We start from the raw sequence: 50,792 nt of genomic DNA, 5'->3' as shown, positions 1-50,792 counted from the left end.
GTTGATTGGAGCGGAAGGTGCTCGACTCCTGCGGGAAACGCTGGACAGGTGAGACCCCGCAGGCGTAGCCGAGGAGGCTCACCGCCAGCCCCGCGGAAAGCGAGCACCTGTAGCGGAAATCAACCGCCACTCGCTACTTCAAAAGCAACAATGTATACAAAAACAGCTTTTGTAAAAGAGGTCCGTCCCTCTAATTGGTTTATATGTTTAAAACTTTAAACATATAATATAAAAATACAGCCCCCTCTGTCAATCAGAAAGGGCTGTGAAGTGTTTTATTTTACCCAACCAAGAAGCATCTCACGGATCAGCTTACTTGCCGTATTCGCTGTCTGCTCGGATGGATCATAAATTGGCGCTACTTCTACAAGGTCTGCACCAACGACATTGACGTCAGAGTGAGCGATCGCATGGATCGATGCCAATAATTCCTTCGAAGTGATTCCGCCGCAGTCCACGGTTCCAGTTCCAGGAGCGTGGGCAGGGTCCAATACGTCGATGTCGATCGTTACATAGACAGGACGTCCTGCAAGCTGAGGAAGGATTTCCTTCAACGGCTCAAGCACTTCAAATTTAGAGATGTGCATGCCGTTTTCCTTTGCCCATTGGAATTCTTCCTTCATCCCTGAACGGATTCCGAATGAATAGACGTTCTTCGGTCCGATATGCTCAGCGATCTTGCGGATCGGAGTTGAGTGGGATAATGGCTCCCCTTCATACTCTTCACGAAGATCCGTGTGAGCGTCCATATGGATAATCGCAAGGTCCGGGTATTTCTTCGCGATGGCTTTCATGACCGGCCATGAAACAAGGTGCTCGCCACCCATTCCGAATGGGATTTTCCCGTCGCCAAGAAGGCCGTCGATATAGTCTTCTATCATATCGATGCTTCGCTGCGGGTTACCAAAAGGAAGCGGAATGTCACCTGCGTCATAATATTTCACTTCTTCAAGCTCACGGTCTAAGTACGCACTGTACTCTTCCAATCCGATCGACACCTCGCGGATACGGGCAGGACCGAAACGGGAACCCGGACGGTAACTCACCGTCCAATCCATCGGCATCCCATAAAGGACTACCTGGCTATCCTCATAAGAAGGATGACTCTTAATAAACACATTACCTGAATAAGCCTCATCAAAACGCATATTCTTCAACCTCTCTATTTAGAGGGACGGACCTTGGTTCAGGCCCGTCCCTCCTTGATATTATAGGATTTCACCTTGAAATTTGAGGTCCGTCCCTCAAACTTATTTTGTCAGGTCTTTAACGAATTTCGGCAGGGCGAAGGCTGCGTTGTGCAGTTCCGGTGTGTAGTATTTGGTTTCGATGTCGTGGAAACGCTCTGCAGGTACTTCGATTGGGTCGTGCTTTTTGGAGCCGATGGTGAAAGCCCATAGGCCACTTGGGTATGTTGGGATATTCGCTGTGTACAGGCGTGTGATTGGGAAGATTTCCTTCACGTCGCTTTGTACCTGGCGGATAAGATCTGCCTTGAACCATGGGTTATCACATTGAGCGACGAAGATTCCGTCTTCTTTCAATGCTTTCGAGATTCCTGCGTAGAAACCTTTTGTGAATAGGTTCACTGCTGGTCCGACTGGCTCAGTGGAATCCACCATGATTACGTCATATTCGTTTTCACTTTTCGCGATATGCATGAAGCCATCGTCCACTTGTACGTCCACGCGCTCGTTTTCTAATTCTCCCGCAATCTCCGGAAGATATTTCTTCGAATACTCGATCACTTTTCCATCGATTTCAACAAGAACCGCTTTTTTCACGCTCGGGTGCTTTAACACTTCACGGATGACGCCGCCGTCTCCGCCACCTACAACCAATACTGTCTCTGGGTTCGGGTGCGTGAATAATGGAACATGTGCGACCATTTCATGATAAACGAACTCATCCTTCTGGCTCGTCATGACCATCCCGTCAAGGAACAGCATATTGCCCCACTCTTCTGTTTCAGCCATTTCTAGATATTGAAAATCCGTTTGCTCTGTATGTAAAGTCTTCTTGATTTTCATTGTGATTCCGAAGTTTTCTGTTTGTTTCTCTGTGTACCAAAGTCCACTCATTGTTTCAACTTCCCTTCTTGTTTTTCAATTTTTATCGATTTTCTCGCTGCTGCCGTACCAAGCTGAAAAAAATCGTATACCACTAGTTTGAGTTTTCACACGTTCACCTAGAGGACAAAGTTAAGCGAAAGCCTGACATAACGGGCTTTACTCCTATTTATAAAAACATCCGCAAAGGACGTCATTTTTATCCTTCCCTATCATGATAAATACAAACATGAGAAAAAGTATAGTGGAATCTAGCAAAATTTCAAGTGAAATTTTTTCTAAACCTTTGAGGTTTAAAATCTCGTAAATCTTTTCATACTAATACTACACGTTAATCAGTATAAACCAATGCACTGATATAAAAAAATCCAAGGTCCGTCCCTCAAGAAATGCGGGCCTTTGCAGGGAAAGCAGGGAGAGGTATGGAACTGATGGCTCGAATGGAGAAGACAAAAAAATATGCGAGATTTGCAGTGGTGGGGGCCCTCGCGGCTATGGTCCTCTTTATGCTCGGGATCATGGGGGTTTTGATCTACGCCAAGGTCCAGGGTCCCCCGCCTCTCGCCGTCCCTCAATCTACTTTGATCTACAGTGAGGACGGTTCTGTCATAGGAGAATCAAATACAGGGGAGAAGCGCTATTGGGTCGGGCTGAAAGAAATTTCTCCGGCCCTCATTGAAGCGACCATTTCAATCGAAGACAAAAGCTTCTACGAGCATTACGGATTTGATATAAAACGGATGGCAGGAGCGGCACTCGCCGACGTCAAAGCCATGTCGAAGGTACAGGGAGCAAGTACCATTTCACAGCAATACGCTCGCAATCTATTTCTTTCCCACGATAAAACGTGGAAACGAAAGATCTCAGAAGCCCTCTATACAATAAGAATCGAGATGAACTACTCCAAGAAGGACATTCTAGAAGGCTATTTAAATACCATCTATTACGGACACGGTGCATATGGGGTCCAGGCAGCCAGTCAGTACTATTTCGGAAAGGACGCCAATCAATTATCCGTATCCGAAGCGGCCATGCTTGCCGGGATACCGAAAGCACCATCTTACTATTCACCCGTTACTCATATGGACAATGCCAAGAAGCGTCAGGAGCTTATCCTTCAGTCCATGACCGAGGACGGGTTCATATCTAAGGAGCAGCAAGCCGTTTCCAAAGCAGCCCAGATCCGCATCACAGGCGAACATGCCCATGAAAAGGTAGAAACCGCCCCCTATTTTCAAGATGTGGTGAAAAGTATCTTGCGTTCGGACTTGGGAATTGAAGAACGTACCATCGAGATGGGCGGCTTGAAAGTCTATACGACACTCAACCCCAATCATCAAAAGGTTGCTGAAAAAGTCGTGAAGGAACAGATTTCCGAAGAATCCGATATCCAGCTTGGATTCGTCTCCATGAATCCGAAAAATGGGTATGTGACGGCTCTCGTCGGGGGACGGAATTATGAAGAAAGTCCGTTCAACCGTGCCGTACAGGCCATCCGCCAGCCGGGATCGACCATCAAGCCGCTTCTCTACTATTCTGCCTTAAAGCAGGGGTTTACGCCTTCTACCACGATGAAGAGCGAATTGACGTCCTTCACGTTCGATAATGGAAAAAAGTATGCCCCTCATAATTACAACAATAAATATGCAAATGGTGATATCACCCTTGCCCAGGCAATCGCACTGTCTGATAACGTCTACGCTGTGAAGACCCACCTCTTCATCGGCCAGGACACCTTGCCCGAAACGGCAAAAGAAAAGTTCGGCTTAACGACCAGGGTGAAGAAATACCCTTCATCGGCTCTCGGGACATCCGGGGCAAGAGTCATCGATATGGTCAACGCCTACAGCATCTTTGCCAACGGCGGCTACAAAGTGAAGCCCGTCTTCATTACGAAAGTGGAAGACTGGTCCGGGAACGTCATTTACGAACATGAATCGAAAAAAGAGCAAGTACTCGATCCGGACCTCACCTATGTCATGACCCATATGCTGACAGGGATATTCGATCCGAAGCTCAATGATTACTCGACGGTGACAGGGATCCAAATCAGAAAAGACGCGACCCGTCCCTACGCAGGTAAATCCGGCACGACCAACACGGACAACTGGATGATCGGCTACTCCCCTCAACTGACCGCGGGAGTGTGGACCGGATACGACAGAGAAAAAGAAATCTCACTCGTCGACGATAAATACTATGCCAAGAAAATCTGGGTCCACTTCATGGAAGAAGCTTTAAAGGATGAACCGGTCAAAAACTTCAAACCGACAAAAGGCGTCGTCGGTGTAGCAGTGAATCCGCATAACGGACTGCTCGCCACTGAAGATTGCCCGGTGCAGCGCTTCACCTACTTCGTGAAAGGAACCGAGCCGACGGAATACTGCCATGAACATTTAGGGGAAAAAGAAGCTCCGAAAGAACAGGCACCGGAGAAAAAGAAAAAGTCTTGGTACAATAAAGTAAAGGATTGGATTTTTTAACAGAAAAGCGGAGGCGGCTTGGTCAGGCCCGACAAGCATAAGACAAGAACGTCGGAAAGGCGCTCTTTGCCTTTTTGGCGTTCTTGTCTTATGACCTCGAGGGACTAGCCGCCGGAGCTGGACATCTCCAAAAGCGGAGGTAGTCTTTCTAGAAAAATGAGTGTTCACCATTTGGCACAAGTTTCCCGTGAACTGACACAAGTCAAACCGAAACCGGCTCAACGAAATCCCATTTTACCGAACCAACCCCTAATCACACACTATATAGCTATAAAACCAAAACGAAAAACCCCGGGTTTGTGCGAACCCGGGGTCTTTCATGTCCTAGTTTATGTGCAAACTGTGATTTAAGTGTACTTTTTTTCTTCCATAAGGGCAAGATGTGAACGACATATTCAAATAAATGTCACAGTTTGTTCACAAAAGGATGATTTTATATTTTTAACGCTTCCTTAAGCTCATCCTTTGAGCGTTCCCACATGCCTGCATCATGCTTCGTTAAAAAGTCCTTGAGAATGCCTTTGGATTTGTCGTCCAGATGGTCAAGGACGATCTTCCGTTTGATGGACTTATCCATATTATTCACGTGCTCCGGCATGGACTTGTAGCCTCTGCGCTTTTCGCGGTTCACGACGAGCTCACAAGCTGTCACTCCTGCATAGTACGGGCCGTCTTCCATCCGGTCGATGGTCACCCAGATCAGCCAGTACGGCTTACCGCCTGCGGAGTCCTCGCGGTTATTGGTGAATTTGATTCCTTTTTCGATCGGGCTTCTTGCGTGCATGGCACCGATCTCGATCGTTGCTTCCCCTTCTTCTACATCAATCATGACAGGGGAGACATTATCAAGGCTCAATGAACCTACCCCGTAACCACCGTGGCCGTCTGTCGGATCACTTTTGATGATGTTGAAACCAATGTTCTTTTTCTTTTCCATGAAACTTCACTCCTCTAGCTAAAGATTGAAAAGATCGTCGTGAATATCGCACTGAATGCCTGGTTGGTCGCAGTCATACCACCTTGTAATAGCGGCCAGATCGTAAATTCGTCAAGCGGCGTGATCACAATGATCAAAAAGAGTAGAACGCCGTATTGCTCATACTGGGACAGTTTTGCCCTGACATGATTCGGGGACAGATCCTCTATGATCCGGTACCCATCCAGTGGAGGGAACGGCAGTAAATTAAACACGAATAATAATACGTTCAAGTAAACGATCATCTGCAAGAGATCAATGATGAACGGTGGAACACCGACACCACCCGTCACCCCTACAAAAAAGTAAAAGATCCCGAAGGCAATGAACGCGAGCAGGAAGTTACTCAGTGGACCTGCAACGGATACGAGCACTCCTGCCAGGCGCGGGTTTTTGAAACGGGATCTCATGACCGGAACCGGTCGTGCCCAACCAAAGCCTGCAATTAATATTAAAAGGGTCCCAAACGGGTCCAGATGTTGAATCGGATTTAATGTGAGTCTTCCTTGATCCTTCGCTGTCGTATCCCCGAATTTGTATGCCACAAAGGCGTGGGCGAATTCATGAACCGTAAAGGCCATGACGAGGGCGATCACGACGAACGGGAGCTCCTCCAATCGGAAGACGGAAATCGACTCAAAAAGTGAGCTAATGGTATCCAAAGTATGTATACTCCTTTAAAAAATGATTTACTTCCTTATTCCATAGTATACAGAAAAATTCCTGCATTCATGACATTATCATATCAAACTTGCTCTCTCATTCCCTACCCATTACATTTAAAGAGTACGAGCCTACCACAGATTGTACCAAATCCCAAAGCAAGGAGCGAATCATAATGCCTTATATCACCGTCAAAATGCTCGAAGGCCGTTCAGAAGAACAAAAACGGGCCCTCGTCGAAAAAGTGACAACAGCCGTAAGCGAAACAACGGGAGCACCTGAAGAGAAAATTGTCGTGTTCATCGAAGAAATGACAAAAGGTCACTATGCCGTCGGCGGTAAGAGACTGAGCGATCAATAATTCATCTAAGTCTGCCTGCTCTCAAGGCAGGCTTTCTCTTTATCCCTCCAAATGGATCTATTCAGAAAAAATGGGCAACATTCACATCTGAAGAATACGATATACCATACACATATGGAAAGGATTTGAGTGATATGGACTTCAATATCGGCGATGTCGTCTTCCAACTGTTCATGATGGCTCTCCTTTTAGCCATTGTCGTGTTCTTTTTTATGGTGGCAAAAGGATGGCGGAATAGACGGATCCAGCAGCAGAAACAAGATAAGCAAATTGAAGAAAAGCTTGATCGGATCATTGAAAAAATGGATCAGACACCTAAATAGTGTGAAAAGGGGATCGCCTCAAAACGGGCGATCCCCTTATCTCATATAAGAACGTTCTCTACTGAACGATTTTTTTCGTTTTTAGTCCTTCGATGTAGGCGAAGGCTTCGTCGATTTCTTCTTCTGTGTATTTCTGCTTGCTCTTGAGTGTGAATACTTTCTCCACGACTTCTTCTTTTGGAAGGTTGTCAAAATATAAGACGGTTGAAACCAGTTCAAGGAAGCGTGCTGATTGTATGTTCATATCCGTGAGGCAATCCTTTAAGTGGGGCATTTCCTTTTCATAAATCTGCAGGAAGTCTTCCCCTTCTTTCGTGACCGTGTAGCGGTATTGGTAATATCCCCCCTTTTTCTCCTTTACTTCCGAAATGAACCCCATATTACAGAGTTCCTCCACCCGAAGCGTCAATTCTTCCGAATACGGGCCATAAAAATGAAATTGAAATTTTTCCTGAAACGGGAATTCAAGCTTCTTGGCGATAAATATCATCTTCTGAAGCTTCTTCCTTCCCACCACTTCGCCAGAGGCTAAGAAGGCACTCATCAGTTTTGCATGGTCTTTCAACAATGTACTTCATCTCCTACTCCTAGTATCGCATATGTCAGATCCTCATTGGCTGTAGTGTCATTTATGTCAGTTCTAGAATCTTCCTTATTTGTCTCTTAATATTCTTCTTCGTCGATTCGTCATATAGTAAATCCACTGGATAGTATAATTTGTGGTCGGTCCGGCGCTTTCCGGAGATGGAATCCACGATGTCCGACTGCCTGGACAATTCACGAAGCTCCTCATTCTTCATTAACAAATGAATCGGGAGCCGTTCCTCTTCCTCGCCCGGCCTGTAGAAATCGTAAGGAAGGTCTGAAGATGAGTCCACCACCAGGTAGTAATCGGGATCAATCCCCGCCTTTTTAAAGAGGGCTTCAAGCTCACTGTGCTTCTTGTACTCCTTCGCAGGATCGAACTCGACGTACTTGAAGAGATTCCTGTTCATGAACCTCTCGCACAAGTCCCGTAATATCGGATCTTCTTCTTCCTGCCAAATTTGAAAATAATACATGATGACCGCTTCATCCAGCTTTAAATAGTCCTGAAGCGACACTTCACCCTCAAATAGGGAGTAGAAATGGATCGGGCTTTGCTTGAAGGAGTAAAACTCTTCATGAAGCTCCTTCGCCCTATGTAGAATCTTCGTCAGGATCACTTCTGCACTTCTCGTCACCGGATGGAAGTACACCTGCCAGTACATCTGATAACGGCTCATGATGTAATCTTCCACGGCGTGCATCCCGCTTTGCTTGATGACAACCTGATCTTCACGCGGCCTCATGACTCGAAGGATCCTCTCCATGTCGAAATGACCGTAACTTACCCCTGTAAAATAGGCATCACGTTGCAAATAATCCATGCGGTCGGCGTCGATTTGGCTTGATATCAGACTGACGACCAACTTGTTACTGTACGTCTTCGCAATCACTTCCGCCACATGCTTCGGAAATTCCGGAGCGACCTTGCTTAGAACCGCATTCACCTCGGTATCTCCCAGGATGATGGCTTGTGTGAAGTGCTCATGATCGAGGTGGAACACCTTTTCAAAGGAATGGGAAAAAGGCCCGTGCCCGAGATCGTGCAATAACGCCGCGCATAACGACAATAACCGTTCATCCTGATTCCACTCCGGCCTTCCTGCGAAGACATCGTCCACGATCCGGCGGATGATCTCATATACGCCAAGAGAATGGTTGAAACGGCTGTGCTCAGCCCCGTGAAAGGTCAGATAGGTGGTCCCGAGCTGCCTGATCCGGCGGAGTCGCTGAAACTCTTTTGTCCCGATCAAATCCCAAATCACGCGATCTTTTACATGAACATAGCGGTGAACAGGGTCTTTAAATACTTTTTCTTCATGTAATTTCTGCTTGGCATACTCCATCTTCTACCCTCTTCCTAAACTAGCATATTTCTATTATAGCGACTTACGTCCTGGTCTTCATCTCGAATTTTGTCGAAAAAAATAGGTGTTTGGCTTCTGAATGATCAGTCCCAAGCGTTCCGATTTCTTCAAAAAAAGTTGGACGCTTGACAAAAAACCTCTCCTCAATTAATTCTCTACCCCTTAACTAGTTTCCTTTTCCTTAAGGGCGCAAACCTTTATTTTTTTCAAAAGAAAAGAAAAAACTCCCTCAGGTGGAAGTTTTCTTTATTTCTTTATTTTCTTGATTACTTTTTCCATGAGCTCTTCTTCTGTCAACGCCGCTACAGGACGATTATTCACAAATGCGAATGTTTTCTTGCGCCCTGGACCACAATAGGATTGGCACGCAATGTCGATCGGTGCATCCGGGTCGATTTCTTTTAATTTTGGAATCAAGGTCTTTAAGTTAACGGCCTGACAATCATCGCAAACACGAAATTCGTTTGCCATCTGTCCACAACCCTTTCTATCTATTGAAATGGATTTTATTCATCGTAAACATCGATTTATAGAATACAGTTTTCTGTCATGTATTGCAAGAACACATCATTTCCAGCTCCTCAAAAGCCCACCGATACAACGAAACTAGCAGACAGAAAATAATTTTAGCATATTCGTATAAAAACGGTGAAAATGGTCCATCCTTTTATCAACGAATACTTTAAGAAAACTTTGGGAGTTGAGATGAAATGATGATGAAAACAAGACAGGATGCCTGGACAGAAGAAAATGATCTATTATTGGCCGAAACGGTCCTGCGACATGTCCGTGAAGGCAGTACACAATTAAATGCCTTTGAAGAAGTCGGAGACAAGCTGAACCGCACGTCCGCCGCATGTGGATTCCGCTGGAACGCCGTCGTTCGCCACCAGTACGAGAAAGCTCTTCAACTAGCAAAAAAACAGCGTAAGCAGCGCCATCGCATTCTCGGCAAAGATCAAGGCGGCAAGAAAAAGCTATTATATCAGCCACCTACCCCTTCATTTGAAGATTTAGATGCTATGTCTCTATCAATGTCTGAAGCTGAAGAAGAACTGGAATTCGCCGCCGAGTACGAAAACTACGTACCGGAAACGGAACAGCTGGGGAAAGAAACCGAACAACCGCAGCAGAACTATGAGGTGGAAGCAAGTGAGGAACAAGTCTATGTGGCGCAACAGGCTCCTGCAGCTAATCATGTGGTGAAGCCATCGGCATTAAAAGGGGAAGTCACACTCGAGAAAGTGATCGCCTTCCTGCAGAATCTGGCCCAAACCAACATGAACTCAGACTACGTAAAGATTGAAAATCAACGATTGAGGCAGGAAATTTCCGATATCCGGAAGGAAAACGCCGAGCTCGAGAAGAAAGTCAAAGCCCTTGAAAACAATTCCGTCACGATGCAGGAAGACTACGAAACATTGATGCAGATCATGAATCGTGCCAGAAAGCTCGTCGTGTTCGATGAAGACGAGTCAAAGGCACCCCGTTTTAAAATGGATCGTAACGGTAATTTAGAAAAAGTGGCTGAATAGATGGATTCCCAACCAGTGCGCCTGTGGGCGTGCTGGTTTTTTATTGGGATTAACCAAGAATCTCTTTCTACAAAACTTAAAGTTTGTTCATTTTGGTTAAAAACTGTTATCTAAACCTGGTTTGTGCTGATATAGAGTGGGTATTGGGTTCAAGGAGGGGCGTGTATCCTCACGATTGCGTCATTTCTGAATTTATTGCGTCAAAATCCGGGGTGATTGCGTCATTTCTGAATTTATTGCGTCAAAATCAACCATAATTGCGTCATTATCTACTTTTTTGCGTATTTTACCAATTTTAACCAACAAAAAACCAGACCCCGATCCACACCGAAGTCCAGCTCTCCCATTTATCCCAACACTTTCTCATTCCGATCCACGACCCGCTGATAATACGTTTCGTACATCCCATACTCTTCCCCTTGAAGGGCGCTGCTATAAAACTCACCGCTGAACTCTTTCAACGACTGCAGGAATCGCAGCATGACGTCTTGTATCGATAATTCGACTCCCAGGAGCTCCGATAAAGAGGCCATCACTTCAGGCTCAATGTCAGGGAACGTAAATTTCGTCGTCGCATCCTTCAATCCTATCTCATAAAAACGCTGAATCAGCTTCGCCCGTTCAGAGCCGCTTCCGTCCACGCAGAGGTATACCTGAACGGCTACCCCGTTCCGGATCCTCCGCTGGGAGATCCCGGCAAACTTCTGATCATTGATGCTGAGGTCATAGCTTCCCGGACAGTACGACTGTGTAATTTCCTTCGCTTCGATCTCCACGTCGAAATCCTTGAACATATCCTGAACGAGTAACCACATGGCATCGTAGCCCCGGTTAATGTCTATGCCCTTTTCTGAATCCGGGAACACCAATGATAGGTTCAAAACCCCTTCATCCAATACCACTGCTAATCCACCCGAGTTTCGCACAATATATTGATAGCCCGCTTCTTCCAACACCTCCAGGGCATCCGAAAGAAACGGCAGCTTTGTATCCTGTATACCCAACACGACCGTTTGATGATGGACCCACGAGCGTGCCGTCGGGTCTGACTGGCCTGCTCCGATCACCGTGCATAATGTGTCATCCATGGCGAACGACTGCAAGGCCCCGAACATCGGTCCTAAACTTGATTGATCAATCACTCTCCATCGATCTTGACGAAGCAGTGCATATGCTTTTTCTTTATCCATAACGCTTCTCCTTCACTGACAACATGCGAGCTCATTATACCATATGAATGGAGTTTGCTAAAAAAGGGGGGACAATCAAGGGTTCGTTTTTGGTTTGCCTGTTAAAAAGGGCATTCATTTTGACAGCTGAATGTCCATCATTCTTTACCTGTCAAAAATAGAATGAACTTTAACAGTCAAACAAAAAAGCCGGACCTCCAAAAGGATCCGGCTTTCCATTACATGCTATTTAATTACAGCGCCTGAGCCGCCGTAATCAACGCAAGCTTATACACATCTTCTTCGTTACATCCGCGAGAAAGATCGTTCACAGGAGCGTTCAATCCTTGAAGGATCGGGCCTACTGCTTCGAAATTCCCTAGGCGTTGAGCGATTTTGTATCCGATGTTTCCAGCTTCAAGGCTTGGGAATACGAATACGTTGGCATTACCTTGGATGTCGGCACCAGGTGCTTTTTTCTCTGCAACCGATGGAACGAAGGCAGCGTCGAATTGGAATTCTCCGTCGACCGTCAGTTCCGGTGCTTTTTCTTTTGCGACAGAAACGGCTTCAACAACTTTTTCCGTTTCTGGTGATTTGGCTGAACCTTTTGTAGAGAAGCTCAACATCGCAACGCGTGGGTCGATGTCGAACATTTCGGCCGTCTTTGCGCTTTCGATCGCGATTTCGGCTAAGTCCTGGCTGTCAGGTGAGATGTTGATGGCACAGTCAGCAAATACATATTTCTCGTCTTCGCGTACCATGATGAATACACCTGATGTTTTACGGACGCCTTCTTTTGTTTTAATGATTTGTAACGCCGGGCGAACGGTATCAGCTGTTGAATGAGCTGCTCCGCTTACAAGACCATGAGCCTGTCCCGTGTAGACAAGCATCGTCCCGAAGTAGTTTCCGTCCAGGAGGATTTTCTTTGCGTCTTCTTCAGACGCTTTTCCTTTACGGCGTTCTACGAATGCTTTCACAAGCTCGTCCATTCCAGGGAATGATGCCGGATCGACAACATCACATCCGTCAAGCTTCACACCAAGCTGATCCGCTTTTGTATTTACTTCATCCACGTTTCCGACTACGATCGGTGTCAAGATGCCGTCGCTTGCCAAACGGGATGCTGCTGTCAGAATACGTTCGTCTGTCCCCTCAGGGAATACGATCTTTAACTCTTTGCCTTTTACTTTATCTGTTAATGTGGTAAATAAGTTGCTCAATAGAGGAACCTCCTTGATTTATACATATCCAATCTTAGAATACTCTTCTCATATAGGAATTCAAGGAAAAGGAGAAATGATATCGGTTACACACGAAAAGTCTTTGTTTTCTAATAATTCCTTTTCTCTTTTACCCGTTCCTTCACCATCCTAAGCATGCTACCTAGGATAGTCTGTTCCAGAATTCCCCGGTCTATCCACGATTTGTGCCATTTTAGCGACATTGGGTTTTGTAATCTTACTCTAAGGTCAAACTATGATATAGTAAAGTTGGAAATAGTACTTTAAGGAGTGATTACGTTGGCAGAACCGGCACAAACATTAGATGGTTGGTATTCCCTGCATGATTTTCGCGCGATGGACTGGACTTCATGGAAGATGCTTCCGAGTGAAGAAAGAGACTCTGCGATTGCAGAATTCCACGGATTTTTAGATCGATTGAACAGTACGCAGGATGCAAAGGAAGGAAGTCATGCCCTCTACACGATCGTCGGGCAGAAAGCGGACTTCATGACAATGATCCTTCGTCCGACAATGGAAGAATTAAATGAGTTGGAAAATGAATTCAACAAGCTGAAAATCGCTGAATTCACGATCCCGACATTCTCATATGTTTCTGTTGTGGAACTGGGTAACTACATGCCTTCAGAGGGCGACCCTTACGAGAATCCGTACGTACAGGAACGCATCTATCCGATCCTGCCGAAAGCGAACCATATCTGCTTCTATCCGATGGACAAGCGTCGCCAGGGCAATGATAACTGGTATATGCTTCCGATGGAAGAGCGTCGTGACATGATGAGAAGTCACGGGATGATCGGTCGCCAATATGCAGGAAAAGTGAAACAGATCATTACAGGTTCTGTTGGCTTTGATGATTACGAATGGGGCGTCACCCTGTTCGCCGATGATGTGCTTCAATTCAAAAAGCTCGTATACGAAATGCGTTTTGATGAAGTAAGCGCCCGCTACGGTGAATTCGGTACCTTCTACGTAGGAAACCTGTTAAAAGAAGAAAACATTGCGAAATTCCTTCATGTGAACTAACCATACGAAAAACGACAAGTCCCTTTGGCTTGTCGTTTTTTTATTAGATAGGAGCTGGTTGATTTCCGCTCCATGTGCTCGCTTTCCGCGGGGCTGGCGGTGAGCCTCCTCGGGAATCTTGGGCCTGGAGCGGAAAGGAATGGTCCAATCATTAAACAACCACTCATCTTAAGAGTACATTCCCCCTGCTTCTCCAAAAACACAAGAATATATTATTCCCCCCCTACATAAACATCAAATAGTGAGACATAGCATCTTCTAAAGTGAGGTGGGAAGATGGGTGTTATTCCTTATAACGAGAAGGAAGTAAAGCTCCTGGCTCGACTGATGAGGGCTGAAGCCGAGGGTGAGGGACAGCAAGGAATGCTGATGGTCGGGAACGTCGGGGTGAATCGCGTTCGGTCCGATTGCCTTGACTTCAAGAAGTTGGCGAATCTTCAGGATATGGTATTTCAAAGTCCAGGTGGATTCGAAGCAACCCAGAAAGGATACTTTTATCAACGGGCGCGGCAAAAGGAAATCGATTTGGCGCGGAAGACCATCAAGGGCAGCAGGTACCACCCTGCTTCGTATTCCCTTTGGTTCTTTAAGCCTGCGGGCAATTGCCCGGCCGAGTGGTATAACCAGTCCAATGCGGGACGATTCAAATCCCACTGTTTCTATCAACCCACTAAAGGTGATTGTCCGAAAGTATATTAATTTCATTCAAAGGAGGTATTCGGTTTGGCGAACCAACAATCAAACCCTTATATGCAAGGGTATAATCAATCTGCCTATAATCCTTATGGTCAGTATTACGGTGGTGGTCAAGGTCAAGGACAGTATTATCCCCAACAGCAAGGTGGTGGCGGGAATTATTCGATCCCTTCACCGACAAATGCTCCAGCACCTTCTCAAAATGTCCCGGGGATGCTTCCGATAGAAGAATCGTACATTGAAAATATTCTTCGGTTGAACAAAGGAAAAGTAGCGACGGTGTACACGACATTCGAGAACAACAAGGAATGGAATGCCAAGGTATTCAAGGGGATCATTGAAGCCGCTGGACGGGATCATCTGATCCTGAGCGATCCACAAACCGGGACACGGTACCTCATTCCGATGATTTACTTAGATTACATTACATTCGATGAAGAAATTGAATATGAGTACCCATATGGTGCAGGTGGTTCGATGCAAGGTTACTCCCAACGTTAAAAAAATACCCTGTGAGGAAGCTGACTTCCTTACAGGGTATTTTCATGTTTATAATGTTTTTGCCGCAAATATGACGAGAAGGATCCAGGCAGCGAGGAAACTTACTCCACCCAGGGGTGTAATCGCCCCGAGCACCTTAATGCCGGAAAGACTCAGTACATATAGACTTCCTGAGAAGAGAATCGTACCGATCAGCATCAGCCATCCTGACCAGGAAAGCAGGGATGTAGGTGTTACATTTCCCATCAACACCCCGACGATGATGATCCCGATCGCATGGAACATTTGATAGAGAACGCCTGTATTCCATGTATCAATGTATTTCTGTGAAATCTTCCCTTCCAATGCGTGAGCACCGAACGCTCCCAGTGCAACGGATAAAAAGGCATTGATGGCACCGATAATGATAAATGTTTTCATGGTGAACCTCCTACGTTTGTTTAAAAGTCAAATAATGAATTGCCATTGGCTCCGTCATCCGTTTCAAGAGGCTCTTCCTTTTGGATGGTGACGGGTTTCTGAACCTGCTGGGGTTCCTGGAAGTAGGTTTGCTGGGGCCCTGAATAGGTCGGTTGGACAGATGACCCATTGTTTTCCTCAAGCAATACTTCGCACAGGGCTTTTATTGAATACACATGTTCACGGATCTGCTGGGACTTTTCTGCAGCCTTCGCCTTTCCGAGTTCATGTTCGATTTTCTTGATTAATGTTTGATGTGGGATATTCACTCTTGTTGACTCCTTCCACAAGGTATCTCATACAGTATGTACGTCTTTATCCTAATTCTTATTGAAGGATTTCGCAAATATCATCTTTGTTTTGCCTTGAATTTCATACAGGGACTTCCCGAAGATTGAAATACCACCAGTGAAGGCATTGCTTTCGTTTTGAACCCGTACCCTTTGCACCCTCTGGGATGAGCCTGTTCCCACGTCGTATAGAAATAGTGACATTGAAAGCAGTTGATCCGTTCTTCTTTTTTCATGCGGCATCCTCCCCCCGAGTGTTTCACGTGAAACATTTCTATTCTATGCACCAGTCGATCTCGTCCATTCCAGCTTCATGGAGGAACGCATTACTTTTCGAAAAAGGTCTGCTTCCGAAGAATCCCCGGTGGGCCGATAAAGGACTCGGGTGTGGTGCAGACACAACACAATGCCTGGATGAATCGATGAGGGACTGCTTCGATTGGGCAGGCTTCCCCCAAAGTATAAACACCATCGGCTTCTCTCGCTCATTCAATACAGAAATGACGTGGTCGGTGAAACGCTCCCACCCTTTCCCTTTATGGGAGTGGGCCTTGCCATCCTGCACGGTCAGGACCGTATTCAACAAAAGGACACCCTGTTCCGCCCATTTCACCAATGAACCATGAGAGGGAACCGCACATCCAAGGTCTTCTTGAAGCTCTTTGTACATATTTCGCAATGAAGGAGGGATCTTCACCCCTTTTTTCACTGAAAAGCTCAGTCCTTCTGCCTGATGTGGGCCATGATAGGGATCCTGGCCAAGCAGGACAACCTTGACATCCTCATACGCCGTGTAGTGAAACGCGTTGAAAATGTCATGCATATCAGGGTATGTGGTGTTTGTTTCATATTCCCCTTTCAACCATTCTCTTAAATGCTGATAGTATTCTTTTTGAAGTTCATCTTCCAATATATGTGCCCAATCATTTTGAAAAATTGCCGACACTAAGAGACACCCTTTCTAGTTACGGAAATCAATCGTCACGTCGTATCCGATTTGTTCAAAGAAACCCTTCAACGACTTTTCAGCGTTCTTCTCCGCTGCCTGAAGAATGCCCTGTTCGATCGCTTCCTGACTGATTTGATCCTTAGCGACTTCTGCAAGGGCGAACCCTTCATTCCAATCCACATCGTTCCTGAAGATGCCTTCAACCGAAAACGTCTTTATGTTGTCCGTATCGATCGACGGCTCTTGAAGGATCTCTGCGCGGGGCAGGGTGAGTGTGATTTTTTTCTTTTCATCATCCACTACTATATCCTTCTCATCAATCCCTTGTAAATCGACCCCCGCAAGGACCGTTCCGGGAACAACCATCAGAAGCTTCCGTTTCGTTCCGGGCAGATTCGCATTGATTTCTTTACCGAATAATTGATTATCCTCCTGCTCGATCACGGCCTTCACGAACCCTTGGGCCGTAGCCAATGAGCTCATATCCTGGATCCGTTCGACAAAGGAACCTTTTTCTTCTGTGAAAGTCGAACCGGATAACCACGAATATATCCCGATAGATGCTCCTCCCGCCAATAGTGCGACTACCAGAAGGATCAGTCCCACTCTCTTTTTCCACATTGTCACAATGTTTCTTGTCACATTCCACCGTCTACTGCTTCTATTGTCAATCGCCAATGAGGCACTTGTTTCTCTTTCGGTTGCTTTTAAATCTGCCAAAATCGCTTCCATTTCCTGTATTCTTTTGTATTGACTTGTCATTTCTTCCACCTTCCTCTCTTCTATTATAGGAAATAATGTAGAATCTTGGAAACAATTATTCTGCTGGAAAGAGTTTCTATTTTATGGAAAGTTTCAAAATGGAATAAACGGGAAAAGAAAGGGCAAGACAAAAAACTGGAGGGTATTGAACATGTATAAAGTCCAGACAGCTGAAAACGCGGTAGAAGCAAAAAAAGAAATCGAAATGTTCACAAGCGAAGGTTACACGAAAGATGACATTTACGTATTCGCACATGACAAACACCGCTCTAAACACATTACCGAAGCAACCGGGACAGAATCCACTGGAATAAAGGAACAGGGTATCCTTGAATCCATGGGGAATATGTTTAACAGCCGCGGAGATGAACTGCGCTCGAAAATGAAGTCTGTCGGCATGAATCAGGCAGAAGCCGATGCCTATGAAGAAGAACTGGATAAAGGAAAGCTTGTCATCGTCGCTTCCAAGGAAGCAACGGATAATAATGCCAAGCCTTTCTAAGTTTATCAAGTCCTTTTGAAGTGAATTTTTTAAAACATCATTGGTATAAGAAAGTAAAACTCGCCGTAGTAAATTTGGCGAGTTTCTTTATTGAGGAACCAGCGAAGTAAAATAAGCGGAGTTTTTCCTGTTATCTCGAGAATGGAACTTGTTTTGAGGTACATAAGCAGAGGTTTTCCGCTTATGTACAGGAAAATCACTAGTTTTTGTATTTTTTTAGTCAATAGACGGAATGCTTCCGCTTATTTCAGCCTTTTTTACTATTCATGGCGAATTAAGCGGAGTTTTTCCGTCTATTTAATCAGCTCTGGGACATCGCCTGATCTCTCAAACGGATAAGTACGGCCACCATGCCTGATGCGGTGATCGGCAGCTATAAATGCCCAGCCTCAATCGCAATGCTGTCTACTTCCCGTCATACAAACTCAAAAGGATTTGTAATTACCCCGTCGATATTATATTCTTTAGTCAGACTTTTACGAGCTATTTTCATAGGAGGAATGCAACCATGACATTAATGAAAACACTAACGATTGCCGGTTCCGATACGAGCGGAGGCGCAGGGATCCAGGCCGATCTTAAAACATTCCAGGAGCACGGTGTATACGGAATGACTGCCCTCACGACCGTGGTGACCATGGACCCAAACAACCACTGGCATCACAACGTTCATCCATTGTCCATCGATACACTTGAAGCACAACTGGAAACGGTCCTGTCTGTCGGGATCGATGCTATGAAGACTGGGATGCTCGGCACTGTTGAAATCATCGAGCTGGCAGCGAAAAAGATCGATGCATTCGGGTTAAATAAAGTGGTCATCGACCCCGTCATGGTATGTAAAGGTGAGGATGAAGTCCTACACCCTGAAACCACTGACGCCATGAGGGAACATCTCTTGCAGCGTGCGACTGTCGTAACACCTAACCTGTTTGAAGCGGGTCAGCTTGCCCAGACGGGTCCGATCAAAACGATTGAAGAGATGAAAGAAGCAGCCAGGAAGATTCACGATCTTGGCGCGAAAAACGTCGTCATCAAGGGCGGAAAGCAATTACAACACGACAAAGCTCTTGATTTATTTTATGACGGAAATGAATTCACCCTCCTGGAAGAAGAAAAAGTAGAAACGTCCTATAATCACGGGGCAGGGTGTACATTCGCCGCAGCGATCACCGCCAACCTTGCCAACGGACAAGAAGTGAAAGAAGCGGTACAAAACGCCAAAACATTCGTCACAGCCGCCATCAAACACGGCTTCAAACTGAACGAATACGTAGGACCCGTCATGCACGGAGCCTACAACCGATTCGAAAAATAATCCCCCGGCCAAGTAGTGCCAGGCACGAATGAATCCTTTCGTGCCTGGCACCTTTTTTTGGAGGGACGGACCTCTCCTCCTCAATCATACTTTTCGCATTCACTCATGAATTTTAGTAAGATAGTACATAATGGTTATGAGTCTTTTCTGTACTTAAGGAGGAAAAAGAATGGAACCGATCAAGATTGCCGATGTGCAGGGTATCATCACCCAGCTTGCACGTCAGGACGTTTATATACATTTAGAAACCACCAACGGGGCCTATGCATCCCACTTCAATGAGGGCTTCTTCTCGGCGGGGGCATATATCCGCAACGCGAAAGTCAACTATGAGCACGGAAAAATCATCGGGGACGGACCTTACCGTGTCGGTTTGAAGATCGAACTCGGCTGGATTTATGCCGAAGGACTGACTCATTATGAACTTGATGAACACGGCCGCCTGCTCCTTGCAGGACATGGCGGGGACGGGAAGCTCGCCGTCGCACTTGAAATCAGTCCGAAACCTTTCAATTAAACTACTTGAACTTTATATATAAAAGGAGAGGTCAAAAATGGAAAAAGAAAGACAGGTACTTGTCATCTTTCCTCACCCGGATGATGAAGCATTCGGTGTATCAGGGACGATTTCCACGCATGTAAACAATGGAACGCCGGTCACCTATGCATGCCTCACATTAGGGGAAATGGGAAGAAACTTAGGGAATCCCCCCTTTGCGACCAGGGAGTCCCTCCCTTTAATCCGGAAAAAAGAGCTGCAAAAAGCTGCCGATGTGATGGGGATCCAGGATCTGCGCATGATGGGCTACCGGGATAAGACCCTTGAATTTGAAAATGATGAAAAGCTTTCGAATATGGTGACGGAGCTAATCGAAGAATTAAATCCGTCCCTCATCATCACATTCTACCCTGACTACTCTGTCCATCCGGATCACGAAGCTACCGCAAGAGCCGTCGTACGTGCGGTCCGTCGCCTCCCGAAGGCATCAAGACCGAAGCTGCACTGCCTGGCATTTTCGAAGAATTGTGAAGAAGAGCTGGGCAAGCCCGATGTCCTCGTCGATATCAGACCGGTGAAAGATCAGAAAATCGGCGCTATGAAGGCACATATCTCTCAAACAGCCTGGATGCTGAAAGACCTTGAAAAAGGCATCCAGCAGAATGATCCCGAAGCGCTAAGATGGGTGACCGTCGAACGATTCTGGAGCTATCAATGGGAAAATGACAACGTGAAATAATCTTTTGAAAAGAGTTTGAGCCAATGGCTCAAGCTCTTTTTTTATTGTCCTCTTCTATAAATGAATTTGGAGAATATATTGTAGTGAGTGATTACTCACTTTACAAAAGACCGTACATAAATTATAGTATAAGTGAGTAATCACTCATTATTTGGAAAGGTGTGATTCATATGGATTCCATTCTCCAACTAAAGAATCTATCGAAATCATTCGGCTCTCAGGAAGTGCTCAAAAACGTTTCCCTCAACATCCCAAAAGGAAATATCTATGGTTTATTAGGTCCTTCCGGGTCTGGGAAAACGACGTTAATCAAGCTGATGATCGGACTTGAAACGCCGTCATCCGGCAGTGTCACCTATAAAGGAAACAAGCTGAAAGCGAGTGAGCTGTACCCGGCCATCGGATACATGGCTCAATCCGATGCCTTGTACGATGAATTAACGGCAAAAGAAAACTTATCTTTCATGGCTTCCCTCTACGGATTAAAAAAGGCCAAACGGAAAGAACAAATCGAAAAGGTGATGACGACAGTCGATCTGTTGGAACACCTCAATAAACCGGTCCATCAGTATTCGGGAGGGATGAAACGACGATTATCCCTTGCCATCGCCCTCCTCCACGAACCTGAAGTCCTGTTCCTCGATGAACCGACTGTCGGGATTGATCCTGTCTTACGGAAAGACATCTGGGATAGCTTCCATCGGCTGAAAGAGGAAGGCAGGACCCTGATCATTACGACCCACGTCATGGATGAGGCAGAAAGATGCGACCAACTCGGCCTGTTGCAACACGGGGAAATCATTTCAAGCGACACCCCTGATGCCATTAAAGAAACGTATGGCGTCTCTTCCATTGAAGATGTCTTTTTGAAAAATGGAGGTGTTTCCATTGAGAATTAGAGGATTCGTCGTCCGTATCCTTCAGCAGCTTCTCCGTGATAAACGGACGTTGGCACTGATGTTCCTGGCTCCGCTACTTATACTCAGCATGCTTTCCCTAGTGTTCAACTCTAAGGACTATGATGCCAAGGTAGCCATAGTGGACCTTCCACAGCAGCTGGAGGCAAAATTCGATACACAGGATTTCCAATCCTACACTGATCCCGAACAGGCATTGAAGGACGTAAAAAGTGGAGAGCTCGATGGCTATATCTCATTCGAAGACCCCACCTCACCGTCCATTACCATTGAAGGCAGTGACCCTACCGTCAATGGGGCCGTCATGAAAAAGATTCAGACATTGTTCCCTTCTGATTCACAGAACCTTTCTGATGAAGTAAAGTATGTGCACGGAAGTAAGGACATGGAGATGTTCGATTCATTCGGACCGGTACTACTTGGATTTTTTGTCTTTTTCTTCGTCTTTTTAATCAGCGGGGTATCTTTTTTAAGAGAAAGAACAACGGGAACATTGGAGAGACTGCTTGCTTCTCCGATTAAAATCTGGGAAATGGTCGTCAGTTACGTGATCGGGTTTGGAATCGTGACCCTCTTACAAGCATCCTTGATTTCATGGTACTCGATCTACGTTCTGGATATGATGATGAAAGGCAGCTTCTTCAACGTCTTGATCATCATCGTTTCCTTATCATTCACCGCACTTACTCTTGGAATATTGCTGTCCGCTTTTGCTAAAAATGAATTACAGATGATGCAGTTCATTCCGATTGTCGTCGTTCCACAGATATTCTTCTCGGGACTATTCAATTTGGATACCATATCTGAGTGGCTGAGCTGGATCGGACCTTTCACCCCGCTCTATTATGCGGCCGACGCATTAAGGGATATCATGATACGGGGCTATGCATTCGAAGATTTACTCTTTAATTTATCAGTCCTGATCGGCTTTTCTCTACTCTTCATCGTCCTGAATGTTGCAGCCCTCCGAAAATACCGTAAAATATAGGGTAGGAATGAACGACAAGTTAGGGGTTTAAAAATGTCTGAGGAAAAGAATATATTCAAACAGTTATTCGACCAGGAAGAAAATCTGACGGATAAGCAGCAGAAAATCGTGGAGGCAGCCATCGAAATGTTTGCGGAAAAAGGCTATGCCTCCACCTCTACCAGTCAAATCGCCAAAAAGGCCGGCGTCGCAGAAGGCACCATCTTCCGGCACTACAAGACGAAGAAGGAACTGCTTCTTTCAATTGTATCCCCTACGATGGCTAAACTGATCGCACCATTTGTCATCCGCGACCTCAATAAGGTTCTCGATGCAAAATACGAACGGTATGAAGATTTCCTGAAAGCGATGATTTTGAACCGGCAGGAATTTTTGAAAGAGAACATGACCGCTTTTAAGATTTTGATACAGGAAATCCCCTTTCATCCCGAGCTGAAAGAGCAGTTCCGGGAGCATATCGGCGAAAAAGTATTCGAGAAATTCGTGAAGCTCGTTGATCATTATAAAGAAAAAGGACAGATCATCGACATGCCCTCACACGCAGTCGTACGATTTTCAGCGTCCAGCATCTTCGGATTGCTCCTTGTCCGGTATCTTTTCCTTCCTGAAGCCGATTGGGATGATGAGAAGGAGATCGAGATGACGGTGAGGATGATTGTGGATGGGATTGGGAAACAGTAAAGATAATCTATGTAAAAGGGACTCCAACTATTGATTTGGGGTCTTTTTTTTCGGGTTGGAATGAAGTCTCGTAAGCACTTATTTTCAATTCCACCCAACTTATTATCAAAAACCCCCGCATTCCGTTTCCCACCTCCCCCCAACGGGTAAAACCAACTATCCATCACAAGGAGGTACAGTAATGAGTTTCCTTTTTCACGAAAATACGTTGAAAGATCATCACATCCTTATCACTGGTGCCACAGGCGGCATCGGTTATGAAACCGCGAAGGTAGCGGTTCAGGCGGGTGCCCGTGTGACCATTACGGGACGAAATGAAGAAAAGCTTAAAAAATTGAAGGCAGAGTGTGGGAATCCGAGTCAAGTCTTCCTGTATAAAGCGGATCTTACGAGCAATGAAGACCGTGAACAACTTCTGTCAGCAGCAACGAAGCATCACGGTCCCATTACGGGTCTCGTGAATTCAGCCGGGATCGGCGGCGGAGATATGGTGGAGAACTTGTCTGAAGAAGATCTCCGCAGCATCATGGAGCTCAACTATTTCTCCCTCGTCAAGCTTACCCAGGCTGTCTACCACCAAATGAAGGACAATCAAAAAGGAGCGATCGTCAATATCTCTTCCCTTTCAGGACTGAGGGGCACCCACGGAAACAGTGCGTACAGCGCGTCGAAATTTGCGGTGACAGGATTCACCCAGGCCTTTGCCCATGAAGCAATTGAGCATAAGATCAGGGTGAACGCCATCTGCCCTGGATATGTCGATACGGAGATGGGACGTAACGCCATTAAATCCAAAGGGGAACGGGAAGGGCGAAGCTATGAGAAGCAGTTGGAAGTCGCCAAGGACAGCATTCCTTCAGGTAAACTAACATCCCCGGTCGAGGTTGCGAACACCATTGTCTATCTTTTAAGCGATGCTGCCGAAAACATTGTCGGGGAATCGGTTAAGATTTCAGGGGGTAGCGTGATGCGCTGACCAATCACAAATAAGGGCAGGGTATATACCCTTGCCCCATTAACTGCCCTCTTGGATTTTCTTTTTGATCTCATCAATATACTTTTGCTTTTCTTTTTCATTGCTGAGCTGGTCACTGTTTTTATCCTGGAGGTATTTTTGCAGTGCCTTTTCAATTTCTTCATGTGAAGCATCTTCCGATATGACTCCGGTCTTCTTTAACATCTCTATGATTTTTTCATCGTTGGCCAGAACATCCATCTTGTTTGCGGGCTGGTCTTGAGGTACATCGGAGTTGACTTCAGTAGAATCCTGTTCCTCTTTTGGCTCTTCAGAAGCACATCCGTTTAATAACACAGGAACGAGTAAAAATGCGAACATCCATTTACTACGCACAGTATCACTTCCCTTCAAAAGAATGAACCATTGTATACTATATTAGATAAAATACCCTTCAACCCCTCTATCAATCACAAATCTACCTGATATTAGGGAAAATTAGTGCATTCATCACTTACCTCATTCTGTAATATATGATTTAATAGATAGTACTATGGAACGATATAAAAGAAGAAGGTTGTGGAAAAGGGACGATCCGCTTCTTTATAAAGTAAAAGCCGAGAGAGTTTTTCTCCTCTTTTTTTTACTTTAAAATCGAACATACGTTCTATTGGTGGTGAAAAAATGGACACATTAGTGAAAGAGTTTTATCGTCATTATCCTCATCTCAAACATAATAAAGCCGTTAAGTCTTTCATCAGTCAAGGAGAGAATCAGAAGTTAGTGGAAGAATTTTTACGTCACCCCAGTGCACATAAGGAAGAACATTTAAACGAAGCTTTCAAAGCCCATTATTTCGATATCCGGTTTACCTCTTACGTCAGTTCATCCCTTTATTATCACAGCGTGAACTTTGACAAGCATATAAGGAAATACAGTGAGCGCCACCCTCTTACCCTGGATGACCAGGCTGAAGAAGGCGGATCTTTCATCGACCTTGTTCCGGATCCGTCCTCGGATATTGCACCGTTCACCAATTATTCGACCTTAGGGGATTGCCTGGAGAACGAACCACTCCTGCGTGCCTATAAAACATTGACCGACAGACAGAAGCATATCCTGGATCTTGCCTATCTAAAGGAATTATCCGATACGGAAATCGCCAGAACGCTTGGTGTATCTCAACAAGCCGTCTCCAAGACCCACCGAAAAGCTTTAAATCTATTAAAATCCATTCTAAAAAAAGGAGAATCTTAAACGATGGGAATTCTATACGATCTCGTGAAAGAAGCGAAAAGCAACACGGAATATGAAACGAAAGTCATTCGGTCGTTCGAGCCTAAGATCAAGAAGTCATTGTATCTGACGCGCCTCGAAAACAGGGATGATCTCGAACAGGAGCTAAAGATCAGACTGATCCGGTATGTCCGTGACTATTCACTCGATAATGTACCGGGACTGTTCGACCTGAATAAATAATAATGAAAGGACAGGTGCCTGCATCCGGGTGCCTGTCCTTTTTTTCTATATTTTCGTAAAAGGGTTGTCATTCCCCCCTCAAACTCTTCTTTATACAGTGTAAGGCAATCAGCACTGAGTAAGAGAGATTGGGATGGTCTCTCTCACTCATCATCCCCTTTGCCTAAACAACTAAAGGGAGCGATGTTGGATGAATTGGACACGAACATTACGACAGGGTGATTCAGGCAGTGACGTAAAAGAACTTCAGATCAGAGTATCAGGTTGGGCAGCGGATTCTCCTTCGAAAACGTATGTATCAGTAGACGGGGCATTCGGGCCCGGAACGGAAGCCGCGGTCATACGATTCCAGCGGGCGTACGGCCTTTCAGCGGACGGAGTTGCCGGACCCCAGACTCACAGCCAGTTAAATGCCCTCGAAGCGAGCGACGGATCGACTGCCCACTTCGCCTACAGTGAGTTCTACTCCAAAGACGGAAGCGGCTTCTCCGGAGGGAATGTCGGATCGACCCAGGTCAAGGAAAATGTGCGAAGACTGATGTACAAGCTTGAAGCCCTCAGGAAAAAGCTGGGGAATCCGCCTGTGACCATCAACTCTGGATTCAGAAGCATCACCCACAACCGCAATGTCGGTGGTGCCTCCAACAGCATGCACACATATGGAATCGCAGCCGACGTCGACCCCTCAGGAAAGACGCCGTCTCAAGTGGCGGATGTCGCTAAAACATGCGGCTTCAGCGGGATAATCAAATACTCCACATTCGTCCATAATGACAGCCGTATTGAATACCCGTATGGTGCTGGATCGTATTACTGGGCTTAATAATTGGAAAGGGGATACAATATGCCAATCATCGTACTTGATCCAGGTCATGGGGGAACCGATCCCGGCGCGTCTGGAAACGGATTGCAGGAAAAGAACCTGACGTTAGCAATCGGTTTAAAGGTAAAGCAATTAATAGAGGCGAACTATATAGCAGACGTGAGGGTAACGAGAGCCGCGGATATCTATGTAGGGCTGTCGGAGCGTGCAGACTTTGCTAATGCCATCGGGGCCTCTTACTTCGTATCCCTTCATCACAATGCCGGTGGTGGAACCGGATTTGAAAGCTACATTTACCCGGGGACAAGTTCCTCGGAAACAGGAAGGCGCCAGGACGTTATGCACGGAGAAATCATGAATTTCCTGTCTGGGTATGGTGTTCGGGACCGGGGACAGAAGGAAGCGAACTTTGCCGTATTGAGAGAAACCGCCATGCCTGCAATACTATTGGAAAACCTCTTTATTGATACCGTGAATGATGCCAATCTCTTAAAGGACCCTACTTTTATCACGGGACTTTCAAATGCTATTGCCATAGGCATTGGGAAGTCACTGAACCTCGCTTAACCATCCCTATAGCAAAAGGAGGAGCACTAATGGAGTATTCCGTATTCGTTCAATTACTTGGTAACTTCGGATTTCCCATTGCCGTCACACTCTTTCTGTTAGTTAAGCTTGAGAAGAAATTGGAGCAGCTCGAACTCGCGATTCATGCTCTATCTAAGTCGTTTCATAAGAAAGATCAATAGTTGGAGGTAATAGATGAGAATAATCTGTGGATTTACAGCTATTTTTCTGGGCTGCATCGGTATGACACTCATCGTGATGAACCCTCAGCAATGGATTAATTTCGTGTTTCTGACAATCAGCATCGTCCTGTATGCTGGTAGATTCCAGCATATAAACCGTTGACTCTAGTACAATCGAACAGGCATGTACCACACCTCCTACATATATCATAGTAGGAGGTGTTTTCTATTAAAAAAATCATTCTATTTTCAGATACCGGTATAGATGATGCGATCGCACTGATCTATGCCTTGAAGAACCCTGATATCGAAGTGATGGGTATTGTCAGCGGTTTCGGTAATACAGACCGGAATAAGAGCTATCGAAATGCAGCCTATCTAGTAAAGCTGGCTGGTCAAAAAGGGATACCGGTCATTGCCGGAAGTACAGGTCCACTGAATGGTGAGGAACCTGAGTTTTTTCCGGAGATTCACGGGGTGGAAGGGTTAGGTCCATTGAGTCCCCCAATTCCTGAAGAGCGATACGGGGACAAAACCAATTTCAGCAAGCTGTTCCAACTCATCAAGAAGCATCCGGGGGAAATCACGATTGTGAACGTGGGAAGATGTACGTCACTCGCGATTGCCTGGCTCCTGAGCCCGGAAGTCATGAACCTTGTAAAGGAAACGTATCTCATGGGCGGGGCGTTCTTAGTCCCCGGAAATGTCACAGAAGTAGCGGAAGCGAACTTTTATGGAGATGCTGTTGCTGCAGATATTGTATGCAAAACCGCTCCGAACCTGACGGTGGTTCCATTGAATGTCACAAGGAGGGCATTGCTCACACCCGATCAAGTTGATTTCATCGATTCTAGGGCCAAAACGCCATTGGATGAGATCGTCAAACCCATCCTGGACTTTTATTACGAAGCTTACCAGAAGCTTGAACCAGGAATCCCAGGGACTCCCCAGCATGACTTGTCTGCCGTTTTGGCCGCTGAGGAAATCGCCGGGCTGTTCACGTATGAGAGGCGTGATATCCGTATCCAGCATGAACGAAGCCATGCGAATGGCCTTAGCATTGCAGATTTCAGGCCAGGAACCACGGACTGCAATGGGACAGGCTGTCCCCGAATTGCCGTGGCCATTGATGAACGTGTATTTCTGACAAATGTGTTGGATATTTTCACAAGATGATAGAAAAAAACATGAAACAACCGTTTCATGTTTTTTTATCATATAGAGCGTATAGGACAATCTTGGATCCGGGAAGCCTTAGAGTAAGGAGGCGATGTATACATGGATACATTCGAAGTATTATCTCTGATGCTCAGCTTTGGGATGTTTGTAATTGCGATTTTGAAATATAAAGACAATGATGAAAATAAACATTCATAAACACGCTATTGCAGCGTGTTATTTTTTTGGGACCAATCCTCTATTCTTCCTTCATCAAGGACTTAAAATCCACCTCATAAAGCTTATCATCATTCTCACGGGGAATCCCCCGTCCATCCGTATTATTGGACACAAAGTAAAGGGTGTCCCCTGCAACCAACACATCTCTTACACGCCCAAACCCTGTAAGCAGATCTGATACAATGTGAGTCTCTGTATCAAATCGCTTCACGCTTTGACCGGCAAGGGACGCGAACACGAGATCCCCGTTCCAGAAGTCTGCTCCTGACGGGGCCCATGACGGTTCCCCTGAATGGGCGAGTGGTGAAATCAGCGACTCTCCCTTTTCATCCCCAGTGATCTTTGGCCATCCATAATTGTTTCCAGCCTTGATCAGATTGATTTCATCAAATCCATTCGGACCATGTTCGGTGCCATAAAGCTCTCCATCCTGATTCCAGGCAAGGCCTTGGGGATTCCGGTGACCGTAGCTGTAAACATATGAATCTTCAATCGGATTATCGGACGGTATCTTTCCATCCAGGTCCATACGGAGGATTTTCCCTCCCAGATAAGTGAGGTCCTGAGCTTTATCCTGTTTGGTGGCATCCCCCGTAGTAACGTAGAGCTTGTGATCGGGACCGATTTCAAGCCTGCCACCCTGGTGATACTGACCGCCCGGGATCCGGTCGATTAATATTTTTTCCTCGGACCACTGGTTTTCTGTCCGTTTCAGTACAACAACCCGGTTGTAGGGGTTACCCGCGTCATCATACGTATAATAGGCAAAAGCCAGCCGGTTGTGTTTAAAATCCGGATGGAGCACAAACCCTAATAACCCGGCTTCAGGTCTCCCCGATAGTTCCTTGGATAGATTGGTTTTTATGACGGACTTCTTCCCTTCCGTTATTTCCACGATCCCGCCGGTCCGCTGTGTAATATAGAAAGTATCATCAACCTTCTGGATGGACCAGGGAATGGTGAGATCCTTCGCCACCACTTTGCTTTCAACACTCGGCTTTGTGACAGACTTGCTTTCTTCCTGTTGCAATTCTCGCTGTCCGAAAGAGCACGCACTAAGCAGTAAGATCTGACTTATGAACAACATGAGCCAACTTATCTTGCTTTTCATACCAACAGCTCCCCTTACTCACTTTTTTAACCAGTATGGACAACGGATGCCACTCTCATTACTTGGCCGGAAGTTTGATCGCCTCCTGTATCGCCTTGGCCACACCGTCTTCCTTGTTCGTTGCTGTGATGAACGGACAGAATTCTTTAATCTGATCCAGGGCATTTCCCATGGCAACCGGTCTTCCCACTACTTTCATCATGGACAGGTCGTTCAGATTATCGCCCATGGCCATGCTATTCTCTGGGGACAATCCTTTGTCCTTGAGTAATTTTTCAAGAGCGACCCCTTTTTGGGCTTCTATGCTGTTCACCTCAATATTTTCTTTACCTGATGAGCTGACGGCGATGCCTGACAGTTCATTCAGTTTCTCGTTCGCCTCTGCCAGCTGTTTCTCGTCAAAAGAGAAAACAAGGAATTTGTAAACAAGCTGTGAATCATCTTCGAAAAGAACCCCGTAATCTTCCACAAGTTTGATATGACCTTTTTCAAATCGTTCCCGCGCCGCCTGCCTTACCTGTTCTTCCGATACAGTTGGGTTCGCTGTCGTAAAAATGTCGACGATCAGCTCGACTCCCATGTCATAATTTTCCGTATACGTCCCACGGTCTGTATAGATTTCAAAATAAATGCCGGTTTCATTCAGGACAGAAGCAATCTCTTTTGCCCGTGCTGATTCAATCCCCGCCTGGTAGATGATCTCTCCCTGCTTATTTCGCACCTCGGCCCCATTGGCACAGACGATTTCACATGAGATTCCGGCTTCCTTGATGACGTAACGTGCTTCTTCATACGATCTGCCTGTAGCAACAACGACTTCAATCCCCTGCTGCTGTGCATCGAGGATCGCCTGTTTATTCGCTTCACTGATTTCCTGATGTTCATTCAATAGTGTTCCGTCCATATCTGTCGCAATCAATGTAATCATTTATAAACACCTTCCTGTTGTTGAATAATCTTAATTTAGCCATTGTATCATGAATTATTTATCGTTTTGTACTGAACACCCTCGTGAGATGAATACCTTTCGAGATTTAGGGTATGAGAATAATGAGAACGTTCGTCTATTCTTTCGGGAGGTTATTTCATGGGTAATCGTACATATTTGAACAAAGTGTTTTGGATTTCAGCAATTATTGTGTCCATTTTAGTTATATTTGGGGCTTCGTTTCCGAAACTTTTTGCCAAAGGGGCGAATGCGGCCTTTGGTTTCACTACCTATTCGTTCGGGTGGTTTTATCTCGCAGCGGTGTTCTTCTTCGTGCTGTTCCTTCTGTTTCTGATGGGGAGCAAGTATGGGAAAGTACGTCTCGGAAAGGACGATGAACGCCCACAGTACCCTTTCTTCACCTGGATCGGGATGTTATTCTCTGCAGGATTTGGAATCGGACTGGTATTCTGGGGAATCGCAGAGCCGATGAGTCATTTCTTTGAAACACCGATTCCTGGTGTAGAAGCTCAGACGGAGGAAGCCGCACGCCTTGCTATGGGCTATGCCTTCTTCCACTGGGGAGTCAGTCAATGGTCTGTCTTTACAATTGTCGGATTGATCATCGCCTATTTTCAATTCAGGAAGGGGGAGAATGGACTCGTTTCCACTTCCCTTTCTCCCATGATCGGGCGGCGTAAAGGTTCTTCAGGCATTAAAGATACCATTGATATCCTCGCTGTCATTGCCACTGTCATGGGTGTAGCAACGTCTCTTGGACTTGGGATCCTTCAGATCAACGGGGGGCTAAGCTCTGTATTTGGTCTCGGGAGTGGGACGGAGACTCAGCTCGTCATCGTGCTCATTCTGCTCGTCCTTTATTTAGCATCCTCGACAACCGGACTTGATAAAGGGATCAAATGGCTGAGCAACCTCAACTTGTCCCTTGCCCTCATTCTGATGCTGTTTGTCTTCATCGTCGGTCCGACAGTGTTTATTTTAAATACCTTCACGCTTGGAATCGGTGATTATATCTCCAATTTCATCCGTTACAGTTTGCGTCTGACCCCTTATCAAGGCGGGACATGGGTACAGGATTGGACGATCTTCTATTGGGCCTGGGCCATCGCCTGGTCTCCATTTGTCGGTGCCTTTATTGCCCGTGTCTCACGGGGGAGGACCATCCGGGAATTCATTGTCGGTGTATTGGTCGTTCCACCTCTGATCGCCCTTATGTGGATCGCCGTATTTGGAGGAACCGCCCTTCATTTGGACTTATTTAACGGAACATCCATTGCCGAAGGGGTCAATAAAGATGTCACGAGTGCTTTATTTTCAACGTATGGGGAGCTTCCTTTTACAATGGTCCTGTCCGTATTATCCATTTTGTTGATTTTCACCTTTCTCATTACATCGGCTGATTCAGCGACGTATATATTAAGCAGCATGACAACAGAAGGTAGCTTGAATCCGCCGATGATCGTGAAGATCGTTTGGGGAGTACTGATCGCCGCCATAGCCGCCGTCCTCCTGGTGTCCAGTGGACTGGAAGGATTACAGACCGCTTCCCTCGTCTCGGCGTTGCCATTTACGGTCATTCTGATACTGATGTGTGTGACCTTATTCCGCCTACTACGGAAAGAAAGGAAGGGTAAACCCCGTCCCTCAAAAAAATAATGTATTGCGCCTGAACTCTTATGAAGAGAGTCAGGCGCTTTTTCCATTTTTCAGAAATTGAAAGGGTTTTCACACATCGCTATAGAACAATAGGTAAGGTGTACATTTTTAGAAGGGGGATTATGATGAAAGGAATTATTTCTTTATCAAACAAAATCATGCAACGCTATTTGCCCGATCCGTTTTTATTTGTGGTCATATTGACGTTGGTCGTTTTCGGGCTTGGCCTTATTTTTACCGATAGTTCGAGTCTTGAGATGGTTCAATACTGGGGGGATGGTTTCTGGAGCCTGCTTGCCTTCTCCATGCAGATGGTGCTTGTCCTTGTGACAGGATATGTGCTTGCAAGCAGTCCGTTGTTTAAACGGTTCCTCGGTTTTCTTGCGTCATTTGCGAAGTCCCCGGGTTCCGCTATCGTGATCGTGACCGTCGTTTCCATGATTGCAAGCTGGATTAATTGGGGATTCGGACTTGTCATCGGGGCACTTTTTGCGAAAGAACTCGCAAAGCGTGTGAAGGGCGTCGATTACCGCTTGCTGATTGCAAGTGCCTATTCGGGATTTGTCGTCTGGCATGCAGGATTTTCCGGATCGATCCCGCTCTCGATTGCGACTGAGGGGCATCCGTTTCAAGATTTAATCGGGGTCATCTCTACGAATGAAACGATCTTTGCTACATCCACTCTCATCATTGTGGCCGCACTATTTATCATTTTGCCAATCGCCAACAGGATGCTCATGCCATCTAAGGAAGAGACGATCACGGTGGATCCCGAGGTTTTCAACGAGACGGCTGTTGCACTTGAAAAAGAAGGGATGACACCTGCAGATCGTCTGGAGAACAGTATGGTATTATCAATTGTTGTAGCGGTACTTGGCATTGCGTTTTTATTTTCATACTTTGTCAAGAATGGTTTCGCCCTTAATTTAGATATCGTGAACTTTTTATTCTTATTTCTCGGCATCCTGTTTCACGGGACTCCGAAACGCTTTCTTGCTTCGGTACAAGAGGCGATTAAAGGGGCAAGCGGGATCGTCATTCAATTCCCTTTCTACGCCGGGATCATGGGGATGATGACGGCGTCGGGACTTGCTGTCGTCATGAGTGAAGCCTTCGTGTCGATTTCAAATGATGTGACATTTTATTTCTTTGCCTTCCTGAGCGCGGGAATCGTCAACTTCTTTGTTCCGTCAGGCGGTGGACAGTGGGCCGTTCAGGCCCCGATCATGCTCGATGCCGCCCAGACCCTTGATGCTTCTGTGGCCAAGACCGCCATGGCCGTCGCCTGGGGGGATGCCTGGACCAACTTGATCCAGCCGTTCTGGGCGTTGCCGGCATTAGCCATTGCAGGACTGAAGGCAAAGGATATCATGGGGTACTGCGTCATGATCCTTGTTATCAGCGGGGTCGTCATTTCGGTTGGATTACTGCTCCTATAAAGAACTTATATACAATAAAAAGGCTGGTCTTCAAGGAAGGCCAGCCATTATGTATGGATTGTTCATTATTTATATATTCACTTATCTGTTACCGGACATTTTCCCTTCTTTCCATTTCTCCTTCTAACATCTCAATAAATTCTTCTTCCAATCCTTCTTCCTGTGCCAGCTGATAGACATTGACCAATTGCTCTTCTGTAAGCTTTGTTAAAGATGTCATCGATTACAACTCCTGATTAACCAAGATATGAATTCTAAATACCCTCTTAAATAGAAGATAAACCTAATTTTCAAAATAAATAATCTTTTTATTTTCAGTAGCTAAACTACCCGGCAGACCTATGTTATTATTGAAATTTTTTAAAATTTTAGTAAAATAGAAAAGGTACGAAAGATAGCGCTTTCTTTTCTGTATACACTTTTCACTAAAAAATAATACGTCATTTTAGGTTTCACTTTTACTGCCGGCGGGAAAATCATCTGAGGAATACAGCATATCCGAATTTATGATGGACAAATTTATATGTATGCATTAGAATGAATAATGTTTCATTTTTCGTTACAACTACTTCTGAGGTGAATTTATGAATCAGCAGCATCGATATACACTATCAAGTCATTTACGATTTATCATCCCTTCCCTATTGGGAGTTTTTCTATTTATGATACCGATTCCGGGGAAAGACGGAATCACGATCCCCATCGCAGTCTTATCAGGACTTCTTCAAGACTGGATCGGCAGCTATGTACCGGCCATTATGACGGGCTTGATCATCCTGACGGTCATGGGAACGTTCATCACTAAACTCGCACATCCGGCGTTCATTGAAAAATCTCCGTTTTTCTCGAGTTTATTTGACGTTCGACCTGTATGGGCCATCGTAAGGGTGGTCGGCGCCATCTTTGCCGTTATGACTCTATTTAAATTAGGGCCTGAGTGGGTCTGGTCGGATGCAACGGGTGGACTTCTACTGAACCCGGACGGACTTCTTACCATTCTTTTCTCTGTGTTTTTATTTGCCGGGCTTTTCCTTCCATTATTACTCAATTTTGGTTTATTGGAATTATGCGGAGCGCTCTTAACGAAGATCATGCGTCCTGTGTTCGGCCTGCCTGGTCGTTCATCCATTGACTGCCTGGCGTCGTGGCTCGGGGACGGTACGATCGGAGTCCTACTGACAAGCAAGCAATATGAAGATGGGTATTATACGAAGAAGGAAGCAGCGGTCATCGGGACAACCTTCTCTGTTGTCTCCATCACCTTCTGTCTCGTTGTCATTTCACAGGTGAATCTGGGTGAATATTTCATTCCCTTCTATCTAACGGTAGCTGCGTCTGGACTCCTTGCAGCGATCATTCTGCCACGGATCCCGCCCTTATCCCGTAAGCCTGACACTTACTTCAACGGTCAGGAAGGGAAGGATACGATGGAAGTGATTCCTGAAGGATACAGCCGTGTTGGATACGGTTATGAACAGGCACTTGTCCAGGCGAAGAACAACAACAGTGCGTCCAAGTTCTTTACGGATGGAATGAAAAACGTGCTGGATATGTGGATGGGCGTAGCTCCAATCGTTATGGCGATTGGTACAACGGCCCTGATTGTGGCGGAGAATACGAAATTCTTCGAATACATCGGTATGCCCCTCATTCCGATCCTGGAACTTCTTCAAATCCCTGAAGCGACGGAAGCATCACGTTCCATCCTTGTCGGATTTGCCGATATGTTCCTTCCAGCCATCTTTGGTTCAGGTATCGAGAGTGAGCTGACTCGCTTTGTCATCGCTTGCTTATCTGTAACACAGTTAATCTACATGTCCGAGGTTGGTGGACTGCTATTAGGTTCCAAGATCCCGGTCGATTTCAAGGATCTTGTCATCATCTTCCTGCAGCGTACATTCCTTACGTTACTTGTGATTGTGGCCATTGCTCATATGCTCTTTTAGTTAATCAGAAACCCAGGTTCGCATTTGAACCTGGGTTTCTTGTTTTACTTATCCACTCTTCTTTCAACGTTCATGGGAATTCCGCCTTTTGGCCGCAGGGTAATCAGTGGGTGGCATTCTACCTTATGGTCACTTGATAATGTAAAGTTGAACCTTTGAACATATAAGGCCGCAATCACCAATGCTTCCTGAAGGGCAAAGTGATTGCCGATGCACACTCTCGCTCCCCCTCCAAAAGGGAAATAAGCATACGGTGGAATGCTTTCTGTCCTGGATTTATGAAATCGTTCCGGATCAAAGTTCAATGGGTCCTGGAAGTACTTTTCATTCCGATGCATGATATATGGAGAAATGAGGACATTTTCTCCTTTCTTTATGAGATGGTCACCGATTTTCACGTCCCTTACAGATGTCCTTCCAAACATCCATACAGGTGGGTATAAACGTAAGGTTTCTTCAAGGGCTTGGCGCGTATAAAGAAGACGGTGAAGGCGCTCATTGCCTAGTTCTTCATTTCCTACTACTCGATCGACTTCCTCATAGACTTGTTCTTTCACTTTTTCGTTGTTTTCTAGCACATAGAAAAACCAGGAAAGAAGATTGGCCGTCGTCTCATGTCCCGCCACAAAAATGGTCATCACTTCATCGATCAATTGTTCTTTGCTCATATGATTGCCTTCATCATCACGGGAACGGAGCAGGGCATGGAGTAAGTCCTCTTTTTCTTCAGCCAGGCTTTCTCTATGCTGAATGATTTCCTCTACGACTCTCTTAAGTTCTCCAATAGAGGCCTTATATTGCTTCAGTTCAGGAAGCGGCCACGATACAGGGGGCTTGAGGAAAGAGCGAATCCGCTTCGTAGCCATTTCCAGAATTCTTTCCAGATGGACCCCTACTTTCTCATACCCTTCGTGATCGTTCATATTAAACATGGTCTTCGTTATGACCGCCAATGTAACGTGCATCATATCCTTGGATATATCCCTCATGGTCCCCGCTTCCCAACCTTCCATTGTGTCAGTGGCTGAGCTGATCATTTCACTCACATACTTCTTGATATGACGGGGAGTGAAATAAGGCTGCATTATTTTCCTCTGCTTTGTATGTAAGGGACATTCACTTGTGACAAGACCTTCACCGATCAGGAGAGACAATTCTTTGAATTGGTTAGATTTTTGAAAGCTTTTAGATTGAGTGACAAGAACCTCTTTTACCAATGCAGGATTCAACAGTAAATGAACGGTACGGTTCGCAAAGCGGAATTGTACCCTTTCATCATTCTTCGTTGCCTGTGATTCTAAAAATAAGAGTGGATCTTTCCTGAACTTGTCTAACTGACCCAGTGGATGGAGGGAATGAAGGACAGTTCCGTTGGTCATCCTTTTCAGGCTCCTTTCAGTCTATATGTTTAGAAACTCCTTTTATCTTATTCATCCATTCTCTTCATTAATCCATTTTTAATCCAGACAAAAATAAAGACTGCTTCGTCAAGAAACAGCCTTGAATATTATTTATTCTCCACAGGAAACGTGACTTCCACTTTCGTTCCCTTATTCACTTCCGACTCTATGTGAAGCGATCCTTTATGATCTTCAATGATCTTTTGACTGATGGTGAGACCAAGTCCCATTCCTTTCTCTTTCAGGGTAAAAAACGGCTCCCCAAGTCTTTTTAATCGCTCCGACGGAATCCCTGCCCCCTGGTCCGTGATGGTGACGTAGACTGATTGATTCCGGAGCTTCCAATCGACGTCAATTTCTCCTTCATCCATGGATTCGATGGCATTTTTAATAATGTTGATGAACACTTGTATGCACTGATTCTTATCGCCGAACACCGTAATCGGGGATGAGGGGAGTTTGATATTCAACGTGATACCCTTCAGAAGTGCTTCATGCCCCATGACCTTGACCACATATCTCAGCACTTCACTCATGTCAAAGGACTGATATTCCCTCATTTGGGGTTTCGATAAAATGAGCAGTTCCCCGACAATCTGATTGATCCTGTCCATCTCGGATGACATGACGGTAAGGTAATGGTCGGAAACATGCTCATTTTCTTCTAATAATTGAATAAAGCCTTTGATGCTTGTGAGAGGATTCCTGATTTCATGTGCGATACCTGCTGCCAGCTCTCCCACAACAGAAAGCTTTTCTTTTCTCAACAGCATTTCTTCGGCGATCTTCTGCTGGGAAATATCCCTGCCGATGATGACCAGACCCTTTCTTTCATGATTCGAGTGGAATAGTGGGACTTTAATGACATCGAAGGTCTTAAACTCCCCGTTCGGCAGAAAGAACCCTTCTTCACAGCGTGTCACTTGTTCCGCCTTCCATGACTCTTCATCAGAATCAATACAATAATCGAAAGCGTCTTTGAAAAAAGGCACCAGTTCACCCAGATCCTTATCCGTCTTACCGACATAATCAATGTCTTCCAGATTGTATAGCCTGCGACCAAATTGATTGACCTTCAACCAGCGCCCTTCTCCATCCTTGAAACAAACAAAGTCCGGGAGGGAATGAAGGAGGGTGGATAGTTGATTTTCTTCTTCCAACAGCCTTTGGTGTCGGGTCATAAACTGATTTCCCTTTTGTAAAAGGATGAGAAGAGCCGCTATAACGGCAAATAACAGAAGAATTGAGGCGATTACGTTCCATGGTGAGTCAAGCATGAGGATAGCGAAGACCTGGAATACGGAAAGTGCCATAAGTATCATGATCAGTTTGTGAAAGGCCTGCGCCTTACCATTCTTATTACCTGCCATCAAAATCACCAGCCTCATTCTTACTTTCATTTCTAAAATGGATATCTATATTGTTGAAGAGTGGCTCCCTATAGTTCATATGTACCACCATACGTTTTATAAGAAACCATCAATTTCTGAATTTTTACACAACTAAACATGTATTTCTTTGTCTTATTAATTGAAGTATATCATTTCCTCATTCACAATTGTCATTTTTTGTCGCATTTTCAGTTGATAATGGCGTTTAGTATTTCATAAAAAAATCCCCATGAATGGTTTCACAGGGACCTTTACTATTACTTTGTTTTCAGTTTATCCAGCATATCTGCCGTCATTTTAGCCAAATCATATTCCGCTTTGAAGTTCCATTCGTTCTTGGCAGCACTTGAATCAATGGCATTTGGCCAGCTTTCAGCGATGCTTTGGCGAACAGGATCTACGTTGTAATCGAGGGTAAAGTCAGGCTGATGTACACGGATCGCCTTGGCAATATCTTCGGGCGCCACGCTCATGGCTGACACATTGAAGGAATTGCGATGCTCAAGCTTCGAGCCGTCCGCTTCCATCAAGTCGATGATGGCATTGAGGGCGTCAGGCATGTACATCATATCCATGTATGTTCCCTCTCCGATATAGGACGTATACTGATTGTTCTTGATGGCTTCGTAATAGATCTCTACAGCATAATCCGTCGTCCCGCCACCTGGAAGGGTTTCATAAGAAATCAGGCCAGGGAAGCGAAGTCCTCTTGTATCCACCCCGAATTTCGTGAAGTAGTAGTCTGAAAGAAGCTCGCCTGATACCTTGTTCACCCCATACATCGTCGTCGGACGCATGATCGTGTCCTGTGGGGTGGAGTCCTTCGGTGTCGATGGACCGAATGCACCGATTGAACTTGGCGTAAAGAACTGGCAGCCCAATTCTCTTGCCGTTTCAAGGGCATTCACAAGTCCTCCCATGTTTAAATTCCATGCAAGCAGCGGTTTTGCTTCCGCCGTGGCAGATAATAAAGCGGCTAAATGAATAACCGTATCCACATTATTCGTTTTGGCAATATCGAACATCTTCTCGCCATTCGTGACGTCAAGTTGTTCAAATGGTCCATTTTTCACGACCGGACTGTCCGTTTCACGGATATCCGTCGCGATGACATTATCTGAACCGTATACTTCGCGCAGTTTATTGGTGAGCTCAGAACCGATTTGGCCCAAGGCACCCGTTACTAGAATCTTCTTCATCGTCTTTCCTCCTGCATTTACCTTTGGTGATTTCATAAAAAGATAGGGCTGACTGTATGCCAGACCCTATGCTGGTTTCTTAAATAATTCCCATTTCTTTTCCGACCTTCTCATAGGCTGCAATGGCTTGATCAAGCATTTCCTTCGTATGGGCAGCGGAAGGCATATTTCTTACACGGCCTGTTCCCCTCGGTACCGTCGGGAATACGATGGATTTTGCATATACCCCTTCTTCATACAGGCGTTTACTAAAGTCCTGTGTGGCCTGCTCTTCACCGATGATGACAGGCGTGATTGGCGTTTCGCTGTTTCCGATATCAAACCCGAGCTTCGTCAGTTCTTCTTTCAGGTAACGACTGTTTTCCCACATATTATCCTGAAGTTCAGTCGAATTCATAATAAGATCAAGTGCTTCCGTACAAGCCGTTACGTCTGCCGGAGTCAAAGAAGTTGAGAACAGGAAAGGACGGGAGCGGACTTTTAACCAGTCAATCAGGTTTTGCGTTCCCGCTACGTATCCACCGACTACTCCGATGGCTTTCGATAATGTACCCATTTGGAAGTCGACTTTGTCAGAAAGTCCGAAGTGCTTGACCGTACCGGCACCTTTTCCAAGGACACCTGAACCGTGAGCGTCATCTACATACGTCATGATATCGAATTCTTCAGCAATCTCAACGATTTCAGGAAGCTTACATACATCTCCGTCCATTGAGAACACGCCGTCCGTGATGATCATGATTTTGTTGTACTGACCGGACTCCTTCGCTTCTTTCGCTTTCGCACGAAGATCTTCCATGTCGGAGTGGCCAAAACGAATGATCTTAGCTTTTGAAAGACGGCAGCCGTCAATGATGGATGCGTGATTCAATTCATCGGAAAGGATGGCATCATTTTTGTCCATTACCGCTGAAATGGCCGCCATATTACAGTTGAATCCGGATTGATACGCAATCGCCGCTTCTGTTCCTTTGAACTTCGCAAGTTTTTCCTCAAGCTTCACATGAAGGTCAAGTGTACCATTGATCGTACGCACGGCCCCGGCTCCAACACCGTATTCTTTGACCGCTTCAATCGCTACTTTCTTAAGGCGCTCATCTGTAGCTAGTCCAAGGTAGTTATTAGATGAAAGGTTTACCAGTTTCTTACCTTTCACTGTAATGACCGGTCCATTCGCACCTTGCAATGGATCGATTTCATTATACAAACCGCGTGATTTTAAATCTTCCAGGTGTTCTTGTAAAAAGTGATCTAATGTTTTGCTTGTCATGTACTCGTCCTCCTGTTATGTAAGCGTTTTAAAAACAAATATCCACTCCAAAAATACAATATCTATCAGTTGATTCTTTGTGTTTGTTGAGGTTTGTTCTATTTTTTAGTTTAACATGTTTTTTCGTGATGGACAAAAATTATCTTAATTGTTTTGCCTTAATAGTAGTGTACCCTTTAAGTAAAAAAGCATTTTAACAAAAGGATAGTTTTTGATGAGGCGAGGTGCTGGTTGATTTCCGCTCCAGGTGCTCGCTTTCCGCGGGGCGTGAGTTGAGCCTCCTCGGGCGCTGCCCTGCGGGGTCTCAACTTTCACGCGTTTCCCGCAGGAGTCGAGCACCTTCCGCTACAATCAACAGGCTATGTATACGTTCTTCACTAAAGTAAAAGCATTACTTCAAAAAATTTCGGAAAGCTTGATTTACATCCATTTACAGAGAAAGCATTAAACCTAATTTCACATCCCACCATTTCCGAATTATCATAGGTGAAATTTTCAAATGACACACAAAGTGCCTAATTAAAAAGGATGAACAAAAGCCGTCAATCACTTCTGTTCATCCATTCATTATTTTATCACTTTTCGATCAACTCTGTACTCAAGGATCGCTTCGTGCATCCTTCTTAGGGCGAGGTCGACACGCTCTTTGGGGCAGGCGATGTTCATTCTGACGAAGGCTTGTCCGCTATTACCAAATTTGAATCCTTCATCAAATTTGACTCTGGCTTTTTCTAAGAAGAACTTGCATAGTTCTTCCCCCTTCATATCCAACTCTGTGCAGTCGATCCAAATCAGATGGGTAGCCTGGGGCTGGATGGCTTTAAGCTCTGGAATATGCTGTTCCAGATAGTTCTGTACATACTGCTTATTCTCCTCCAGCACCATCAAAAGCTCATTGAGCCAGGGTTCCCCTTCTTCATAGGCCGCGATGGTTCCTTCAATCCCGAATACATTGGGCCTCATCAGTCCATATCCAGTAAGCTTATCCTGATATTTCTCCCTTAAGTCTTTGTTCGGTATGAGAAGAATCGAGGTTTGAAGGCCAGCTATGTTAAAGGTTTTGCTGGGAGCGGCACAAAGGATGCTTCTCTCCAGCAGGCTTTCATCGCCTTTAAAGAGGGGAATATGTTCGTATCCCCCATATACCAAGTCGCCGTGCATTTCATCAGAGATGATCCATATATCATGACGCTTGGCGATATCACCGATTTTCGTCAGTTCTTCCCTTGTCCATACCCGGCCGACAGGGTTATGCGGACTGCATAGAATAAGGACCTTGGCCCTTGAACGGCTCGCCTTTTCTTCAAGATCCTCAAAATCGATCGAATACACTCCATCTTCATAAAGAAGCGTGTTCGTTATCACAGAACAACCATGATTTTCGATCGTGCTATAGAAAGGATAATAAACCGGATCTTGAATGATGACACTGTCACCAGGCTCCGTCAATACACTCAGCAACACATTGATTCCCGGGATGATACCCGGACTGAAGCTGATCCACTCTTTGTCTATATCCATGCCGAAACGTCTCTTCCACCAAGAAATGATGGATTCAAAGTATCGATCGCTGAACGTGGTATATCCGTAAATACCATGATGTGCTTTCTTGTTTAGTGCGTCCACAATGGCCGATGAAACTTGAAAGTCCATGTCTGCAATACACATAGGGATCACATTCCCATCGGGAAACGACCATTTCACAGAGTGAGTATTCGTTCTCTCGATGCAATCATTCCAATTCATGTCCTTATGCCCCTCTCGCATTTATCTTCCTTACTTTATCCTAGATGATGGGCGGGGTGAATACCTGCACAATAAATAGGAATTTTCTCTTATCTCTGTAACGGCCGCCCGCATCATTTCCGGCTATTTCTTAACTGCTTTGCGATTCAGATGCTTTAACCCTTCCCGTGCACTGAGAGGGGCAAGCTTTTCTGTTGCGATGAAATCCTTTACCGCTTCGGGATTCGTTTTGGAATATTCCCTGAGAGCCCAGCCGATGGCTTTCTGTATAAAGAACTCCTTGGATTGATTATGCATTAATATGTACCGAAAGAGACGGTTTTCATCCGTTTTCGCCTTGTATTTCAACTGAAACAGGATGGCAATTCGGTTCAACCACATGTTGTCTGAATGAATCCATTTCTCTAAGTATGTATCGTCTTCTTCGGTCTGAAAGATCTTCCCCACGTGATTCGGACCGATGTGATCGATCGTATCCCACCAGGATTTCGTCACAATCAACTCTTCCAAAAGAGGGAGATGCTCTTTTGTTAAATCCCTTGTTCTTTTATCAATGAGACCAAGTGCGACGTATTGACATTCTCGTTGAGGCATCGCCCATAGAGAACGGACAATATCAGGCAGTTCATCAATGGATGGTTTGCCATTTTCCTTAAGGAAGTCCCTGAATAAGGCATTACGCTCAGGAGTCCTGATCCCAAAGAAAGGGAATTGATTTCTCATATAGGCTTCCATGGCTTCCTGGTTCTCACCGTTTTGATTCTTTTTTAAAAGGGTAATCAGTTTATCCGCATATTCATGGTTCATTTACAGTCTCCTCCTCTTGTCTCTAGTTCTTCACATTCAAAGCAGCAGCTTTTTCCACCCTCCAAGTGAACCCCGTTAAAGAAACCGTCCAAGCAGTAGAGGGGCTTTTGGCAGAAAGCACAGATGTCTACAAGCTCTTTCATTTCACGACCATCCCCATTCTGAATCTCTCTTTCATACTTCTTGATGATGGGATGAAAAACCTTTAATAAACGAAAAAAGACAACCCTTAGCTGGCTAAGGAGTTGTCTCTTTTGGTCACCTGCCGCTCAATGAGAGAGTGCAGGAGCTTTTTGCTTTGAGGCAGTGAGAATCCGACGATGGATCCGAGTCCGAGTGCAATGATCACGGTTCCGATTCCGACAGGACCGCCCAGTAACCAGCCCAGGAAGAACACGATGATTTCCATTCCATTCCGTACCCATTGGACCTTCCAGCCCGTTTTTTCCACTACCAGGAGCATGAGACTGTCCCTCGGGCCCGCTCCAAGATCTGCTGATACGTATAAGCCGATCCCATATCCGATCACCACAATCCCGATGGCAAATACAACGGCTTGAGCTGCGAGGGAATGAGGGTCTGGTAAAACAAAATTGAATAAATCTATGAAAATTCCAATTAACAGCATATTAATAAAGGCACCTGATTTAGGAAATGATTTTGTTCCAACACCCGTCATAAACAGGATGATAAAGCCCACAATGATGGACCACGTCCCGATGGTCAAGCCGAGCTGCTTGAACAACCCATAATGAAACACATCCCAGGGACCGATTCCAAGGTCTTTCCCTTTAATGGTCAAACTGATGCCAAACGACAGCACTAGTAAGCCGATAAAGAAAAACGACCAGCGTAACATTTTTTCTCTATTCATGAAGATCCCTTCCTACTCCATAGTCAGTTCATTTAGTACCCGGATAACTGTATCACAGAATTCCTTGTAAAAAAATTTCATAAAACCTATGGGGTTGGTAGGGATAAAGACTGTCCCTTTTGTCATTTTACATATTTTGTTAACCGGCTGGTTTTTTACTGAAATCAGCTGGATTATCGGGATAACCCGCTGGATTCCCACGAAAATCGGCTCGATTATTTGCCGAATCGGCTGGATTCCACACAATGCTCCTCTCAAAAACCAACAAAACAAGAGTACTCGACCGCTATCCTTCCACCAACTCAACGATCTCTCCATCAGGACCGAAGAAAAAGGCCACTTTCCAGCTATTTTCAAGAAGGAGGGGGCCTTCCACAGGGAGTAACCCCTTCTCTTTTAATAATTCAATTTCTCTTTCAAGATCGGAAACTTCCAACGCTATATGAAGGAATGTACATTTGCTTTCCGCTCGTGGATCCTCAATAAGCTCCAAACGACAGTCTCCCTTTCTCAAAAAAAGGATGTTTTCACTTCCCCATCTGAACTTCAGCTCTTCTTCATAGCCGAAATACGTTTGGTAGAATTTCTTCGATGTCTGTAAGTTCTTCACGTTTATCCCGATATGATGTAGTTTCATCTTTTGTCTCCTTACAAAATGAGGTTCATATCACCGAACTCATGCCATTTATAGTTTTTATCAAGGGCTGTCTGATAGGCATCCTTCAATCTTTCCTCAGAAATGAACGCCTTTAAGAGATCCAAATGACTCGCTTCCGGTTCGTGAAGCCCTGTAATGAGTCCGTCTACGATGCGGAGGGGTGTGTCACCGGAAATGTATAGATTCGTTATGCCTTCAGCGGGCTGAAGCTGCCCATATGCAGTCATCACCGTTTCAAGAGCACGAACAACCGTCGTTCCCACTGCGATCAGTCTTTTCCCCCGATTCTTTGCACGGAGGATTTCCATCACTGCTTCAGAACCGATAAGATAGTCTTCCGGGTGGTTTCGGGGGTGTGGCCATTGATCACTTCCATAGTAGCTTAAACCTGCATGGAGCTGTATGAACCCAATGCCGACACCTTTATCCTGTAAATCTTGCAACAATCTCCATGTAAAGGCCCTTCCGGCAGAAGCCATCTCAACGGAACCTGGAACCGACCCATAGACGTTCTGATAAAAATCAAGCGGCCACGGGTCATGAATATACTCATATCGGACAGGCTCCCCGTACTTGAAAATGAAATCCATCAGCTCACTGCCACTCCTGTTAAATTCCAATTGTATAAGCGGTCTTTCACTTCCTTCCCCCTTCACGCGGCCCGTTACACCTTGCGGAAATTCGATGTGTTTCCCAGCCTGATGAAAATCTCCGAGCACAAGGGCTTCCCACGTATTTTTCGCTCTTCTTCTGGAAAGACGGACTTCAACATTCCGGTTTCCCTGTTTTCCTTTGAGGGACGCGGGAAGGGTCCTGCTATTATTCAAAACAAGAACATCTCCCTCATCCAGATAATCAGGCAGCCTTTTAAAGGTTGAATGATCACACTTGCCGGTTTCCCGGTTCAACACCATCAGCTTTACATCATCTCTCTCCAACCCTTGAAGCTCGATTGGTGTCGTGGCGTTCAACCGGGATGGAATATGGAATGCACGCGCCGATTCATTCATGACCGTCACCCCGCTTCCACTGGAATTCCTGAGCTTCAAATCGCTTTCCGCTCTCACCCTTCGAAGCATCCGACGCCAAGTACAGAAAGACATCAAGGTGATCCTGTGGACCTGCCAAGGGGTAATCACAATCCGGGACTGCTCTGTCGTGCATCTCCGTGTCCATCTCCCCCGGGTCCACCATATTCACCCTAACTCCTGTATCACCCAGCTCATCCGCCCACGTCCCAGTCAGGCCCTCAACCGCAAATTTCGAAATGCCGTACGCACCCCACTCTGCAAAACCTGTTCGACCCGCTTCAGACGTTAGATTAACGATTGAACCTCTTCCTCTGCTTATCATGCCGGGAAGAACTCTCTTCGTGACTAGAAAAGGATTCAGTGTATTGATCCTTAACACTTCAAGGAACGATTCCTCGGGATAGTCCACCAACAGACGGGGACCAGGACCAAACACAGAAGCGTTATTAAATAATACGTCTACACTTCCCCACGCTTCTTCTGTTACCGACACGAAACGATCAACATCCCTGGCATCGGAAACATCCGCCTCTAAAGCTACCACTTCCGCCCCCATCATCCTCAATTCTTTCTCCACTTCCTTAAGCGGCCCGAGGTTTCGCGCACAGATGGCCACTTTTGCACCTTCTTCAGCGAACTTTATGGCCAATGCCCTCCCCAAGCCTTTTGAAGCACCTGTAATCATGACTACTTTGTTCTCAAACATGTTCATACCCCTTTCATGTTTCTTGATACTTCCATTTTATGAAAAAGACGAATTCGGCAAATCGTCTATTCGGAGTCGAATACTCTAGAAAATTAGATGTAGCCTACTCTCAGCCTTTTGATGTACGCTATATAAAAAACACGAACATTAAGACTGGAAAAACGCTTTATATTCGTGTTATAATGAATTTGAAAATAAATAAAGCAGTGACTGGCGAAAATGTGGAATCAACCACAAGGGAGCTGCGAATCTTATTATATTTAGCCATTAGCCGTTCGCCTGGGCAGAAGGCAAGGGGATACCCTTGTCTTCTTTTACTATTATCAGGAGGGATTGCAGTGGAACCACTAGTATTAGACGGTAAACTTGTTGCATCTGAGGTCAAGGAAAGCCTGAAATCGAGAGTCGAAGGATTAAAGGAGAAGGGAATCACCCCTTGTCTAGCCACCGTGCTGGTTGGAGATGATCCATCTTCTGCTACGTATGTGAAGATGAAAGGGAATGCGTGCGCGAAAATTGGAATGGAGTCTCGACGAATCCATCTTCCAAAAGAAACGACAACGAATGAACTCCTGGACATGATTCAGGAGCTGAATGATGACTCTTCCGTTCACGGGATCCTCCTGCAGCACCCGGTTCCCCATCACATCGACGAACGTGCTGCCTTTGAAGCGATTTCCATCGAAAAGGACGTGGATGGTGTCACAAGCCACGGGTTTGGTCAAAATTCGTTGGGATTCGGTGAGTATCCATCCTGTACTCCGGCAGCGATCATGAGCATCATCGATTACTATGATGTCACTCTTGAAGGAAAACACGCTGTCGTCGTTGGAAGAAGCCCGATCCTTGGAAAGCCTGTTTCCATGATGTTATTGAACCGCAATGCTACGGTGACAACATGCCATTCTTATACAGAAAACCTGCCTGACATTCTTGCATCTGCCGACATTGTCGTCGCTGCCGTCGGTAAACCGAATTTCATTCAAGGGAACTGGATCAAAGAAGGTGCCGTCGTACTTGATGCAGGATATAACAAAGGGAACGTCGGGGACATCGATTACGAGGCTTGCTATGAAAAAGCAGGTGCCATCACACCGGTTCCTGGTGGAGTAGGTCCTGTGACGATTTCCATGTTGTTAAAACAAACCGTTGATTCCGCCGAAAAATATGGATGTGTGCCACAAAACGCATAGATGAATGAGACTGACTCTATTCCAAGGGTCAGTCTTTTTTTACTGTTCAGCACTTATTTTTTCTGAATTTCAGGAGAAAATGGTAAGGACTCGAATCGTAAAGGAGCGTTCAAATGGACTCACAACATCATAATGCTTTTTCCAAAACGCCTGAGCCCTATTGGAGGGAGAGTGCTAAGCTTCCACTGTTTAAAAAGCTTGAACAGAATGTGAAAGTGGACGTGACCGTTGTCGGAGGCGGCATCGCCGGAATCACCACGGCTTACCTCTTGGCCAAAGGCGGCAAAAAGGTGGCGCTCATCGACGCTGATCACTTATTGAACGGCACGACGGGACATACAACGGCGAAAATTTCCGCACAGCATGGACTGATCTATGATGAACTCATCCAGCATTTCGGAGAGGAATTCGCAAAGAAATATTACCAGTCTCAAACGAAAGCCATTCAGTTTATCCAGGACACGATTACAAATGAACATATCGAGTGTCATTTTTCAGAACAAGATGCTTACGTTTATGCTACAACTGATCACTATGCAGATAAGGTCCAGAAAGAACATGAGGCTTATCAAAAGCTGGGGATCAACGGGGACATCATGGAGAATATCCCCCTCGACCTTACCATCAAAAATGCATTAGTGATGAAGAACCAGGCACAGTTCCACCCATTGAAATACCTTAAAGCCCTCATTGACTCTTTCACAGGGATGGGTGGGCAGATCTATGAAGGAACCATGGCAAAGACCATCAATGAGGGAGACAGCACACAGGTCGTGACAGAAGACGGTTATCACCTCGACAGCGAATACGTCGTCATTTGCTCTCACTTCCCCTTCTATGATGGAATGGGGTTTTACTACACGAAGATGCATGCAGAGCGTTCGTATATTCTCGGGGTGAAGGCACAAAAGGATTACCCGGGAGGAATGTATATTAGTGCAGAAGACCCTACCCGTTCCTTGCGTTACGAAGAAGATGAAAATGGGGAAAAGCTCATCCTCATCGGCGGGGATAAACATAAAACCGGACAGGGTAAAGATACAATGGAGCACTACAAGGCATTACAGGCATTCGCTGAGGAAGTGGTTGGTGTAGAGGAAGTCCGCTACCGCTGGTCGGCACAGGATCTCATCACCCTGGATAAAGTACCCTACATCGGCAAACTGACGGAGAAACACCCTGCCATCTTTGTCGCCACAGGGTTTAACAAATGGGGTATGACTTCCGGCACTCTCGCCGGACAGATTCTTTCCGATCAGATCCTGGGAAATCATCACATCTATGCCGACGTGTACTCGCCTTCCAGGTTTGTGGCGGATCCGAGCATCAAACATTTCTTCAAAGAGAATCTGAATGTTGCGGGCGAGCTTATAAAAGGAAAATTGCAGGTACTCTCCAAGAAACCTGAAGAACTCCAAAAAGGGGAAGGCGATGTCGTCAACGTGAATGGCCGTCGCTGCGGTGGCTTCAGGGATGAAAACGGAGAGCTTCACATCGTGGATACCACCTGTACCCACCTCGGCTGCGAAACGGAATGGAATCACGGAGACCACACCTGGGACTGCCCTTGTCACGGCTCCCGCTTCTCCATAGACGGAGAAGTCATCGAAGGTCCCGCCAAAAAGCCCCTCAAGAAAATGGATCTAAACGATTGAGGGACGGACCTCCATCAGGTTTGTCGAATATAGCCCGGGAAATAAACAGAACGATAAGGATATTTGACATATTTTGTCGCAATGTACGGAAGAATATTTCCCTGTTTTCTCCCCACACTATGAATGAGCTACAATTTTGGGAGGGATTCTGAATGGGCCGTACAAAAAAAGGAAACCGCAATGCTCAAAGCAATACCAATGCAAAAAAGGGAAATCGCACAAGTTCTGAATTGGTGGAATTCACGACAGGACAGGTAGATCCAAAGAAAAACCGAACAGAGGATTAGTAACCATCCGCTATACGCTAATAACCGGATCATTGCTTCCGGTTATTTTTATTTTTATAAAGGATTCTCTCCGTTCATCCCGAAATCATTAATGGAGATGATGATTTTTGGGGGAATGGAAAATGAACGAACATATGCTGTTTCAACAAATGGAATTTATCCGGATGCGTACACTGGCTGTGGTGGATGCGACATCCGAACACATGGCGGATGAAGTCCCTGAAGGATTTAGAAATTCAATTCGATGGAACCTGGGTCATATCTTATTATCACAGGAAAATCTTCTTTATTCCTTCGTAGGAGAAACTGATCGTATATCGCTTCCACCTGAATATAGAGAACTATTCGGGTTCAATACCAGCCATAAAACCTGGGATTCCCTTACGCCTCCTACAATGAGTGAACTTCGAGAAAGACTGGAAGCCCAACCGTTACGGATCAAAGAGACGTTCTCAGCCCGTTTAGATGAAACGGGGGATAAACCGTTTGTACTTGGTGAACATACGACATTGACCACGTTAGGAGAAGTTCTCTCCTTTACGAATTGGCATGAAGGGTTACATCAAGGAACCATTACAGCCATTAAACGTGTACAAGGAATTGAAAATCTCTGGGAAAAGGTTGAAGAGAGCGTGGAAAAATAAATAGATGTCGGCTTACTTATAGGCCGACATCTATTTATTTACCATGAAACAACAATAGAAAATCTCCATACCCTTCTTCTTCAAGCCTTTCTTTCGGAATAAAACGCAACGAAGCAGAATTGATACAGTAGCGAAGCCCTTTGGGACCCGGGCCGTCCGTGAATACATGACCAAGATGCGAATCGGCTTCCCTGCTCCTGACTTCCACCCGGGTTGTACGATGGGAAAGATCGTATCGCTCGTTGACGCTTGCATCCATGACCGGCTTTGTAAAGCTCGGCCAGCCACAGCCACTGTCATACTGATCTTTCGAAGTGAATA

The 50,792-nt window shown here is 45.5% G+C and carries 59 protein-coding genes and 1 riboswitch (1 of these 60 cut by a window edge); of the genes, 30 read left to right on the top strand and 29 right to left on the bottom strand.

Features of this window, described 5'->3' with window-relative positions; translation table 11 throughout:
- Positions 1-275 precede the first annotated feature (275 nt).
- The gene (gene speB / locus SLH55_RS18460) at positions 276-1,148 is read right to left on the bottom strand and encodes an agmatinase (protein WP_034765069.1); all 873 of its coding nucleotides are present in this window, start codon (positions 1,146-1,148) and stop codon (positions 276-278) included.
- A 102-nt stretch (positions 1,149-1,250) separates the two neighbouring features.
- Positions 1,251-2,081 carry a spermidine synthase gene (gene speE / locus SLH55_RS18455; protein ID WP_219169534.1) on the bottom strand — a complete coding sequence of 277 codons (831 nt, stop codon included), beginning with the start codon at positions 2,079-2,081 and terminating at the stop codon, positions 1,251-1,253.
- Positions 2,082-2,491: 410 nt separating this feature from the next.
- Between speE and SLH55_RS18450 the strand changes: the two genes are divergently transcribed.
- A complete protein-coding gene (locus SLH55_RS18450) occupies positions 2,492-4,552 on the top strand; it encodes a PBP1A family penicillin-binding protein (RefSeq protein WP_320324221.1) in 2,061 nt (686 codons plus the stop codon).
- Positions 4,553-4,985: 433 nt separating this feature from the next.
- On the opposite strand, the gene SLH55_RS18445 is transcribed toward SLH55_RS18450, so the two are convergent.
- Together SLH55_RS18445 and SLH55_RS18440 are read right to left on the bottom strand one after the other, a co-directional pair.
- A complete protein-coding gene (locus tag SLH55_RS18445; RefSeq protein WP_219169536.1) occupies positions 4,986-5,489 on the bottom strand; it encodes a YwhD family protein in 504 nt (167 codons plus the stop codon).
- A 14-nt stretch (positions 5,490-5,503) separates the two neighbouring features.
- Positions 5,504-6,109, bottom strand: a complete 606-nt coding sequence (locus tag SLH55_RS18440) for a site-2 protease family protein (RefSeq protein WP_219169620.1) — start codon at positions 6,107-6,109, stop codon at positions 5,504-5,506.
- 257 nt (positions 6,110-6,366) lie between these two features.
- On the opposite strand from SLH55_RS18440, the gene SLH55_RS18435 reads away from it, so the two are divergent.
- Both SLH55_RS18435 and SLH55_RS18430 read left to right on the top strand, forming a co-directional pair.
- Positions 6,367-6,552 carry a 2-hydroxymuconate tautomerase gene (locus tag SLH55_RS18435; protein ID WP_219169537.1) on the top strand — a complete coding sequence of 62 codons (186 nt, stop codon included), beginning with the start codon at positions 6,367-6,369 and terminating at the stop codon, positions 6,550-6,552.
- A gap of 134 nt (positions 6,553-6,686) precedes the next feature.
- Positions 6,687-6,875: a Vpu gene (locus tag SLH55_RS18430; protein WP_219169538.1), complete on the top strand. Its 189-nt coding sequence runs from the start codon at positions 6,687-6,689 to the stop codon at positions 6,873-6,875.
- A 58-nt stretch (positions 6,876-6,933) separates the two neighbouring features.
- Here SLH55_RS18430 and SLH55_RS18425 read toward each other — a convergent pair whose 3' ends face one another.
- From SLH55_RS18425 to SLH55_RS18415, 3 genes are all read right to left on the bottom strand, one after another.
- Complete coding sequence (locus SLH55_RS18425; RefSeq protein WP_219169540.1) at positions 6,934-7,443, bottom strand: YwgA family protein; 510 nt, start codon at positions 7,441-7,443, stop codon at positions 6,934-6,936.
- Positions 7,444-7,504: 61 nt separating this feature from the next.
- Positions 7,505-8,806 (bottom strand): HD domain-containing protein, encoded by a 1,302-nt coding sequence (locus SLH55_RS18420; protein ID WP_320324220.1) that lies wholly within the window; start codon positions 8,804-8,806, stop codon positions 7,505-7,507.
- 267 nt (positions 8,807-9,073) lie between these two features.
- Positions 9,074-9,298 (bottom strand): DUF1450 domain-containing protein, encoded by a 225-nt coding sequence (locus SLH55_RS18415; RefSeq protein ID WP_034765044.1) that lies wholly within the window; start codon positions 9,296-9,298, stop codon positions 9,074-9,076.
- 245 nt (positions 9,299-9,543) lie between these two features.
- Between SLH55_RS18415 and SLH55_RS18410 the strand changes: the two genes are divergently transcribed.
- Positions 9,544-10,362, top strand: a complete 819-nt coding sequence (locus SLH55_RS18410) for an RsfA family transcriptional regulator (protein WP_320324223.1) — start codon at positions 9,544-9,546, stop codon at positions 10,360-10,362.
- Positions 10,363-10,709: 347 nt separating this feature from the next.
- Here SLH55_RS18410 and SLH55_RS18405 read toward each other — a convergent pair whose 3' ends face one another.
- Together SLH55_RS18405 and pta are read right to left on the bottom strand one after the other, a co-directional pair.
- Positions 10,710-11,552 carry a lipoate--protein ligase family protein gene (locus SLH55_RS18405; RefSeq protein WP_320324219.1) on the bottom strand — a complete coding sequence of 281 codons (843 nt, stop codon included), beginning with the start codon at positions 11,550-11,552 and terminating at the stop codon, positions 10,710-10,712.
- Between the two features lie 233 nt (positions 11,553-11,785).
- A complete protein-coding gene (gene pta, locus SLH55_RS18400; protein WP_219169546.1) occupies positions 11,786-12,757 on the bottom strand; it encodes a phosphate acetyltransferase in 972 nt (323 codons plus the stop codon).
- A 300-nt stretch (positions 12,758-13,057) separates the two neighbouring features.
- On the opposite strand from pta, the gene hemQ reads away from it, so the two are divergent.
- The 3 genes from hemQ to gerQ all read left to right on the top strand — a co-directional run bounded on the left by hemQ (position 13,058) and on the right by gerQ (position 15,001).
- Positions 13,058-13,804: a hydrogen peroxide-dependent heme synthase gene (gene hemQ, locus SLH55_RS18395; RefSeq protein ID WP_219169548.1), complete on the top strand. Its 747-nt coding sequence runs from the start codon at positions 13,058-13,060 to the stop codon at positions 13,802-13,804.
- A 276-nt stretch (positions 13,805-14,080) separates the two neighbouring features.
- Positions 14,081-14,503, top strand: a complete 423-nt coding sequence (locus SLH55_RS18390; protein WP_219169550.1) for a cell wall hydrolase — start codon at positions 14,081-14,083, stop codon at positions 14,501-14,503.
- Positions 14,504-14,554: 51 nt separating this feature from the next.
- The gene (gerQ, locus tag SLH55_RS18385) at positions 14,555-15,001 is read left to right on the top strand and encodes a spore coat protein GerQ (RefSeq protein WP_219169624.1); all 447 of its coding nucleotides are present in this window, start codon (positions 14,555-14,557) and stop codon (positions 14,999-15,001) included.
- 48 nt (positions 15,002-15,049) lie between these two features.
- On the opposite strand, the gene SLH55_RS18380 is transcribed toward gerQ, so the two are convergent.
- From SLH55_RS18380 to SLH55_RS18360, 5 genes are all read right to left on the bottom strand, one after another.
- Complete coding sequence (locus SLH55_RS18380; protein WP_226675509.1) at positions 15,050-15,421, bottom strand: DUF423 domain-containing protein; 372 nt, start codon at positions 15,419-15,421, stop codon at positions 15,050-15,052.
- Between the two features lie 20 nt (positions 15,422-15,441).
- Positions 15,442-15,729, bottom strand: a complete 288-nt coding sequence (locus tag SLH55_RS18375) for a YwdI family protein (RefSeq protein ID WP_320324218.1) — start codon at positions 15,727-15,729, stop codon at positions 15,442-15,444.
- Between the two features lie 80 nt (positions 15,730-15,809).
- On the bottom strand, positions 15,810-15,986 hold the full coding sequence (locus tag SLH55_RS18370; RefSeq protein WP_226675506.1) for a uracil-DNA glycosylase: 177 nt from the start codon (positions 15,984-15,986) through the stop codon (positions 15,810-15,812).
- A 38-nt stretch (positions 15,987-16,024) separates the two neighbouring features.
- Positions 16,025-16,696 carry a uracil-DNA glycosylase gene (locus SLH55_RS18365; RefSeq protein WP_320324217.1) on the bottom strand — a complete coding sequence of 224 codons (672 nt, stop codon included), beginning with the start codon at positions 16,694-16,696 and terminating at the stop codon, positions 16,025-16,027.
- 15 nt (positions 16,697-16,711) lie between these two features.
- Entirely contained in the window at positions 16,712-17,461 is a 750-nt protein-coding gene (locus SLH55_RS18360) for a DUF4230 domain-containing protein (protein WP_320324216.1), read from the bottom strand.
- 151 nt (positions 17,462-17,612) lie between these two features.
- Here SLH55_RS18360 and SLH55_RS18355 point away from each other — a divergent pair, with 151 nt between their 5' ends.
- The 8 genes from SLH55_RS18355 (at position 17,613) to SLH55_RS18320 (ending at position 24,081) form a co-directional block, all read left to right on the top strand.
- On the top strand, positions 17,613-17,963 hold the full coding sequence (locus SLH55_RS18355) for a general stress protein (RefSeq protein ID WP_320324215.1): 351 nt from the start codon (positions 17,613-17,615) through the stop codon (positions 17,961-17,963).
- A gap of 508 nt (positions 17,964-18,471) precedes the next feature.
- Entirely contained in the window at positions 18,472-19,281 is an 810-nt protein-coding gene (pdxK, locus tag SLH55_RS18350) for a pyridoxine/pyridoxal/pyridoxamine kinase (RefSeq protein ID WP_320324214.1), read from the top strand.
- 169 nt (positions 19,282-19,450) lie between these two features.
- Positions 19,451-19,798, top strand: a complete 348-nt coding sequence (locus SLH55_RS18345; protein ID WP_320324213.1) for a YojF family protein — start codon at positions 19,451-19,453, stop codon at positions 19,796-19,798.
- Between the two features lie 37 nt (positions 19,799-19,835).
- The gene (gene bshB2, locus SLH55_RS18340; protein ID WP_320324212.1) at positions 19,836-20,519 is read left to right on the top strand and encodes a bacillithiol biosynthesis deacetylase BshB2; all 684 of its coding nucleotides are present in this window, start codon (positions 19,836-19,838) and stop codon (positions 20,517-20,519) included.
- A gap of 170 nt (positions 20,520-20,689) precedes the next feature.
- Positions 20,690-21,418, top strand: a complete 729-nt coding sequence (locus SLH55_RS18335; protein WP_219169572.1) for an ABC transporter ATP-binding protein — start codon at positions 20,690-20,692, stop codon at positions 21,416-21,418.
- The gene (locus tag SLH55_RS18330; protein ID WP_219169574.1) at positions 21,408-22,424 is read left to right on the top strand and encodes an ABC transporter permease; all 1,017 of its coding nucleotides are present in this window, start codon (positions 21,408-21,410) and stop codon (positions 22,422-22,424) included. The genes SLH55_RS18335 and SLH55_RS18330 overlap by 11 nt, the downstream gene beginning before the upstream one ends.
- A 33-nt stretch (positions 22,425-22,457) precedes the next feature.
- A complete protein-coding gene (locus SLH55_RS18325) occupies positions 22,458-23,105 on the top strand; it encodes a TetR/AcrR family transcriptional regulator (protein WP_219169576.1) in 648 nt (215 codons plus the stop codon).
- A 181-nt stretch (positions 23,106-23,286) separates the two neighbouring features.
- On the top strand, positions 23,287-24,081 hold the full coding sequence (locus tag SLH55_RS18320) for an SDR family NAD(P)-dependent oxidoreductase (RefSeq protein ID WP_219169578.1): 795 nt from the start codon (positions 23,287-23,289) through the stop codon (positions 24,079-24,081).
- 39 nt (positions 24,082-24,120) lie between these two features.
- Here the strand turns inward: SLH55_RS18320 and SLH55_RS18315 are convergent, their stop codons facing one another.
- Positions 24,121-24,456, bottom strand: coding sequence for a hypothetical protein (locus tag SLH55_RS18315; protein ID WP_219169580.1), 336 nt, complete (start codon positions 24,454-24,456; stop codon positions 24,121-24,123).
- 288 nt (positions 24,457-24,744) lie between these two features.
- Here SLH55_RS18315 and SLH55_RS18310 point away from each other — a divergent pair, with 288 nt between their 5' ends.
- From SLH55_RS18310 to SLH55_RS18275, 8 genes are all read left to right on the top strand, one after another.
- Positions 24,745-25,317 carry a sigma-70 family RNA polymerase sigma factor gene (locus SLH55_RS18310; protein WP_320324211.1) on the top strand — a complete coding sequence of 191 codons (573 nt, stop codon included), beginning with the start codon at positions 24,745-24,747 and terminating at the stop codon, positions 25,315-25,317.
- A gap of 3 nt (positions 25,318-25,320) precedes the next feature.
- The gene (locus tag SLH55_RS18305) at positions 25,321-25,539 is read left to right on the top strand and encodes a hypothetical protein (RefSeq protein WP_226675486.1); all 219 of its coding nucleotides are present in this window, start codon (positions 25,321-25,323) and stop codon (positions 25,537-25,539) included.
- 190 nt (positions 25,540-25,729) lie between these two features.
- Positions 25,730-26,362, top strand: a complete 633-nt coding sequence (locus SLH55_RS18300) for a D-Ala-D-Ala carboxypeptidase family metallohydrolase (RefSeq protein ID WP_320324210.1) — start codon at positions 25,730-25,732, stop codon at positions 26,360-26,362.
- Between the two features lie 21 nt (positions 26,363-26,383).
- The gene (locus SLH55_RS18295; protein WP_320324209.1) at positions 26,384-26,929 is read left to right on the top strand and encodes an N-acetylmuramoyl-L-alanine amidase; all 546 of its coding nucleotides are present in this window, start codon (positions 26,384-26,386) and stop codon (positions 26,927-26,929) included.
- Positions 26,930-26,958: 29 nt separating this feature from the next.
- Positions 26,959-27,111, top strand: coding sequence for a YvrJ family protein (locus SLH55_RS18290; protein ID WP_226675483.1), 153 nt, complete (start codon positions 26,959-26,961; stop codon positions 27,109-27,111).
- Positions 27,112-27,124: 13 nt separating this feature from the next.
- Positions 27,125-27,274, top strand: a complete 150-nt coding sequence (locus tag SLH55_RS18285) for a hypothetical protein (RefSeq protein WP_320324208.1) — start codon at positions 27,125-27,127, stop codon at positions 27,272-27,274.
- Between the two features lie 56 nt (positions 27,275-27,330).
- On the top strand, positions 27,331-28,287 hold the full coding sequence (locus SLH55_RS18280) for a nucleoside hydrolase (RefSeq protein ID WP_320324207.1): 957 nt from the start codon (positions 27,331-27,333) through the stop codon (positions 28,285-28,287).
- Positions 28,288-28,389: 102 nt separating this feature from the next.
- Positions 28,390-28,488, top strand: coding sequence for a putative holin-like toxin (locus SLH55_RS18275; protein ID WP_224944134.1), 99 nt, complete (start codon positions 28,390-28,392; stop codon positions 28,486-28,488).
- Positions 28,489-28,528: 40 nt separating this feature from the next.
- Here the strand turns inward: SLH55_RS18275 and SLH55_RS18270 are convergent, their stop codons facing one another.
- Together SLH55_RS18270 and SLH55_RS18265 are read right to left on the bottom strand one after the other, a co-directional pair.
- Positions 28,529-29,620, bottom strand: coding sequence for a PQQ-dependent sugar dehydrogenase (locus SLH55_RS18270; protein WP_320324206.1), 1,092 nt, complete (start codon positions 29,618-29,620; stop codon positions 28,529-28,531).
- A 58-nt stretch (positions 29,621-29,678) separates the two neighbouring features.
- Entirely contained in the window at positions 29,679-30,548 is an 870-nt protein-coding gene (locus tag SLH55_RS18265) for a Cof-type HAD-IIB family hydrolase (protein WP_219169588.1), read from the bottom strand.
- 159 nt (positions 30,549-30,707) lie between these two features.
- Between SLH55_RS18265 and SLH55_RS18260 the strand changes: the two genes are divergently transcribed.
- Positions 30,708-32,225 carry a BCCT family transporter gene (locus SLH55_RS18260; protein ID WP_320324205.1) on the top strand — a complete coding sequence of 506 codons (1,518 nt, stop codon included), beginning with the start codon at positions 30,708-30,710 and terminating at the stop codon, positions 32,223-32,225.
- 125 nt (positions 32,226-32,350) lie between these two features.
- Positions 32,351-33,664 (top strand): short-chain fatty acid transporter, encoded by a 1,314-nt coding sequence (locus SLH55_RS18255; RefSeq protein WP_320324204.1) that lies wholly within the window; start codon positions 32,351-32,353, stop codon positions 33,662-33,664.
- An 88-nt stretch (positions 33,665-33,752) separates the two neighbouring features.
- Here SLH55_RS18255 and sda read toward each other — a convergent pair whose 3' ends face one another.
- Entirely contained in the window at positions 33,753-33,884 is a 132-nt protein-coding gene (sda, locus tag SLH55_RS18250; protein WP_219169590.1) for a sporulation histidine kinase inhibitor Sda, read from the bottom strand.
- 364 nt (positions 33,885-34,248) lie between these two features.
- Here sda and SLH55_RS18245 point away from each other — a divergent pair, with 364 nt between their 5' ends.
- On the top strand, positions 34,249-35,610 hold the full coding sequence (locus SLH55_RS18245) for a YjiH family protein (protein ID WP_219169591.1): 1,362 nt from the start codon (positions 34,249-34,251) through the stop codon (positions 35,608-35,610).
- Between the two features lie 44 nt (positions 35,611-35,654).
- On the opposite strand, the gene SLH55_RS18240 is transcribed toward SLH55_RS18245, so the two are convergent.
- The 10 genes from SLH55_RS18240 to SLH55_RS18195 all read right to left on the bottom strand — a co-directional run bounded on the left by SLH55_RS18240 (position 35,655) and on the right by SLH55_RS18195 (position 46,692).
- The gene (locus tag SLH55_RS18240; RefSeq protein ID WP_320324203.1) at positions 35,655-36,989 is read right to left on the bottom strand and encodes a cytochrome P450; all 1,335 of its coding nucleotides are present in this window, start codon (positions 36,987-36,989) and stop codon (positions 35,655-35,657) included.
- A gap of 128 nt (positions 36,990-37,117) precedes the next feature.
- Positions 37,118-38,380, bottom strand: coding sequence for an ATP-binding protein (locus SLH55_RS18235; protein ID WP_219169626.1), 1,263 nt, complete (start codon positions 38,378-38,380; stop codon positions 37,118-37,120).
- A gap of 278 nt (positions 38,381-38,658) precedes the next feature.
- A complete protein-coding gene (locus tag SLH55_RS18230; RefSeq protein WP_219169594.1) occupies positions 38,659-39,600 on the bottom strand; it encodes an L-threonine 3-dehydrogenase in 942 nt (313 codons plus the stop codon).
- A gap of 79 nt (positions 39,601-39,679) precedes the next feature.
- Complete coding sequence (locus SLH55_RS18225) at positions 39,680-40,870, bottom strand: glycine C-acetyltransferase (RefSeq protein WP_320324202.1); 1,191 nt, start codon at positions 40,868-40,870, stop codon at positions 39,680-39,682.
- Between the two features lie 567 nt (positions 40,871-41,437).
- Complete coding sequence (locus SLH55_RS18220) at positions 41,438-42,616, bottom strand: MalY/PatB family protein (RefSeq protein ID WP_320324201.1); 1,179 nt, start codon at positions 42,614-42,616, stop codon at positions 41,438-41,440.
- Positions 42,617-42,739: 123 nt separating this feature from the next.
- Positions 42,740-43,423, bottom strand: a complete 684-nt coding sequence (locus SLH55_RS18215; RefSeq protein WP_320324200.1) for a DNA alkylation repair protein — start codon at positions 43,421-43,423, stop codon at positions 42,740-42,742.
- Between the two features lie 229 nt (positions 43,424-43,652).
- A complete protein-coding gene (locus SLH55_RS18210; RefSeq protein ID WP_320324199.1) occupies positions 43,653-44,297 on the bottom strand; it encodes a YitT family protein in 645 nt (214 codons plus the stop codon).
- Positions 44,298-44,583: 286 nt separating this feature from the next.
- Positions 44,584-44,934 carry a VOC family protein gene (locus SLH55_RS18205; protein WP_219169602.1) on the bottom strand — a complete coding sequence of 117 codons (351 nt, stop codon included), beginning with the start codon at positions 44,932-44,934 and terminating at the stop codon, positions 44,584-44,586.
- A gap of 11 nt (positions 44,935-44,945) precedes the next feature.
- Positions 44,946-46,004, bottom strand: a complete 1,059-nt coding sequence (locus SLH55_RS18200) for an S-adenosylmethionine:tRNA ribosyltransferase-isomerase (protein ID WP_320324198.1) — start codon at positions 46,002-46,004, stop codon at positions 44,946-44,948.
- Positions 45,958-46,692 (bottom strand): SDR family oxidoreductase, encoded by a 735-nt coding sequence (locus tag SLH55_RS18195; protein ID WP_320324197.1) that lies wholly within the window; start codon positions 46,690-46,692, stop codon positions 45,958-45,960. Before SLH55_RS18195 ends, SLH55_RS18200 begins: the two co-directional genes overlap by 47 nt.
- Positions 46,693-46,888: 196 nt before the next feature.
- Positions 46,889-46,984: riboswitch (ZMP/ZTP riboswitch) on the top strand.
- A 46-nt stretch (positions 46,985-47,030) separates the two neighbouring features.
- Between SLH55_RS18195 and SLH55_RS18190 the strand changes: the two genes are divergently transcribed.
- The 4 genes from SLH55_RS18190 (at position 47,031) to SLH55_RS18175 (ending at position 50,471) form a co-directional block, all read left to right on the top strand.
- Positions 47,031-47,885: a bifunctional 5,10-methylenetetrahydrofolate dehydrogenase/5,10-methenyltetrahydrofolate cyclohydrolase gene (locus SLH55_RS18190; RefSeq protein ID WP_413469254.1), complete on the top strand. Its 855-nt coding sequence runs from the start codon at positions 47,031-47,033 to the stop codon at positions 47,883-47,885.
- A gap of 113 nt (positions 47,886-47,998) precedes the next feature.
- Positions 47,999-49,540: an FAD-dependent oxidoreductase gene (locus SLH55_RS18185; protein ID WP_320324196.1), complete on the top strand. Its 1,542-nt coding sequence runs from the start codon at positions 47,999-48,001 to the stop codon at positions 49,538-49,540.
- Between the two features lie 152 nt (positions 49,541-49,692).
- Positions 49,693-49,827: a hypothetical protein gene (locus SLH55_RS18180; protein ID WP_257475168.1), complete on the top strand. Its 135-nt coding sequence runs from the start codon at positions 49,693-49,695 to the stop codon at positions 49,825-49,827.
- A 122-nt stretch (positions 49,828-49,949) separates the two neighbouring features.
- Positions 49,950-50,471 carry a DinB family protein gene (locus tag SLH55_RS18175; RefSeq protein ID WP_320324195.1) on the top strand — a complete coding sequence of 174 codons (522 nt, stop codon included), beginning with the start codon at positions 49,950-49,952 and terminating at the stop codon, positions 50,469-50,471.
- 34 nt (positions 50,472-50,505) lie between these two features.
- Here SLH55_RS18175 and msrB read toward each other — a convergent pair whose 3' ends face one another.
- Positions 50,506-50,792, bottom strand: the 3' portion of a protein-coding gene (msrB, locus tag SLH55_RS18170; protein WP_320324194.1) for a peptide-methionine (R)-S-oxide reductase MsrB. Its footprint extends 652 nt past the window's final position; only the last 287 of its 939 coding nucleotides appear in the window; its start codon lies off the right edge, out of view; its stop codon occupies positions 50,506-50,508.

The sequence above is a fragment of the Rossellomorea sp. YZS02 genome (genome assembly GCF_033963925.1).
Classification (GTDB): Bacteria; Bacillota; Bacilli; order Bacillales; family Bacillaceae_B; genus Rossellomorea.
The sequence above is the reverse complement of the archived record's forward strand: the minus strand, read 5'-3'. Positions and strand labels throughout refer to the sequence as shown.

Excerpts from the sequence above, each read along its gene's own strand:
- SLH55_RS18430 (WP_219169538.1), top strand. The coding sequence starts at position 6,687 with ATGGACTTCAATATCGGCGATGTCGTCTTCCAACTGTTCATGATGGCT.
- SLH55_RS18380 (WP_226675509.1), bottom strand. The coding sequence starts at position 15,421 with ATGAAAACATTTATCATTATCGGTGCCATCAATGCCTTTTTATCCGTT.
- pdxK (WP_320324214.1), top strand. The coding sequence starts at position 18,472 with ATGACATTAATGAAAACACTAACGATTGCCGGTTCCGATACGAGCGGA.
- SLH55_RS18220 (WP_320324201.1), bottom strand. The coding sequence starts at position 42,616 with ATGAATTGGAATGATTGCATCGAGAGAACGAATACTCACTCTGTGAAA.
- SLH55_RS18185 (WP_320324196.1), top strand. The coding sequence starts at position 47,999 with ATGGACTCACAACATCATAATGCTTTTTCCAAAACGCCTGAGCCCTAT.
- SLH55_RS18290 (WP_226675483.1), top strand. The coding sequence starts at position 26,959 with ATGGAGTATTCCGTATTCGTTCAATTACTTGGTAACTTCGGATTTCCC.
- gerQ (WP_219169624.1), top strand. The coding sequence starts at position 14,555 with ATGCAAGGGTATAATCAATCTGCCTATAATCCTTATGGTCAGTATTAC.
- speE (WP_219169534.1), bottom strand. The coding sequence starts at position 2,081 with ATGAGTGGACTTTGGTACACAGAGAAACAAACAGAAAACTTCGGAATC.
- SLH55_RS18310 (WP_320324211.1), top strand. The coding sequence starts at position 24,745 with ATGGACACATTAGTGAAAGAGTTTTATCGTCATTATCCTCATCTCAAA.
- SLH55_RS18285 (WP_320324208.1), top strand. The coding sequence starts at position 27,125 with ATGAGAATAATCTGTGGATTTACAGCTATTTTTCTGGGCTGCATCGGT.
- SLH55_RS18440 (WP_219169620.1), bottom strand. The coding sequence starts at position 6,109 with ATGGCCTTTACGGTTCATGAATTCGCCCACGCCTTTGTGGCATACAAA.
- SLH55_RS18305 (WP_226675486.1), top strand. The coding sequence starts at position 25,321 with ATGGGAATTCTATACGATCTCGTGAAAGAAGCGAAAAGCAACACGGAA.
- SLH55_RS18265 (WP_219169588.1), bottom strand. The coding sequence starts at position 30,548 with ATGATTACATTGATTGCGACAGATATGGACGGAACACTATTGAATGAA.
- SLH55_RS18275 (WP_224944134.1), top strand. The coding sequence starts at position 28,390 with ATGGATACATTCGAAGTATTATCTCTGATGCTCAGCTTTGGGATGTTT.
- SLH55_RS18390 (WP_219169550.1), top strand. The coding sequence starts at position 14,081 with ATGGGTGTTATTCCTTATAACGAGAAGGAAGTAAAGCTCCTGGCTCGA.
- speB (WP_034765069.1), bottom strand. The coding sequence starts at position 1,148 with ATGCGTTTTGATGAGGCTTATTCAGGTAATGTGTTTATTAAGAGTCAT.
- SLH55_RS18450 (WP_320324221.1), top strand. The coding sequence starts at position 2,492 with ATGGAACTGATGGCTCGAATGGAGAAGACAAAAAAATATGCGAGATTT.
- SLH55_RS18230 (WP_219169594.1), bottom strand. The coding sequence starts at position 39,600 with ATGAAGAAGATTCTAGTAACGGGTGCCTTGGGCCAAATCGGTTCTGAG.
- SLH55_RS18245 (WP_219169591.1), top strand. The coding sequence starts at position 34,249 with ATGAATCAGCAGCATCGATATACACTATCAAGTCATTTACGATTTATC.
- SLH55_RS18205 (WP_219169602.1), bottom strand. The coding sequence starts at position 44,934 with ATGAAACTACATCATATCGGGATAAACGTGAAGAACTTACAGACATCG.
- bshB2 (WP_320324212.1), top strand. The coding sequence starts at position 19,836 with ATGGAAAAAGAAAGACAGGTACTTGTCATCTTTCCTCACCCGGATGAT.
- SLH55_RS18175 (WP_320324195.1), top strand. The coding sequence starts at position 49,950 with ATGAACGAACATATGCTGTTTCAACAAATGGAATTTATCCGGATGCGT.
- SLH55_RS18435 (WP_219169537.1), top strand. The coding sequence starts at position 6,367 with ATGCCTTATATCACCGTCAAAATGCTCGAAGGCCGTTCAGAAGAACAA.
- SLH55_RS18215 (WP_320324200.1), bottom strand. The coding sequence starts at position 43,423 with ATGAACCATGAATATGCGGATAAACTGATTACCCTTTTAAAAAAGAAT.
- SLH55_RS18420 (WP_320324220.1), bottom strand. The coding sequence starts at position 8,806 with ATGGAGTATGCCAAGCAGAAATTACATGAAGAAAAAGTATTTAAAGAC.
- SLH55_RS18240 (WP_320324203.1), bottom strand. The coding sequence starts at position 36,989 with ATGACCAACGGAACTGTCCTTCATTCCCTCCATCCACTGGGTCAGTTA.
- SLH55_RS18355 (WP_320324215.1), top strand. The coding sequence starts at position 17,613 with ATGTATAAAGTCCAGACAGCTGAAAACGCGGTAGAAGCAAAAAAAGAA.
- SLH55_RS18325 (WP_219169576.1), top strand. The coding sequence starts at position 22,458 with ATGTCTGAGGAAAAGAATATATTCAAACAGTTATTCGACCAGGAAGAA.
- SLH55_RS18225 (WP_320324202.1), bottom strand. The coding sequence starts at position 40,870 with ATGACAAGCAAAACATTAGATCACTTTTTACAAGAACACCTGGAAGAT.
- SLH55_RS18445 (WP_219169536.1), bottom strand. The coding sequence starts at position 5,489 with ATGGAAAAGAAAAAGAACATTGGTTTCAACATCATCAAAAGTGATCCG.
- sda (WP_219169590.1), bottom strand. The coding sequence starts at position 33,884 with ATGACATCTTTAACAAAGCTTACAGAAGAGCAATTGGTCAATGTCTAT.
- SLH55_RS18335 (WP_219169572.1), top strand. The coding sequence starts at position 20,690 with ATGGATTCCATTCTCCAACTAAAGAATCTATCGAAATCATTCGGCTCT.
- SLH55_RS18415 (WP_034765044.1), bottom strand. The coding sequence starts at position 9,298 with ATGGCAAACGAATTTCGTGTTTGCGATGATTGTCAGGCCGTTAACTTA.
- SLH55_RS18360 (WP_320324216.1), bottom strand. The coding sequence starts at position 17,461 with ATGACAAGTCAATACAAAAGAATACAGGAAATGGAAGCGATTTTGGCA.
- SLH55_RS18255 (WP_320324204.1), top strand. The coding sequence starts at position 32,351 with ATGAAAGGAATTATTTCTTTATCAAACAAAATCATGCAACGCTATTTG.
- SLH55_RS18345 (WP_320324213.1), top strand. The coding sequence starts at position 19,451 with ATGGAACCGATCAAGATTGCCGATGTGCAGGGTATCATCACCCAGCTT.
- SLH55_RS18320 (WP_219169578.1), top strand. The coding sequence starts at position 23,287 with ATGAGTTTCCTTTTTCACGAAAATACGTTGAAAGATCATCACATCCTT.
- SLH55_RS18180 (WP_257475168.1), top strand. The coding sequence starts at position 49,693 with ATGGGCCGTACAAAAAAAGGAAACCGCAATGCTCAAAGCAATACCAAT.
- SLH55_RS18195 (WP_320324197.1), bottom strand. The coding sequence starts at position 46,692 with ATGTTTGAGAACAAAGTAGTCATGATTACAGGTGCTTCAAAAGGCTTG.
- SLH55_RS18410 (WP_320324223.1), top strand. The coding sequence starts at position 9,544 with ATGAAAACAAGACAGGATGCCTGGACAGAAGAAAATGATCTATTATTG.
- SLH55_RS18405 (WP_320324219.1), bottom strand. The coding sequence starts at position 11,552 with ATGGATAAAGAAAAAGCATATGCACTGCTTCGTCAAGATCGATGGAGA.
- SLH55_RS18295 (WP_320324209.1), top strand. The coding sequence starts at position 26,384 with ATGCCAATCATCGTACTTGATCCAGGTCATGGGGGAACCGATCCCGGC.
- SLH55_RS18235 (WP_219169626.1), bottom strand. The coding sequence starts at position 38,380 with ATGGCAGGTAATAAGAATGGTAAGGCGCAGGCCTTTCACAAACTGATC.
- SLH55_RS18370 (WP_226675506.1), bottom strand. The coding sequence starts at position 15,986 with ATGAAAAAAGAAGAACGGATCAACTGCTTTCAATGTCACTATTTCTAT.
- SLH55_RS18300 (WP_320324210.1), top strand. The coding sequence starts at position 25,730 with ATGAATTGGACACGAACATTACGACAGGGTGATTCAGGCAGTGACGTA.
- SLH55_RS18210 (WP_320324199.1), bottom strand. The coding sequence starts at position 44,297 with ATGAATAGAGAAAAAATGTTACGCTGGTCGTTTTTCTTTATCGGCTTA.
- SLH55_RS18270 (WP_320324206.1), bottom strand. The coding sequence starts at position 29,620 with ATGAAAAGCAAGATAAGTTGGCTCATGTTGTTCATAAGTCAGATCTTA.
- SLH55_RS18260 (WP_320324205.1), top strand. The coding sequence starts at position 30,708 with ATGGGTAATCGTACATATTTGAACAAAGTGTTTTGGATTTCAGCAATT.